The organism is Bacteroides fluxus YIT 12057, assembly GCF_000195635.1.
Taxonomy (GTDB): Bacteria; Bacteroidota; Bacteroidia; order Bacteroidales; family Bacteroidaceae; genus Bacteroides; species Bacteroides fluxus.
On sequence record NZ_GL882621.1, the window covers coordinates 113,940 to 171,610 of the forward strand.

The 57,671-nt window shown below is 48.0% G+C and carries 40 protein-coding genes; 21 read left to right on the forward strand and 19 right to left on the reverse strand.

The window, feature by feature from the left end; translation table 11 throughout:
- Positions 1-152: 152 nt before the first annotated feature.
- Positions 153-971 carry a hypothetical protein gene (locus HMPREF9446_RS05500; protein WP_009124455.1) on the reverse strand — a complete coding sequence of 273 codons (819 nt, stop codon included), beginning with the start codon at positions 969-971 and terminating at the stop codon, positions 153-155.
- Between the two features lie 83 nt (positions 972-1,054).
- Between HMPREF9446_RS05500 and HMPREF9446_RS05505 the strand changes: the two genes are divergently transcribed.
- The 3 genes from HMPREF9446_RS05505 to HMPREF9446_RS05515 all read left to right on the forward strand — a co-directional run bounded on the left by HMPREF9446_RS05505 (position 1,055) and on the right by HMPREF9446_RS05515 (position 7,656).
- A complete protein-coding gene (locus tag HMPREF9446_RS05505; protein ID WP_009124456.1) occupies positions 1,055-2,485 on the forward strand; it encodes a CCA tRNA nucleotidyltransferase in 1,431 nt (476 codons plus the stop codon).
- A gap of 200 nt (positions 2,486-2,685) precedes the next feature.
- Positions 2,686-4,863 carry a WD40 repeat domain-containing protein gene (locus tag HMPREF9446_RS05510; protein ID WP_009124458.1) on the forward strand — a complete coding sequence of 726 codons (2,178 nt, stop codon included), beginning with the start codon at positions 2,686-2,688 and terminating at the stop codon, positions 4,861-4,863.
- A gap of 33 nt (positions 4,864-4,896) precedes the next feature.
- Positions 4,897-7,656, forward strand: coding sequence for a caspase family protein (locus HMPREF9446_RS05515; protein ID WP_009124459.1), 2,760 nt, complete (start codon positions 4,897-4,899; stop codon positions 7,654-7,656).
- A gap of 82 nt (positions 7,657-7,738) precedes the next feature.
- On the opposite strand, the gene HMPREF9446_RS05520 is transcribed toward HMPREF9446_RS05515, so the two are convergent.
- Both HMPREF9446_RS05520 and HMPREF9446_RS05525 read right to left on the reverse strand, forming a co-directional pair.
- Positions 7,739-9,982, reverse strand: a complete 2,244-nt coding sequence (locus HMPREF9446_RS05520; RefSeq protein WP_039968628.1) for an inorganic phosphate transporter — start codon at positions 9,980-9,982, stop codon at positions 7,739-7,741.
- 101 nt (positions 9,983-10,083) lie between these two features.
- On the reverse strand, positions 10,084-12,141 hold the full coding sequence (locus tag HMPREF9446_RS05525) for an RNA degradosome polyphosphate kinase (protein WP_009124461.1): 2,058 nt from the start codon (positions 12,139-12,141) through the stop codon (positions 10,084-10,086).
- Positions 12,142-12,255: 114 nt separating this feature from the next.
- On the opposite strand from HMPREF9446_RS05525, the gene HMPREF9446_RS05530 reads away from it, so the two are divergent.
- From HMPREF9446_RS05530 to rfbB, 3 genes are all read left to right on the forward strand, one after another.
- The gene (locus tag HMPREF9446_RS05530) at positions 12,256-12,747 is read left to right on the forward strand and encodes a metallophosphoesterase family protein (RefSeq protein ID WP_009124462.1); all 492 of its coding nucleotides are present in this window, start codon (positions 12,256-12,258) and stop codon (positions 12,745-12,747) included.
- A gap of 170 nt (positions 12,748-12,917) precedes the next feature.
- Positions 12,918-13,820 carry a glucose-1-phosphate thymidylyltransferase RfbA gene (gene rfbA, locus HMPREF9446_RS05535; RefSeq protein WP_009124463.1) on the forward strand — a complete coding sequence of 301 codons (903 nt, stop codon included), beginning with the start codon at positions 12,918-12,920 and terminating at the stop codon, positions 13,818-13,820.
- A gap of 11 nt (positions 13,821-13,831) precedes the next feature.
- A complete protein-coding gene (rfbB, locus tag HMPREF9446_RS05540) occupies positions 13,832-14,971 on the forward strand; it encodes a dTDP-glucose 4,6-dehydratase (RefSeq protein ID WP_009124464.1) in 1,140 nt (379 codons plus the stop codon).
- 9 nt (positions 14,972-14,980) lie between these two features.
- Here the strand turns inward: rfbB and menA are convergent, their stop codons facing one another.
- The gene (gene menA / locus HMPREF9446_RS05545; RefSeq protein WP_009124465.1) at positions 14,981-15,925 is read right to left on the reverse strand and encodes a 1,4-dihydroxy-2-naphthoate octaprenyltransferase; all 945 of its coding nucleotides are present in this window, start codon (positions 15,923-15,925) and stop codon (positions 14,981-14,983) included.
- Between the two features lie 70 nt (positions 15,926-15,995).
- Here menA and HMPREF9446_RS05550 point away from each other — a divergent pair, with 70 nt between their 5' ends.
- Positions 15,996-17,063, forward strand: coding sequence for a metallophosphoesterase (locus HMPREF9446_RS05550; RefSeq protein ID WP_039968662.1), 1,068 nt, complete (start codon positions 15,996-15,998; stop codon positions 17,061-17,063).
- 43 nt (positions 17,064-17,106) lie between these two features.
- Here the strand turns inward: HMPREF9446_RS05550 and HMPREF9446_RS05555 are convergent, their stop codons facing one another.
- Positions 17,107-20,085, reverse strand: a complete 2,979-nt coding sequence (locus tag HMPREF9446_RS05555) for a PEP/pyruvate-binding domain-containing protein (RefSeq protein ID WP_039968629.1) — start codon at positions 20,083-20,085, stop codon at positions 17,107-17,109.
- Between the two features lie 149 nt (positions 20,086-20,234).
- On the opposite strand from HMPREF9446_RS05555, the gene HMPREF9446_RS05560 reads away from it, so the two are divergent.
- The 5 genes from HMPREF9446_RS05560 to HMPREF9446_RS05580 all read left to right on the forward strand — a co-directional run bounded on the left by HMPREF9446_RS05560 (position 20,235) and on the right by HMPREF9446_RS05580 (position 29,098).
- Positions 20,235-24,191: a hybrid sensor histidine kinase/response regulator transcription factor gene (locus HMPREF9446_RS05560; protein WP_009124469.1), complete on the forward strand. Its 3,957-nt coding sequence runs from the start codon at positions 20,235-20,237 to the stop codon at positions 24,189-24,191.
- A gap of 127 nt (positions 24,192-24,318) precedes the next feature.
- Positions 24,319-25,260, forward strand: a complete 942-nt coding sequence (locus tag HMPREF9446_RS05565; protein ID WP_009124470.1) for an ROK family protein — start codon at positions 24,319-24,321, stop codon at positions 25,258-25,260.
- A 25-nt stretch (positions 25,261-25,285) separates the two neighbouring features.
- Positions 25,286-26,035, forward strand: coding sequence for a 6-phosphogluconolactonase (locus HMPREF9446_RS05570; RefSeq protein WP_009124471.1), 750 nt, complete (start codon positions 25,286-25,288; stop codon positions 26,033-26,035).
- A 54-nt stretch (positions 26,036-26,089) separates the two neighbouring features.
- Complete coding sequence (locus HMPREF9446_RS05575; protein ID WP_009124472.1) at positions 26,090-27,358, forward strand: MFS transporter; 1,269 nt, start codon at positions 26,090-26,092, stop codon at positions 27,356-27,358.
- Positions 27,359-27,376: 18 nt separating this feature from the next.
- The gene (locus tag HMPREF9446_RS05580; RefSeq protein ID WP_009124473.1) at positions 27,377-29,098 is read left to right on the forward strand and encodes a glycosyl hydrolase family 18 protein; all 1,722 of its coding nucleotides are present in this window, start codon (positions 27,377-27,379) and stop codon (positions 29,096-29,098) included.
- A gap of 140 nt (positions 29,099-29,238) precedes the next feature.
- Here the strand turns inward: HMPREF9446_RS05580 and HMPREF9446_RS05585 are convergent, their stop codons facing one another.
- Together HMPREF9446_RS05585 and gdhA are read right to left on the reverse strand one after the other, a co-directional pair.
- On the reverse strand, positions 29,239-30,402 hold the full coding sequence (locus HMPREF9446_RS05585; protein ID WP_009124474.1) for a M24 family metallopeptidase: 1,164 nt from the start codon (positions 30,400-30,402) through the stop codon (positions 29,239-29,241).
- Between the two features lie 209 nt (positions 30,403-30,611).
- Positions 30,612-31,949: an NADP-specific glutamate dehydrogenase gene (gdhA, locus tag HMPREF9446_RS05590; RefSeq protein ID WP_009124475.1), complete on the reverse strand. Its 1,338-nt coding sequence runs from the start codon at positions 31,947-31,949 to the stop codon at positions 30,612-30,614.
- A 297-nt stretch (positions 31,950-32,246) separates the two neighbouring features.
- Here gdhA and HMPREF9446_RS05595 point away from each other — a divergent pair, with 297 nt between their 5' ends.
- On the forward strand, positions 32,247-34,709 hold the full coding sequence (locus HMPREF9446_RS05595) for a glycoside hydrolase family 9 protein (RefSeq protein ID WP_039968664.1): 2,463 nt from the start codon (positions 32,247-32,249) through the stop codon (positions 34,707-34,709).
- Between the two features lie 36 nt (positions 34,710-34,745).
- The gene (locus HMPREF9446_RS05600) at positions 34,746-35,558 is read left to right on the forward strand and encodes a ThuA domain-containing protein (RefSeq protein ID WP_009124477.1); all 813 of its coding nucleotides are present in this window, start codon (positions 34,746-34,748) and stop codon (positions 35,556-35,558) included.
- 186 nt (positions 35,559-35,744) lie between these two features.
- Here HMPREF9446_RS05600 and HMPREF9446_RS05605 read toward each other — a convergent pair whose 3' ends face one another.
- Positions 35,745-36,740, reverse strand: a complete 996-nt coding sequence (locus tag HMPREF9446_RS05605) for a DUF3843 family protein (protein WP_009124479.1) — start codon at positions 36,738-36,740, stop codon at positions 35,745-35,747.
- A 104-nt stretch (positions 36,741-36,844) separates the two neighbouring features.
- Positions 36,845-37,447, reverse strand: coding sequence for a Holliday junction branch migration protein RuvA (gene ruvA / locus HMPREF9446_RS05610; RefSeq protein ID WP_009124480.1), 603 nt, complete (start codon positions 37,445-37,447; stop codon positions 36,845-36,847).
- A gap of 193 nt (positions 37,448-37,640) precedes the next feature.
- On the opposite strand from ruvA, the gene HMPREF9446_RS05615 reads away from it, so the two are divergent.
- Positions 37,641-38,540 carry a diaminopimelate dehydrogenase gene (locus tag HMPREF9446_RS05615; protein WP_009124481.1) on the forward strand — a complete coding sequence of 300 codons (900 nt, stop codon included), beginning with the start codon at positions 37,641-37,643 and terminating at the stop codon, positions 38,538-38,540.
- 138 nt (positions 38,541-38,678) lie between these two features.
- Here the strand turns inward: HMPREF9446_RS05615 and rseP are convergent, their stop codons facing one another.
- The 7 genes from rseP to tsaB all read right to left on the reverse strand — a co-directional run bounded on the left by rseP (position 38,679) and on the right by tsaB (position 45,557).
- The gene (rseP, locus tag HMPREF9446_RS05620) at positions 38,679-40,013 is read right to left on the reverse strand and encodes an RIP metalloprotease RseP (protein WP_009124482.1); all 1,335 of its coding nucleotides are present in this window, start codon (positions 40,011-40,013) and stop codon (positions 38,679-38,681) included.
- A 179-nt stretch (positions 40,014-40,192) separates the two neighbouring features.
- Positions 40,193-41,362, reverse strand: a complete 1,170-nt coding sequence (locus tag HMPREF9446_RS05625; RefSeq protein WP_039968665.1) for a 1-deoxy-D-xylulose-5-phosphate reductoisomerase — start codon at positions 41,360-41,362, stop codon at positions 40,193-40,195.
- A gap of 43 nt (positions 41,363-41,405) precedes the next feature.
- A complete protein-coding gene (locus HMPREF9446_RS05630) occupies positions 41,406-42,263 on the reverse strand; it encodes a M23 family metallopeptidase (protein WP_009124484.1) in 858 nt (285 codons plus the stop codon).
- Positions 42,260-42,796, reverse strand: a complete 537-nt coding sequence (gene rimM / locus HMPREF9446_RS05635) for a ribosome maturation factor RimM (protein WP_009124485.1) — start codon at positions 42,794-42,796, stop codon at positions 42,260-42,262. The genes HMPREF9446_RS05630 and rimM overlap by 4 nt, the downstream gene beginning before the upstream one ends.
- A gap of 12 nt (positions 42,797-42,808) precedes the next feature.
- The gene (gene murA / locus HMPREF9446_RS05640; protein ID WP_009124486.1) at positions 42,809-44,113 is read right to left on the reverse strand and encodes a UDP-N-acetylglucosamine 1-carboxyvinyltransferase; all 1,305 of its coding nucleotides are present in this window, start codon (positions 44,111-44,113) and stop codon (positions 42,809-42,811) included.
- A 93-nt stretch (positions 44,114-44,206) separates the two neighbouring features.
- A complete protein-coding gene (locus HMPREF9446_RS05645; protein ID WP_009124487.1) occupies positions 44,207-44,818 on the reverse strand; it encodes a DUF4290 domain-containing protein in 612 nt (203 codons plus the stop codon).
- A 46-nt stretch (positions 44,819-44,864) separates the two neighbouring features.
- On the reverse strand, positions 44,865-45,557 hold the full coding sequence (gene tsaB, locus HMPREF9446_RS05650) for a tRNA (adenosine(37)-N6)-threonylcarbamoyltransferase complex dimerization subunit type 1 TsaB (protein WP_039968632.1): 693 nt from the start codon (positions 45,555-45,557) through the stop codon (positions 44,865-44,867).
- 243 nt (positions 45,558-45,800) lie between these two features.
- Here tsaB and HMPREF9446_RS05655 point away from each other — a divergent pair, with 243 nt between their 5' ends.
- The 5 genes from HMPREF9446_RS05655 (at position 45,801) to nadD (ending at position 49,418) form a co-directional block, all read left to right on the forward strand.
- Positions 45,801-46,352, forward strand: coding sequence for a LemA family protein (locus tag HMPREF9446_RS05655; protein ID WP_039968633.1), 552 nt, complete (start codon positions 45,801-45,803; stop codon positions 46,350-46,352).
- 14 nt (positions 46,353-46,366) lie between these two features.
- On the forward strand, positions 46,367-47,296 hold the full coding sequence (locus HMPREF9446_RS05660) for a DUF3137 domain-containing protein (RefSeq protein ID WP_009124490.1): 930 nt from the start codon (positions 46,367-46,369) through the stop codon (positions 47,294-47,296).
- A 67-nt stretch (positions 47,297-47,363) separates the two neighbouring features.
- Complete coding sequence (locus HMPREF9446_RS05665; protein ID WP_009124491.1) at positions 47,364-48,242, forward strand: YicC/YloC family endoribonuclease; 879 nt, start codon at positions 47,364-47,366, stop codon at positions 48,240-48,242.
- Positions 48,243-48,255: 13 nt separating this feature from the next.
- On the forward strand, positions 48,256-48,819 hold the full coding sequence (gmk, locus tag HMPREF9446_RS05670; RefSeq protein WP_009124492.1) for a guanylate kinase: 564 nt from the start codon (positions 48,256-48,258) through the stop codon (positions 48,817-48,819).
- Positions 48,820-48,833: 14 nt separating this feature from the next.
- Positions 48,834-49,418, forward strand: a complete 585-nt coding sequence (nadD, locus tag HMPREF9446_RS05675; RefSeq protein WP_009124493.1) for a nicotinate (nicotinamide) nucleotide adenylyltransferase — start codon at positions 48,834-48,836, stop codon at positions 49,416-49,418.
- Positions 49,419-49,453: 35 nt separating this feature from the next.
- On the opposite strand, the gene HMPREF9446_RS05680 is transcribed toward nadD, so the two are convergent.
- The 3 genes from HMPREF9446_RS05680 to HMPREF9446_RS05690 all read right to left on the reverse strand — a co-directional run bounded on the left by HMPREF9446_RS05680 (position 49,454) and on the right by HMPREF9446_RS05690 (position 54,771).
- The gene (locus tag HMPREF9446_RS05680) at positions 49,454-50,590 is read right to left on the reverse strand and encodes a GTP-binding protein (RefSeq protein WP_009124494.1); all 1,137 of its coding nucleotides are present in this window, start codon (positions 50,588-50,590) and stop codon (positions 49,454-49,456) included.
- Positions 50,591-50,782: 192 nt separating this feature from the next.
- Entirely contained in the window at positions 50,783-52,120 is a 1,338-nt protein-coding gene (locus tag HMPREF9446_RS05685) for an NADP-specific glutamate dehydrogenase (protein WP_009124495.1), read from the reverse strand.
- 362 nt (positions 52,121-52,482) lie between these two features.
- On the reverse strand, positions 52,483-54,771 hold the full coding sequence (locus HMPREF9446_RS05690) for an NADP-dependent malic enzyme (protein WP_009124498.1): 2,289 nt from the start codon (positions 54,769-54,771) through the stop codon (positions 52,483-52,485).
- A gap of 175 nt (positions 54,772-54,946) precedes the next feature.
- Between HMPREF9446_RS05690 and HMPREF9446_RS05695 the strand changes: the two genes are divergently transcribed.
- Positions 54,947-57,451, forward strand: coding sequence for a family 20 glycosylhydrolase (locus tag HMPREF9446_RS05695; protein WP_009124499.1), 2,505 nt, complete (start codon positions 54,947-54,949; stop codon positions 57,449-57,451).
- Positions 57,452-57,671 lie beyond the last annotated feature (220 nt).

Here is a 57,671-nt window from a genome sequence, read left to right on the forward strand (position 1 = left end):
CGTTTGGTGGCGCAAAGGGTGGCGCAAAACTTTTGTAAAGTACTGTGCTGCAATGCAAAACTATGGCGCAAAGCGTGTCCAAAAAGTGGCGCAAAAAATAGGGTGCAAACGGGTGGACGCAAATGCTTGGAATATAAGGCGTTAAATGAGGCCTATGCCTTCCTCTCTTCCATTTTCTTTTTCACGAACCCGATTTTGAGGTTGGCCTCTTCCATGTTTTTCTTGATTTCTGCCATGGAAGACAGCAATTGCGCTAATTCATAAACGCTGGCCAATGCCTGGCGGTCGGCAACGGTCATGTGGGTGGAATACGGGCGCTCTCCCAGGTAATTGACTTTTATGTTTTTATCCTTGTTCAGATAAAGGAACCCCATGACATTGCCGTCTTCACCCATTTTGTAATCCGCTTTTTCTATTTTTTCTCCCAGGTCGGTGGTTTCATAGCTGTCTTTGGAAGCGGGCGTTTCCGCGAAACTGCCGTCGGGAGCGATTACCTTGACCGCTACGTGGTGAATGTTACGGGAACCGCAATAGATGGAGGTCATGCTCATTACGCCGTTTTCATCTACTTGAAAGCGGAGGAAAGAGCGGTGCAGGTTCTTTTCTATCACTTGTGCGGGATGCAGGTAATTGCCTGTTTTCTGGTATTCGGCATCTTTTTCAAAGGCAAACTTGCTTTTGACGGCATCGAACTCTTGTTGTTTTACCTGTAGCATGCTATCCAGGTAAGCCAGGCTCTGTTCCTGCTCCTTCAGTTCCACTTCTTGCATCAGCCCGATTCCGGCGCGGCGGGTTTCAAAAGCTTTGGGATAAAGGATTTTGATGCTGTCGATCTGTTTTTTGGCTTCGCTATAGTCGCCTTGTTCAAACGCCAGGCGGGCGGCTTGCAGTTTTTCACCGGCTTTTTTCTCTATATCTTCGCAAGCGAAGAGCGTGCAGCACAGGCACGCAAGTAATGCTGCTTTCTTCATATTTCTTGTTCTTGGAGTTTCCGGGAACAAAAATAGAAATAATATCCGTATCTTTGCCCTTTCAAAAAATGATTTATTGACAAATGATAGAATTGACGGCAGAAGAACTGAAACAATATTTCAGTGACGACATATTCAAGCGGATATCCGGGACGGCAGATAAACTGGGACTGGAATGCTATGTGGTGGGAGGATATGTACGCGATATTTTCCTGCAACGTCCATCCAAAGATATTGATGTAGTGGTAGTGGGCAGTGGCATTGCCATGGCCGAGGCGCTGGGCAGAAGCTTGGGACGCGGGGCGCATGTCTCTGTCTTTAAGAATTTCGGGACGGCGCAATTAAAATATCACGGTACGGAAGTGGAGTTCGTGGGAGCCCGTAAAGAATCCTATACACATGATTCCCGTAAGCCCATCGTAGAAGACGGTACTTTGGAAGATGACCAGAACCGGCGTGACTTTACCATCAATGCAATGGCTGTCTGCCTCAACAGTGCCCGTTACGGCGAGTTGGTCGATCCTTTCGGCGGGATGGAGGACCTGAAAGAGAAAACCATCCGTACCCCGCTCGATCCGGACATTACTTTCAGTGACGACCCTTTGCGCATGATGCGTTGTATCCGTTTTGCCACGCAGCTGAATTTCTACATAGATGATGTCACGTTCGAATCTTTGCAGCGTAACCGTGACCGCATTTCCATCATATCCAAAGAGCGCATTGCGGATGAATTGAATAAGATACTTCTTTCTCCGGTACCTTCCAAGGGGTTCATAGACCTAGACCGCAGTGGTTTGCTGGAACTTATTTTCCCGGAGTTGGTAGCCTTGCAAGGGGTGGAAACCCGTAATGGAAGGGCACATAAAGACAACTTTTACCATACGCTCGAAGTGCTTGATAATATCAGCAAGAAGACCGATAACCTCTGGTTGCGCTGGGCGGCCCTTCTGCATGATATCGCCAAGCCTGTAACCAAGCGTTGGGAACCTCGTGCCGGATGGACATTCCATAATCATAATTTTATCGGCGAGAAGATGATACCGGAGATCTTCCGGAAGATGAAGCTGCCCATGAACGAGAAGATGAAGTACGTGCAGAAGTTGGTGAGCCTGCACATGCGTCCTATCGTGATAGCGGATGATGTGGTGACCGATTCTGCAGTCCGCCGTCTGCTGTTCGAGGCGGGGGATGACATCGATGACCTCATGACTCTGTGCGAGGCCGATATCACTTCAAAGAACATGGAACGTAAGAAGCGTTTCTTGAATAACTTTCAGTTGGTACGCCAAAAGTTGAAAGATCTGGAGGAACGTGACCGGATACGCAATTTCCAGCCTCCTGTCAGCGGTGAGGAAATAATGGAAACATTCGGCTTGACGCCTTGCCGGGAGGTCGGTGCGTTGAAAAGTGCAATTAAAGATGCTATTTTGGACGGAGTAATACCCAATGAATATGAAGCTGCGCGTACTTTTATGTTACAACGGGCCGAGAAGATAGGATTGAAAAAAATATAAGTGTTGTCACGGAAAACCGTGATTTTTGCTCTGGTAACTTGGCTATCTTTTTGACCCTCTTGATATTCTTTTTCATCACTTTAGTACAGATAAACCTATTTATAATAAAAAAAACAGGAAAAGGTTGGCTCTGTGATAGGAAATTAATGTTTATATTTGCAAGTACATATAAACATGGTTTACTTTAAACGATAGAGGTTATGAATGAGATGAGATTATGGAACACTCCTGCCAAAGGCATTGCCATGCTTTTTGTGGGTGCTTTGTTCTGCGGGCAGGTAATGGCCCAGGTAGAAGTGAAAAGGAGTTTTCCTTCCGGGAAACGTATTACTGCCTTTGACAATACCACATTTTGTACCGCTTTTTTGTCTGATGGTTCTTTGTTTACACTGCGGGATATACCTGTTGTCGATCTGAGGGATATCGACCAGATAGTGTTCAATCCTACGGGCAGTTCTTTGGCATTGCGCCGCGGCAAGAAAGATATTTGCATTTATTCTTTCCGTGACCGCAACAAGAAGCTGTTTGAACTGAAGGACAAACGGAAAGGATTGAAGGACAGGCGGAATCTGGAGTTTGTGTTGCCGGGCGAAGCCGGTGCGGAACTGATGAAAGACGCTTCCAAAGGCGACATTGTGTCCATTACCATGTGCTATGGTGCAGATGCCCGTAATTTTATCGTTTCCAACTCTTTGGGTGAGATTATCGTTTATGATACAAAAGAGTATCTGCCACAGGCATACATCCAAGGCAAGGCTCCGGCTACTGTATTGGCTATGAGTTCCAACAACTATTTTATTGCTGCCGGGACAGGAAAGAACATTGATGTATGGAATTTCCAGACGAAGCAGCTCCGTACTTCCATTCCGATGACCGGCATGGTGACCGGTATGGAGTTTTCAGCCGATGCTTCGCAACTGGCGGTTGTGACGGACGACAGCCGTTTGACCATTCTTGATACCAAGAACTGGGACAAGGTGGATATCTTCGACAAGATTGGAGGCAAGTTGTCTTGCCCGTCTTTCCATCCGGAAGGAAAATATGTCAGCGTGGTGAAAGATGACAATGCGATTGTTATTATGAACCTCAAGAACAGTGCGGTGGAACAAACGTTGGATGAAGCTGTCGGAGGTGTGGCAGGCAACCGTTTCTTTATCAACAAGCAGAATAGCGATGTCTTTATGATATCCAACCGCCAGAAAGACCTTGTCTTCTGGGATGCTAATGGCTTGAATCCTTTCTTCGGCAAATTGATGAGTAAGGAAGTGGATGCCAAGATGAATGAATGGGTAAAGATGATGCAGGGTGAGTCCATGGAGGATTATGCCATCCGTGTAAATGATGAGACACGCTTGAAGCAACAGCAGTTGTTCGCTCAGGAAGTGGCTACCGAGTTGGCCGGTGACCGTATTTCCATCGAGAATCCTTTTGTAGGCGACTATGATGCTTCCAAGAGCATGCTGAATATCGGCTTTCATTCATTGCCTTCCATTTCGTTGGAGGTGCCTGCCGATGAGGCCGGAGACTTCAAGGACAGCAAGAACTTGAAATTCGATAACGCGGTCTATGTCTTGAATGACAAGGATGAATTCGAATTGGCATACGTTGAGGTCCGTAACGAAACGACCAATAAGGTTTATATCTATGATAACATCGGGCGTACCAAATTGACGGCTTTGGAAGCTGACGACAATTTTGTTCCTCTGGAAGTGATGCAACAGGCAAGCCGTGAAGAAATACAGCTGAAGGAGATCAAGGAAGCTGTTATCGAAGAAAAGAAACAAGATAAGCTGATTACCGAAAACACGCAGATTGACGTGAAGACGGAGGTTGTTCCGGGGGTGGATGCTGACGGTAACAAGATTCTGAACTATAAGGTTGGTTATCAATACGAAGTTATCAACAAAGAGTTCTCCGCCAAAGAGGATTTCCCGTCGGGCGGCTATAATATTGAACGTTCTAATGCGGCCATGTCCCTGATGAAGATCATCAAGAATGCTTTTGAAGGTGATTTCGCCAAATATTTGTCTGAAGGCAAGCAGGTGAAGGTGATTATTACCGGTTCTGCCGATGCCAGTCCGATCCGCGGACGTATAGCCTACGGCGGGCAATATGGCGAATATACGGATGAACCTTACTACAAGGACGGTAACCTTGACAATATTACGGTTACAAAGGCATCGGGTATCACAAGCAACGAGCAGTTGGCGTTGATGCGTGCTGCCGGGGTAAAGAACTACATTGAAAAGAATGTCGCTACTTTGGAGAATACCAGGAATGAATATGAATATCATGTGGAAGTTGCCAAAGAGCGCGGGGGTGAGTTCCGTAAGATTAATGTGGAATTTGTAATCATGGACGCCTTCCCGGTAAAATAAACATTACTGGATAAATAGAAAAACAGACTAGATATGAAGAAACTTTTCATACTGACAACCATTCTCGTGTTGGGAGCGTGGATGAAGGTGGCGGCACAAGATGCCGCCACCGCTTCCAAACGCGCCAACCAACAATATGTGCTTTTTGAAAGTGAGCGCGATAAAGGGACAAACGTAACTGCGATGTACACTTATCTGCTGGATAGTTACGGACAGTTCATAAAGGTAGTCGAAGCACCGGATAACGGTCAGTATTTGAGCGGCGCCAAGAACCGTTTGCGTGCCATGTATCCTTATCTGCTGAATGGTGCCGTTTACTATTCGGAGCAGAAACAGCCTTCCAAGGCACTTGATTTTGCGGCTGCGTATATTGAAATGCCGCAATTGAAGATTTTCCGTAGCGAGTTGCTACCGAAAGACAGCCGTTATGCTTCGGTGGTATATTATGCCGCGGTGTCGGCCTATAACTTGCAGAAGTACTCCCAGGCGTTGAAGTATTTTCAAGAATATCTGAATACCGGTGTGGATGCGCAGGAAAAGGATTGCTATGTGTACATGAACATGATTTACCAGGCACAGAAGAACTATGACGAACAGGAAAAAATCCTGGAAAAGGCAATTGCCAAATATCCTGTCTCGCTTGATTTTCTCTATAACCTGGTGAACGTACATATTGCCACCAACAATATGCCTAAGTTGTTGGCTGCCATCGACCGTATTTTGACGGTCGATCCCAATAATGACAAGGTATTGCCTATCAAGGCGCGTATCCTGGAACGCCAGGGGAAGAATCTGGAGGCACTGGATATTTACAAACGTCTCTATGCGCTGTATCCCAACAGTTTTGAATTGTTGACGGGAGTGGCGCGTGCCAATTTCAATGTGGCGACAGAGATTGTAAACAACGGGGCTACCATTGCCAATGATACGGAGTATGCCCTGGTTCGTCAGCGCGCTTCCGGCTACCTGCTGGATGCCAAGGACCAGTTCCTGAAAATCCTGGAGAAGGAGCCTGCCTCCAAGATGTATATGCAGGGATTGGCCGGCGTATATCAGTATATGGATATGAAAGCCGAATACGAGGTGTTGATGAAGATTATCACCGATGGTGCCTCATATGCTTCTTTCCCTTCCCGGTTGATGGCTTATAATGAAGCTCTGAAGAAGACCGAAGCGGTGGCACAGCAGCAGGAATCTGCCCCGGTACCGGTGGATCCGGCCATGCTGGTTATCCGTGTGGATAGCTTTATGGATGGTAACAAAAATAAGGTAATTGATGCGGGCGAAAGCTTTGCCATACAGTTCACCATCGAGAACAAGGGCCAGGGAGATGCTTATAACCTTCGCCTCCGCCTTTCCGAACAGCAAGGCTTCGATGAGTTTTTTGACGGCCCGCGCGAGCTGGACGGCGGTAATATACCGGCAGGAACTTCCAAGGAATATACTTTCCGCTATTTAGTGAAGAAAGAGATGCCGACCTCTCTGGCCAAGATTAACATTTATGCGTTTGAGGCGAACGGCTTCGATGCCGATCCTGCCGAACTGATTGTCAACACGCAGGAATATGCCATGCCGCGCCTGCGGATAGCAGACCACCAGTTCTTTGCATCCGAAGGCTCATCCATCACATTGGGCAAGAACGGTAAGCTGACTTTGGCGGTGCAGAACTTCGGAACGAAGACTGCCCATAAAGTGAAGCTGAATTTTAAGCTGCCCAACAATATCTTTACTACCGATACCCCGGAAATGACCATTGACAGTATCGCTCCGGGGGATGTAGCGACGCTGGATTATGGCTTTCTTGTGAACAAGCGTTTTGACGGGGATTCTATCGCCGTAATGGTAAGTGTGAGTGAGGACAGCCGTTCTTCTTATCTGAGTGAAGCCTATAAGGTGAAGGTAGGTGAATATCTGACTGCTTCCAGTTCTATTAAGATTAATGGAAATGTGGCAACACGCAAGGTGGAGGCCAAAGATTTCCAGATTGGTTTCCATAGCGAGTTGCTGGAAGATGTTCCGGTGGGAGCTGTGAACCGTCACCGTTATGCCTTGATTATCGGTAATGAGGATTATAGCATGACCGGTGCCAATGCCGAAATCAATGTTCCCTATGCGGTAAATGACGCTATGCTGTTCCGTGAATATTGTGTCCGCACCTTTGGCGTACCCGACGGGCAGATAAAGATTGTTCCCAATGCCACTGCCGGTATGATGCATGAACAGCTCGATTGGCTGGTGAATATGGCAAGTACGGATCCGGAGGCAGAACTGATATTCTATTATTCGGGACATGGCAACAATGATGAGGCTACCAAAGAACCTTATTTGTTGCCGGTGGATATCACAGGCAAGAACATCCGTCTGGGTATCTCTCTGGCCGATTTGTACAAACGGCTGGCCACATATCCCATCAAGGGTGCATACGTATTCCTGGACGCATGTTTCAGCGGCGGTTATAAGAGTGCCGCTCCGTTGCTTGCGCAGAAGGGGGTACGTGTAGTTCCAAAGGTAGGTTTACCGCAGGGGCATACCTTGAGTTTTTCTTCCAGTAGCGGTGACCAGACATCCAGTGTCTATCATGCCAAGAAGCAAGGTTATTATACTTATTTCCTGATAAAGGCCATTAAGGATGCGAAGGGGGACCTTACCATGAAGCAATTGTTCGAAAAGACCAATGCCGAGGTTAAGAAGGCCACTGCCTTGATTGGCAAGATGCAGGAGCCGCAGTATATGGCTTCTCCCACGTGGACGGATTGGACCGACATTAAACTGAAAACTCCGCCGCTAGAATAAAGTTGTAAGTAAGGCCATATAAAAGAAGGGCAGATTGTGATATCGAATCCAATCTGCCCTTCGTGATTTATTGATGGTTTATTTATTCTTCTGCCTGGAACTTGCGGCTTACCTTCATCAAATTGATTGTGTAAGTCACTACATTCTGGGCTTCCTGTATCATGGTCAGGTAAACCATGCTGACTTTGATGCTGCCGCTTTGAGTCTGGATGCGTTGCAATTCTTCACGTTTTAAGTGGGCAAGCTGTCCGTTGAGGTCATTGGCTTTACGTATTTCCGTCTCAAGGTCATGGTAGTCGTTCGTTTCCAGTTTATGGCGGCATACCTGCAATAAATAGTTGATATCTTCCGTCACATCGGCAAATTCGCCTTTCTGGATGGCATCAAGCGGCTTGAAGTTATTGTCAATGTGCTCCAGGCAGGGTTCGCAAAGACGTCCTACGCTATATACCAGTTCGCTGGCGAAATCGTTGCCTTGGTAGTAATAGAGCCCCTTTTCCAATATGATGTTGTTGTCAAGGCGGCACATGGCAAGCGTGCCCGTACGCTTCATCTGCTTGATGAGCTGTTTCTCGAATTTGACGGATCCCATCGCACGGCGTAGGCCACGCAGGTTTTCATGCAGGAAGGAAGTGACGGTACGTTCGAAGTTCTCTTCCGTAAAGGCGAGTATTTTGGTAAGCTCTTCGCGGGTATGTTTGCGCAACAATTCAAGAACCTCGTGATTGTCGGTGCTCTGCATCAGTTGTTTCAGCGTTTCGTTGCCTTTTTCTTTCTCTTTGCGCTTTTTATACATGATCTGGCTGCGGATCAGCATGAATACGGCGAGGCCGATAAGGGCGATGATGGCAATGGTGCCGCCGAAGTGAATCAGCATTGCTACGAAAAAACAGATGGTGAAGGCCGCACCGGCTGTGATGAACCATCCGCCAATGACGCTCAATACACCGGTGATGCGGAATACGGCCGAGTCACGTCCCCAGGCACGGTCGGCAAGCGAGGTACCCATCGCTACCATGAATGTGACGTAGGTGGTAGAAAGAGGCAGTTTCAAGGAAGTACCCAATGCGATGAGCAAACCTGCCAATACCAGATTGACGGAAGCGCGTACCAGGTCAAAAGCCGCACCGTCTGCAATGATGGCTTCGTCTTTCTGGAAGCGGTGGTTTATCCAGCGCTTGGTGCTTTCGGGAGCCATTTTGGAAATTCCGTTGGCAAGTGTCATGCTGAAACGTACCAGTGTACGGGCGATGGGAGTACTGCCGAAATTCTCTTCACCTTCATCCTGGCGGGAGAGGTCAACGGAAGTCTTGATTACATTATGTGCTTTTTTGGAAGTGCAAAGTGCATAGACCATGATGGCTCCTGCACCGATAAGGAAGTACCAAGGGGTTTTGGCAGGGCCGAGGAGGGAGCTCATGAGGAAGCCGTCGGCTCCGGCTGCCGTACCGTTGGTCGTATAATCGATGAATGAAGAATAGCCGGCAAGAGGCACACCGATAAAGTTGACCAAGTCATTGCCTGCAAAAGCAAGGGCGAGCGAGAATGTACCCATCAGCACCACTACTTTGAATATGTTGACTTTGCATAAGTGCAGGATCTGCATCAGAATGGTGAAGAACACGAAACAACAGGTAATCAACATTCCCGTATTGTCTTGTATCCAGTGTTTGTTTTCGGGGGGCATGAACGAGCTGTCCTTCAATCCTTTTATCAGCATGAAGTAGATGATGGAAGTGGCGGCGATACCACCGAACAGGGCAATGCTGTACTTCATCTTTTTCTTGTAGTTGAAAGTAAAGACGATACGTGCCAGCCATTGTACCAACATACCGAAGAAGAACGCGATGGCTACGGAAAGGAAGATACCCATGATGACGGACAGGGCTTTGTCTGTGTTGATAAGGTCGCCGAACCCGAGCGTGTCGCTGTTGTAAACCTTGATAAGTGCCAGTGCGAATGTACCTCCCAGCAACTCGAACACCATAGAAACGGTGGTGGAGGTAGGCATGCCCATTGTGTTGAAGACATCCAACAGTACGACATCCGTCAGCATGACGGCAAGTAATATGCACATGATTTCGGCAAAATAGAAATGTTCTGGTTGGTAGATGCCATGTCGTGCAATATCCATCATACCGTTACTTAGCGCAGCGCCGATAAATACACCGATACCTGCTATGAACAGTATGGTCTTGAAAGAGGCTGCCTTTGCTCCGACAGCCGATTGAAGAAAGTTAACCGCATCGTTGCTGACTCCTACTACAAGATCGAAAATCGCAAGTACGAACAGAAAGACTACGATACCTAAATAGATTGTTTCCATAAATATGTATTTTGTTTCCGCTGCAAAGGAACGTAAATTGTGTTGCAGGGAAGTGTCATACATGTTACAGAAATGTTACGAAACGAATGATATCCGGTTATCTATTTCTGTTTCAGGTATTCGTAAAAGGTGTATTGCGACCGGGTCTTTTCTTTCTGCGGACGGCTTGACTTCCAGCGGTTCCGTAAGCGGTCATCCACAAAGCAGGCTTTTCTCTTGTCGGACAGTTGTATGGAGAGCATGTCTGTCAGCTCCTGTTTCAGGTCCGGGTCCAATATGGGAGTGACGGCTTCGATGCGGCGGTACAGGTTACGGCGCATCCAGTCCGGCGAACCGAGGAAAAGTCTGGGGTCACCTCCATTGCCGAAGTACCAGATGCGGGCATGCTCCAGGAAGGTATCTACGATACGGGTTATCCGGATGTTGCGGCTGTACGGTTGCCCGGGTATCAGACAGCAGATGCCGCGTACAATCAAGTCTATTTCCACTCCTGCCTGCGATGCCTCGTAGAGGCGCTCTATCATGGCCGGATCTTGTAAGGCATTCATCTTAAGGATGATTCTGCCCCGTTTTCCGCTTTGTGCCAGTTCCATCTCATGGTTGATCAGCCGGTTCAGTTCCGGTATCAGATTGAACCGCGCCACCAGCAGGCGGTGGAAAACAGGGTTTTCTTTTCCTTTCAGGGTGCGGAACAGGTTGTGCAGATCATTGACGATAACAGGATTGCAGGTGAAAAGTCCGCTGTCCGCATAGAGGGTGGCGGTCTTCTCGTTGAAGTTTCCGGTGCTGATGTAGGCATAACTGGTCAGCTTGTGCCCTTCTTTGTCGCAGCGTAGTATGAGGGCCACTTTGGCATGGACCTTCAGTCCGGGTATGCTGTAGATGATATTGATGCCGGCGGCTTTCATCATTTCGGCGGTGGCAAGGTTGTTCTCTTCGTCGAAGCGTGCCTTCAGTTCAACGAATACGGTCACTTTCTTCCCGTTCTGTGCGGCGGCTATCAGGGTATTGATGACCGTGGAGTTTTCCGCCACACGGTATTGGGTAACCATGATTTCGCGTACGGTAGGTTCGTGTACCGCTTCATATAAGAAATGTATGAAGTGGTCGAAAGAGTGGTAGGGATAGTGCAGCAGCAAATCCTTCTTCTCTACATACCGGAAGATGGATTCCCGTTCGTCCAGGCAGGTCAGCTTCATGGGTTGCGGCTTTTTGATGGGGCGTACGGTATGGTTGGGATTGGGCAAGTGCCGCAAGTCCTCCATATTGAGATGCTTGTCGCCCGGCACCAGTTCCCTCCGGTCTATATGATAGGCATCTACCAGGAAATCCAGGAAGTCCTGCGGCATGGCACGGTCATAGACAAAACGGCAGACATCTCCGATTTTGCGTTTCTTCACCTTGGTCTTTACCTGCTCTATGATTTCGGAAGTGTTGGCGGCATCGTCTATCAGGATATCCGCATCGCGTGAAATCTTGATGCAGTAGCTGCTCTCTACCTCGTAGCCGGGGAAGATGGTGTCTATATTGGCTTTGATGATGTCTTCGATAAACATCAGGTAGTAATTCTTCCCGACTTTGGGCAATTCGATGAAACGGGGCACTTTGCTGTAAGGCAGTTTCATGACAAAGTACTGTGTGCGGTCGGGTGAACCGGCAGGCACGCCTTTCAGATAAAGGCGCACGGCCAGGTAAAGCCGGTTGTCGCGCAGGAAAGAGATGACCTTGTCTTTGCTCACCGGCACGGGAGCCAGGTACGGGAAAATCTCTTCCCGGAAGAACTTGCGCAGGAACTCCCGGTGGAAAGGCTCCACATTGCGGCTTTGGTAAAAGATGATATGGTGTTTCCGCAAGGCGGGCAGTATCTTTTCTTCGTAGATGCGGATACGTTCCTCCAGCTGGCGGTTTACTTCCCTGTTGATCTCTCCAACCAGTTCGATGGCGGATTGTACGGACTCTTCATCGTTGTGTGCAGCCCCTGTTGCTATGGCTTTATGGTCGGCCACGCGTATCTTGTAGAACTCCTCCAAGTTGGAAGAATATATAGAAATAAAGTTGATGCGCTCATACAGCGGCAAGGAATCGTCTTCGGCTTCCAACAGTACACGGTAGTTGAAAGACAGCCAGCTGATATCGCGTTTGAAATATCTGTTTTCCATAATGCTAAGGTTAAGGGAGAGGTGTAAAAAGTGCCTAAAAGAAATCATAAAGCACACCCTCCTGTTTAAACTTTCCCAAATATAATTACCTTTGTCCTAATAAACAATAGAAAGATGACAAAAATTGGTTTATTATCAGATACGCACGGTTATTGGGACGAGAAGTATCTGCAATATTTCGAATCGTGTGATGAAATATGGCATGCCGGTGACATCGGTTCACTGGAAGTAGCGCAGAAGCTGGCTGCATTCCGTCCGTTCCGGGCGGTATATGGCAATATCGACGGGCAGGAGATTCGTCAACTCTATCCGCAGATTCTGCGCTTTACGGTAGATGGGGCGGAAGTGCTGATGAAGCACATCGGCGGTTATCCGGGCAAATACGATCCTTCCATACAAGGCAGCATCCTGGTGCGCCCGCCAAAATTGTTTGTCAGCGGGCATTCTCATATTCTGAAGGTGAAGTACGACAAGACGTTGGGCATGCTTCATATCAATCCGGGGGCGGCAGGCATTTCCGGTTTTCATAAAGTACGTACAATGGTCCGGTTTGTGATAGACAACGGTACTTTCAAAGACCTGGAGGTGATAGAATTGGCGGGGTGACGGAAACGGATCCGAGCGGTAGCTTAGAATTAAAAATAATTTAATTTATTTTGTACTGCATTCGGTTTACACTATCTTTGCAACTTGAATAGCAAGTTAGAGCCGTGGGGCATCGTCCTCCTTCTTATTTTATTCTCCGTTTGATGTATCACCGAAAAAAGAACTGAAATATGAAAGGAATTATTCTTGCAGGTGGCAGCGCCACTCGTCTCTATCCGTTATCCAAGGCTATCTCAAAGCAGATAATGCCTGTCTATGACAAGCCCATGATTTACTACCCGCTTTCCACGCTGATGCTGGCGGGCATACGTGAAGTCCTGATCATTTCTACCCCCCGTGATTTGCCCATGTTCCGTGAACTGTTGGGAACCGGTGAAGAGCTCGGCATGTCCTTTTCTTATAAGATACAGGAGAATCCCAACGGATTGGCGCAGGCTTTTGTCCTGGGCGCCGAATTTCTGGACGGCGGTCCCGGCTGCTTGATCTTAGGTGACAATATGTTTTATGGACAGGGCTTTTCGGCCATGCTGAAACGTGCCGCTTCCATTGACAAGGGGGCTTGCATCTTCGGGTATTACGTGAAAGATCCCCGTGCATACGGTGTAGTGGAGTTTGATGCCGACGGAAAGGCCATTTCCCTTGAAGAGAAACCTGCGCAGCCCAAAAGCAACTATGCTGTTCCCGGTCTCTACTTCTACGACTCTACCGTCACGGCCAAGGCTGCCGCTTTGAAGCCTTCCGCCCGCGGTGAATATGAAATTACCGACTTGAATCGCCTCTACCTGGAAGAGGGTACTTTGAAGGTGGAGCTCTTCGGCCGTGGCTTTGCCTGGCTTGACACGGGCAATTGTGACAGTCTGCTTGAAGCCAGCAACTTCGTCGCCACCATCCAGAACCGCCAGGGATTCCGTGTCAGCTGTATTGAAGAGATTGCCTGGCGCAAAGGCTGGATAGATATCGACCAGCTGTATCGTCTGGGCGAGCAGCTTGGCAAGACCGAGTACGGCAAGTATCTGATGGAACTGGCCGATTCCAGAACTCATATCGCAAAATTTAAAATTCAAAATTCATAATTCTCAAACTCATGACTTCTTATCTCGTAACCGGTGCTGCCGGATTTATCGGCGCCAACTATATCAAATATATTCTGGCGAAACATAGTGACATTAGAGTGGTCATACTGGACGCTCTTACTTATGCCGGAAACTTGGGAACCATCGCCAATGACATAGACGATGACCGTTGTATCTTTGTAAAAGGTGACATCTGCGACCGTGTGCTTGCCGACGAACTGTTTGCCAAATATAAGTTTGATTATGTGGTGAACTTTGCGGCCGAAAGCCATGTGGACCGCAGCATTGAGAATCCCCAACTTTTCCTGATGACAAACATCTTGGGTACACAAAACTTGCTGGATGCTGCCCGCCGTGCCTGGGTAACGGGGAAGGATGCGTCCGGTTATCCCACTTGGCGTCCGGGGGTACGCTACCATCAGGTATCTACCGATGAAGTTTACGGCTCATTGGGTGCGGAAGGGTATTTTACGGAACAGACTCCGCTTTGTCCGCATAGCCCGTACAGCGCCAGCAAGACAAGCGCTGATATGGTCGTGATGGCGTATCACGATACCTATAAAATGCCGGTAACCATTACCCGCTGCTCCAACAACTACGGTCCTTATCATTTCCCGGAGAAGCTGATTCCGTTGATTATCAAAAATATACTCGAAGGAAAGAAACTTCCGGTCTATGGTGACGGCAGTAATGTGCGCGATTGGTTGTATGTGGAAGACCATTGCAAGGCTATAGACCTTGTGGTTCGTGAAGGTGTGGAAGGAGAGGTTTATAACGTAGGCGGTCACAATGAAAAGACCAATCTTGAGATTGTGAAGCTGACTATTTCTACTATCCGCCGTCTGATGGAAGAAGAACCCAGGTACCGTGAAGTCTTGAAGAAGAAGGAAAAGGGTGCCGACGGACAGATTGACATCAGTTGGATCAACGAAGAACTGATTACTTTTGTAAAGGATCGCCTGGGACATGACCAGCGTTATGCCATCGATCCTACAAAGATTACCGCTGCCTTGGGCTGGTATCCTGAAACAAAGTTTGAGGTGGGTATTGTCAAGACCATCGTGTGGTACCTGAACAATCAGGAATGGGTAGAGGAAGTTACCAGCGGTGATTATCAGAAATACTACGAAAAGATGTACGGAAGAAGGTGATGAATCGTCTTACGTAGCCAGGATAACTGCACTCAACAACAATCCCATAAGCAGCATGTTGCGCGAGGTCTCGCCCAATATGCTGTTTAATTTTTTACCGCTTCGTATTTCACACATCCGCTTCCAGGTACGCACATGTGCCAGTAGGTAAATGAATGGCAGGAGTACGGCGGTAACGTCAAAAGACAATACGCCGGTTTCTCCCTGCATGTCCCCGCCGTTACGGACGGCAAACCATAGGGTGAGGAGGGTGGCTGCCATTCCTAGCCCAAGATACAGGTATCTTCCGAGAGGTTCACCGAACCGCACAATGAGCGTGCGTTTTCCACTGAGGGCATCTTGTTCGCGATCCCGGTAATTGTTCACTATCAATAAGGTGTCTGTCACCAGTCCGCTGATGAGGGAAGCAACCATGACATCCGCCGTAATGGTATAGGCCTGCACATAGTAAGTGCCGCCTACAGGGACAAAACCGAAGAACATCAATACCAGCAGGTCACCCCAGCCTTGATACGAGAGGACAGTGGTATAGAGAAACGCAAATACGACGCAAAACATTCCCAATAAGACCAGTTCCCAGCCGTGGTATGGCAGTTGTCCCCGGCATGCATACAGCAGTCCGCAGCCGGTGAGGCAAGACAGGAAGACCGTGAGCCCGATGCCCCGTTTCATGGCTTCCGGCGTAATCCATCCTTGGGCGCAGGCGCGTTCCGGGCCGAGGCGGTCTTCGCGGTCAGTGCCTTTCAGGTAATCGTACAGGTCATTGATGAAATTGGCGGCTATCTGCATGCCGCAGGCGAAAAGCAGGCACAGCAAGGCAGCCATGCCTTTGAACTGTCCGTCGGCAAGTGCAAGGGAAGTTCCTGTCAGTACGGGGATGACGGCGCCGGTCAATGTTTTGGGACGGGCGGCGAGGAGCCATGCGTGGAGTGAATTTTGCTTAATCTCTTTCATGTCTGTTTTAATAAGTATCAACGTCTGTCGGCAAAGATACGGAAAATGCCTATCTTTGCAGTCGCTTATGATGAAGAAGTTATTTTATATACCTGTTCTTTTGTTGCTGCTCTTGTCGTCATGTAAGTCGAAAAGAAATCTTGTCTCGTCTCTGCCGCAACAAGTGATGAAGGGTGACAGTACCCGTTTAAGTGATACGATCGGTTTGTCTTCCGCCCTTTCGCCCATGCTTACTTTCGACCAGTCCGATTTGCGTAATGTCCGTCGCCGGCCAGTGAAGCGTCCCGCCGGGAAGCCGAAAAAGGAGGAACCGTCGAAACCCCACAGGCAAATCGTGCAGCGCGGTACGCGAATCACGGTTAAGACCGTTCATGTACCTTCCTCTTATGAGGGAGTCAGCCGCATCAAGGTGTATGATTTCACTCACCGTGATGTACCGGCCGCTTTTGAAGGATTCCGCATCGCTTTTGTTTCTGACCTGCATTATAAGAGCCTGTTGAAGGAGAAAGGGTTGAATGACCTTGTGCGTCTGCTCATAGACCAGAAAGCCGATGTCCTGTTGATTGGCGGTGATTTTCATGAAGGCTGCCAATATGTGCCGCCGGTCATGGCCGCGCTTGCCAAGGTGAAGACACCGATGGGCACCTATGCTGTATTGGGCAACAATGATTATGAGGCCTGCTATGATGATATTGTGAGAGAGATGGACCATTATGGGATGCATCTGCTGGAACACAAGGTAGATACGCTGAACCGGGAGGGTGCCCGGATACTGGTAGCAGGCGTGCGCAATCCTTTTGATCTGGCACAGAACGGTAAATCTCCTACGCTCGGGCTTTCTCCCGATGATTTTGTTATCCTGCTGACGCACACCCCTGATTATGCGGAAGATGTTCCGGTTACCAACAGCGACTTGGTGCTTGCGGGACATACGCACGGCGGGCAGGTTACCCTGTTCGGCCTTTATGCTCCGATTGTTCCCTCACACTATGGACAGCGTTTCCTTACGGGGCTGAAGTACAATTCCAAACATATACCGATGATTATCACCAATGGTATCGGTACTTCACAAAAGGCGGTGCGCATGTTCGCACCGGCAGAGGTAATCATGATTGTGCTGCATCAGTTGAAGGACTGACGGTTCGCTTTGGGTGTTGTGCCATCTTCTGTCTTGCATTAAGTCAATTTTGCTGTTCTTCGGGCATCAGTACTACTCCCTGTTTCTTCTTGCCGTCCATCTTTACCACCATGGGTTGCTCAAAATGTACATGCCGCAGATATTTGGTTTCATGTACGGCAGGTTGCGTGTTGAGATATTCCTGGTTATACACTCCGTCGTTCATAAACGCGTTGATTGTAAAGTAGCCCACTCCGAAAGAGGTCAGGTTCTGGAAGAAATGTGTCCCTTGGCTGGGATCTACCCGGTAGTTCGTCAGTCCGGCTTCCACTATGACGCGGGCAGCGCTGATATGAGGCCACTTTACGGGGATTCCAAGCCAAGTGTCGCTGCTTCCCCAACGTCCCGGCCCTACCAGGATATAGTTCTTGCCCTCGTTCAGGAACTGCTGGTTCAGCTTTTCTATTTCCCAGGCAATCTCCTGGTTATGGGAGGCGCTGTAATCGTCGGTTTTCACATAGATAATGTCATTGATTTCATTCATGACGCCGTGTCCCAAAGAGTTGTTGGAACGGAGGAGTACCTTTTCATCGGAAATGGAAGTGAGGTCCTCGTCCAGCATTTCCTTGCTATCGACTATCGGGCGGATTTGCAGCAGATAGAAAGTGCCGGTCTTGTCCTTTTCACGGCTCATGGTAGCGGCGAATTCTATTTCGACGGGACGGCGCATCTCCTGTTGCCCGTATTTCAAGGCCAGCTGCAGGATACGCGGCAACGGGAAGACATCGTGCTGCAGGATATTGGCAAATGTAATTACTTTGCGTCCGCCGGGATAGAGCCCGTCACGTATGATCTGGTCATACGGGTCGTATGTGGAGGCGATGTAGCTCAAGGAACCGTCTTTTTCTGCTTCCTTGACGTGGAGTTTCAGCAGGTTGAAGCCGTCGTCAATGGAGAAGTCTTGTCCGGCATTACGCAGGTCGAGGGCGTAGAAGCGGGTTTGGGTTTCCTTCAAGGCAATCTCCATCTCACTGGTTTGCAGCACTTGGTTGGGGTGGTATGGCGAAAAGCGCAAAGTCATGCCGCCATCTACGATGTACTTGCCCAGGCCGAGAGCCAGGTTGACAATGCCCTCTTCCGCTTTCTCGTCACCGATGGGATAGTAGTTGAGGGAACGTGCCACGCCGGACATGGAAGGATAGTAACGGTCGCCGTACTGGTTTCCTACCACTTCTTGCAGGATGACTGCCATCTTTTCCTGGTCGATCACGTTGCTGGTTGCCTGCATATATGCTTTGGAATCACGGAAATAGACAGAGGCATATACACCTTTGATGGCATCGCTGAGCATGCGCAGCATCTCGTATTTGTCATCCAGGTAAGGAATCATGTAGGTGTTGTAAATCCCGGCGAACGGCTGGTAGTGCGAGTCTTCCAGCAGCGAGGAGGAACGGATGGCGATAGGGGACTTCACTACGTCGAAGAAAGTGAAAAAGTCTTCTACCAAGCGGTCCGGGAGTTTGGCTTTCAGAAAGTACCGCAGGATCAAATCGTCGTCTGCATCGGACAATGCTATTTGGTACAGATTGTTGGTATCCATGAATTCATCAAACACATCCGTGCAGAGTACAACGGTCTTGGGAATGGCGACCCGGGCATTTTCGAATTCCTCGAATTCGGGGTGGTGCTTCACCATATTGTCTATGAACGCCAGACCGCGCCCTTTGCCTCCCAGCGAACCTTCACCGATGCGGGCAAAGTTGGAGTAACGGTCAAAACGGTCACGCTTGAAGATGGCTACCACACCCTGGTTCTTCATCTTGCGGTATTTTACGATGGCTTCGAAAATGATTTTGCGGTGTGCATCCACATCCTGCAGGCTGCTCCAGGTGATGGGTTTCAAGAATTCGGCAACCGGAAACATGGCACGGGAGTATAGCCATCGGCTGACGTGGTTACGGCTGATGTGGTAGAGGAAGGATTCTGCCGGTACGGCGAAAAGGATGTTCTGCAATTCCTTCAGATTCTTTACGCGGGCTATTTCTTCCAGTGTATCCGGATTGCGGAAGATGAAATCACCGAAACCGAAGTTGTCCGATACGATGCGGCGGAGATCTACGTCCATCTTCTTGGAGTTCTTGTCGATGAAGGCGGCATCGAATTTGGCGGCATACGCCACGTTGTCCGATTCGGAGGACTGTATGATAAGGGGTACGAACGGGTCTTCCTTACGGATGGCTGCACATAGTTTTATACCTGCAAGCCCATCCTTTTCGCCGCGTTCCACACGGGGAAAGCGGACATCGGTAATCACTCCCAATATGTTGTTCTTGTATTTTTCGTAAATCTGGATGGCCTCCTCGTAAGTACGCGCAAGAACAATCTTGGGACGTCCCCGCATGCGCAATGTGCGTTGGTGTGCGTTCAGGGCTTCCGTAGAGAATTCCTGACTTTGCTTCAGCACGAACTTGTAAAGGTTGGGCAGGATGGAGGAGTAGAAGCGGATGCCGTCTTCTACCAGCAATATGAGCTGTACGCCCACTTCCTTGACGTCGTGTTCCAGATTCATCTTGTCCTCTATCAGCTTGATGATGGAAAGCAGCAGGTCCGTATTCCCCAACCAGCAGAACACATATTCAAAGGGAGTGAGGTCCTCGTTGGCGATACGCTTGGTAATGCCGTGGCTGAAGGGGGTCAGTATTACCATGGGGATATGCTCGTACTGGCTCTTGATATACCGCGCTATGTCGAATCCTTCATTGTCTCCCGTACCGGGCATGCAGATGATGAGGTCGAAAGAAATGGAAGAAAGTTGCTTCAAGGCTTCGTCGCAGGTGGAGACTTGCGTGAAGCGCGGCGGATAACGAAGGGAAAGGGAGGTGTATTCATTGAATATCTTTTCATCGATTCGCCCGTCATCTTCCAGCATGAAGGCATCGTAAGGATTGGCTATCAGAAGGACATTGAAAATGCGTCTCGTCATGAGATTGGCGAATTGCGTATCCTTGAAATAGAGCTGGTTTAATTTAAACTTACTGAGCATAGTTTCTCGCGGTTTGTTGATTCGGAAGACAAAAGTAATAGAAATCAAACCTATTCGGATAGTTTTTCAACCACTTTTTTTATATTTGTCCTTAATATTGCATCCGTAAAATGCCATCCGGCATTGTAATTTGTAAAAAGAATACTTGTATGGCAAAATATGGCTTTCCTTTCTTTAGACCGGGGAAAAACAAAGGGAATATACGGCGGAAGTACGGCGCAGGCAGAGTAGCGGCACTGTTGCTGTGTCTTCTTGTCCTTGCTCCGGCAGGCCGGGCGGGCTCATTCCGTTCATTGGGTATGAAGGAAGGGTTGAGCAGCCGTCAGGTGTTCCAGATAAACAAGGACTCGGCGGGCTTTATATGGGCTTATACCCACATGGGGATAGACCGTTATGACGGGAACGAGATAAAGCATTACAGGCTGGATGATACAGTAGAGTCCAAGGACCATATATTATCTTCTACTGTTATGACCTGCGACCGTTCCGGCAGTCTGTGGGTTGCTTTAAAGAACGGGAAAATATATGCCTATGACAGGCAGGCGGATACTTTTTCGTTGCGTATCAACTTGTCGGAGCATCTCTCCGGGCCGGTTTTATACAATATATTGTTTGACGGGGACAACCATCTCTGGCTGTGTATGTCAGACGGTATCTATTCGTGGGACGGTACGGGACTGGCACTTGCAGGCCTGGAAGGTCAATGTGTGAATTGCGTTGCCGGGGCAGGCGGCGGGTCCTTCTTTGCGGGGACAAGTACGGGCGTTTATCAATTGACGAAAGTAGCCGGCAAACATTCCTTTATTGAGAAACGGGTGGCTTTCCCGGAGGAAATGCGCATCGAATCATTGTATGTTTTCGGCAGCAAACTGTTTGTCGGCACATTTTCCGACGGAGTTTTTGTATTTGATAGATTTACAGGCATGGTGCATCCCTTGGGTGAGTTTGTTCCACACGTCCCTATCCGTACTTTCGCAGAGACTGAAGGTAATGGGTTGCTGATAGGGGCAGACGGTGCGGGAATGTTCCGGATAGATGCTGTAACGGAAAAACTGCTGAATCATTATATGGCGGATGAGGATGATGACAGAAGCTTGAACGGGAATACCGTATCGGATATTTGCGTGGATGAACACGGAGGTATATGGGTCAGCACCTCCACTAACGGCATTTGCTATCTGGATCCTGGCATGCCGGATATCCGCCGGATTAGGCATGAACGGAACAATGCGAATTCTCTGAAGTCGAATCATGTCAATGTGGTGTTCCAAGACTCGGAAGGAGATTGCTGGTATGGTACAAACAATGGCGTAAGCCTCTATCAGCCGGAATTACGTAAATGGACGCATTACCTGGACGGCACGGGACACAGTGCCAAGGTTGTGTTGTCCCTTGCCGAAGATGCAAACGGGAATATCTGGGCAGGTGGTTATGGAATAGGCGTTTACTGTATCCGGAAGAGAACGAGACAGATACAGAAGCTGGAGAAAAGGCGTGCGTTTTCAGACAAAGGCATTGCAACGGACTATGTCTATGCAATCCATGCAGAGGGGGATAATCTCTGGTTCGGAGGAATTGAAGGGGATTTTACCCGTTACAATACGCGTACGGACAGCTATACTTACTATCCGGTAAGTTGTATAGGAGACATTGAACCGGGCCAAAACGGTTCCTTGCTGTTGGCGGGGTGCGATGGACTGGCCGTATTTGACAAGGCTACGGGAAAGGTACAGTGGCATCGGCGTTTCGGAGACTTTACGCTGCATTATCCTGTTCGCTGCCTTTTGCAGTCTTCCTCCGGGGACATATGGATGGCTACAGACGGTGAAGGCCTTGTACGTTTCAATCCGGATAAGAAGACATCACGCGTCTATACTGCCGGAGACGGGCTTGGGTCCAATTCGGTCAACAGCCTCTTGGAAGACGACGACGGACGAATCTGGTTCAATACGGAGAAGGAACTTTATTGCTTGGATCTGGCGAAAGACGCCATTGTCAATGCCAATGATTTTCTGGACATCACCTGGGGATATTATAATCCCAACGCTGCCTTCAGACTGGCTGACGGGCAGCTTGTATTCGGTACGGCGGAAGGAGCAATCGCCTTTTCTCCTTCATTGGACATGGAACAGCATGGCCCGGTAAAGTTGATATTTACAGATTTTAAATTGCTGTATGAGTCTGTGAAGGCCGGGAGGGAGGGTTCTCTTCTGAAGGCGAACATTGATGATACCCGGAAGGTCGGTTTAAGTTATAATCAGAATTCATTCTCAATCTCTTTTTCCGCAATCAACTTCACCGCTCCGCATCGCATCCGGTATGAATATATGTTGGCCCGTTACAATGAACAGTGGGAGCATTCCAACTCAGTGGGGAGCGTGAATTATACGAACCTGTCTCCCGGTGTGTACACCTTCCGTCTGAAAGCGTTTGATAAATATACCGGGCAACAGTTGGGAGAACGCCGGCTGGAGATTGTGATTCACAGGCCTTATTGGATTTCGTGGTGGGCGCTGCTGGTTTACTTCATTATCTTGGCCGTCTTTGTCTATCTGTTCATTCAGAACAGAAAGCACAAGGCCAATGAGGACCGGGTAAAGGAAAAGATACGTTCCTTTATCAGTATAGCCCATGACATACGTACCCCGGTAACTTTGATAAAGGCTCCTTTGAGTGAGCTTGAGGAGCAACGGGAACTTCCGGAAGAGAGCCGGAAAACCGTTGCGGTAGCCGCCAGGAATGTGGAGAAGTTGCTGGGCATGATTACCCGGTTGCTGGATTTGCAGAAGACGGAGTTACATGCCGGGGAATGTCTGAAGGTTGCGCAATATGATATCAAGGCTTATTTGGAGGAAAAGATGGCGGAGTTTCATTTGGCCTCTATGCAGAAAGGCATCGAGTTGCAATTGGAGGTGGATTCCGGCATGCCGGAGGTATGGATTGACAGGGAGAAGATGGATCATATTGTCGATAACCTGTTGTCCAATGCCTTGAAATATATAGAGAAGGGTACCATTCATGTCCGGGTGAGGGCAACTCGGAAGAAATGGTCTATTGATGTAAGGGATACGGGTATCGGCATTCCGAAAGAGGAGCAACGTAATATTTTCCATGAGTTCTATCGGGCGCAGAATGCCATGAACTTTGAAGAAACAGGATCGGGTATCGGTCTGATGATAACCCGGCGCATTGTGAAGCAGCACCATGGCAAGATTTCTTTCAGCAGTGTGGAAGGAAAGGGAACCACGTTTACCGTAACTTTTCCGCAGAAGATAAAGGCAAGTGTGGTCGTTGAACCTAAAAAGGACACTCCGGAGATTTCCGCAACCGCCGGTACGCCACCGGAAGAAACGGGAGATACGGGAAGGAATGTTCTTCTTTTGGCGGAAGATGATCCGGATATGCGGGAATATCTGACGAACAGCCTGTCTTCGGAATATAAAGTGGTTGGTGTGCCCGATGGCGGGAAAGCTTTGGAGATGGCAAGGGAAATCAATCCGGATATCATCATTTCGGATGTTGTCATGCCGGTTCTGGAGGGGGATGAGCTATGCCGGATACTGAAGTCGTCCGTCGATACGAGCCATATACCTGTTATATTGCTGACGGCGCTCAGTGAAAGGGAAAATATCATCTTCGGACTGGAGGCCGGTGCCAACGATTATATCATCAAGCCTTTCGACCTGTCCGTACTGAAAGTGCGGATCAGGAATATCCTTCAGAACAGGCAACGTTTGCGGGATACGGTATTATCCATGAATGCCCGGCCGGAAGAGACGGATTATACCAGCCAGCTGGACAAGGAGTTTCTTGACAAAGTAATGGGAGTAATCCGGGAAGAACTTTCCAACTCGGAATTTTCTATCAATGATTTCTGCCGGATGCTGGGCATGAGCCGCACCTCTGTTTATAATAAAATAAAGACATTGACCGGGCAAGGTCCCAATGACTTTATCCGGATTGTACGTCTGAACCAGGCAAAGGAACTGTTGGCTTCCCGAAAATACTCCATTGGAGAAGTGGCTACCATGGTCGGATTTTCGGACCCGAAATACTTCAGTACTTGCTTCAAGAAGCAGTTTGGCGCCAGTCCCAGTAAAATTTGAAGCTATTACGACAGCTTTTCAACCTTTGCGGGCAAGTATCGAACCTTTTTTGTTAGATAATAAACCCCGTTTCCACTGATAGTGCGTACTATTGTGAACAGTAAACAATATAAAAACACATATAAGAATGGAAACTTATTTAGGTCTTGATTTGGGTGGCACCAAACTGCTGATTGGTGAGGTGGACATCCATGGTAATATTCTAAGGTATAAGAAATACGATTCCGGTTATTTTAACCAGCAGGCGGCTCTGGAAATAATCAAAGCGTCTCTGGATGATTACATCCGGACGGTGGGCTGGTATGACCAGAAACCGTTGGCTATGGGAGTCGGCCTGATTGGCAGGGTGGATCCGGAGAAGGGGATATGGTTGCAGATAGATCCGGGACGGACGCAGCCTATCGCATTGGCTAAGGAGCTGTCGGACATTTATGGCATGCCCTGCCACATAGACAATGATGTGAAAAGTGCCACCAGAGCCGAGCGTGTTTGGGGATTCGGACAAATCTCAAAGAATTTCATTTATATTAATGTAGGGACAGGCATTGCCGTGGGTACGGTGGTGAATGGCAGGCAAATCCGTGGAAGCCATTTCAATGCCGGTGAAGTGGGGCATCTGCGTGTAGGTGTCAATGTCGGAATAAAATGTGGATGCGGCAGGATGGACTGTGTGGAGGCTATCGCTGCCGGTATCGGGTTTGATAACTGTGCCCGTCTGCTGCGCAACCGATATGAAACGAATCTGCATATCCCGGCAGAAAAAGGAGAACGGGTGATTGTCAGCGAGGTGTTTGCGCTCAGCCAGAAGGGAGATCCCCTTTGTACGGTTTTGGTGGAGAATGCGGCAGAGGCGTTGGCCAATCTCATCATGAACATGGTACGTGTGATTGATCCGGATACGGTCGTGTTGGGCGGCGGTATCGTGGCCGATGGATACATGCACGAAAAAATCCTGGAGAAGCTCCATCCTGTCACCATGCGTTTTGTCAGCAATGGCGTTGTCATTACGAAGTTAAACCCCGGCTTCATCGGCCTGTTGGGGGCGGGTGCGGTAGCAATGAATATGTAGTTGGGCATTCATAATCAATAAAACCATGATAACTGTTACAAAAAACGAGAAAGAGTTTGACTGCACGGCTGCCTGGAGGGTGATCGGGCAGATACTGAATAAGCCGGAGAGTGTGATCGGGCTTTCAACAGGACGTACTACCGGCAATCTTCACCGGTTGATTGGAGAGATTTATTCCCAATATCCTTTTAAGGTTGATTCCGCTACTTTCCTGGGATTGGATGAAGTGACAAATGTTCCCCGCGAATATGCAGGAGCGTGCTACACGATGTTGAAAACGGAACTGATGGATGCTCTGGGTGTCCGGGAAGAAAATTTTCTGATGCTCCCTACCGTTTCGGACGATTTCGAGAAGGCATGTAAGGACTTCCAGCAGGAGATAGCAAGACGGGGAGGGATCGATTTGTTGATCTTGGGGCTGGGAGAGAACGGGCATTTGGGGTTCAACCAACCGGGAAATCCTTTTGATACAGAAACATGGGTTACCGATATGCATGCCGAACTGGAGGTGCGTATCCGGAAGGAAACCAATACGCCTCCTGAAAAGAAATTGGGCGGCATCACTTTAGGCATCAAGAATATCATGCAGACCCGTAGGATTGTCTTGGTTGCTAAAGGAGCCAATAAGACGGATATTGTCAAAGAGATGCTTGAAGGTCCTGTCACGACAGATGTCCCGGCATCCATCCTGCAACTTCATCCCAATTGTGAATTTCTGCTGGACGGTGAAGCGGCTGCCAAACTTTCATGCTTGACTACTGGCCCGCATAAATAGGCAGGATAGTATAACTGATAATAAACAGCCACTTATGACTTAGAGATTAATATTATGAAACAACAAGAAAAACAAATCAATTATACAGGCCCTTTCGTCACAATGGTGTTCCTGTTTTTCATTGTGGGCTTCCTCACTACTGCCAATACGCAGTTTCAAGGGCCTTTGAAGGAAACTTTCCTTTCGGAAGTGGGCGGGCTGAAGAATACCTTCGCCACTCTGATAACCTTTTCCTGGTTTCTTGCCTATCCGGTTTGTGGTGGGGTAGGTTCATCCTGGATCAGCAAATACGGCTATAAAGGTACGCTGATGCGTGGATTGCTGGTGATGATCGTTGGGCTGGGCCTGTTCTTTGCGTCTTCATATTTCACCGTGCACTTTCCCGCGGCCAATTGGCATGTAGGAAATAATGTTATCCCCGGAGGATTCTTGATTTTCCTGTTGGGCTCTTTTGTCGTCGGAGCCTCGGCTACCATTCTGCAGGTGGTCATCAATCCTTACCTTACGGCTTGCCACGTGAAAGGTACACAATCCATTCAGCGTTTGGCTATCGGTGGTTCTGCCAATTCTGTGGGAACTACCTTGGCGCCCTACTTTGTGACGGGTATCGTATTTGGTGGTCTGGCAATGGAGGATATCCGGATAGACCAACTGATGATTCCATTCTTTTTATTAATGGTAGTGATTTCTCTGATCGTGTTGTTGCTGATGAAGTTGTCTTTGCCCGACATTCAGGGTACCAGAGTGGAAAAAGGAGAGAAGCTTGAAAAGAGCGTCTGGTCATTCAGCCATCTGACTTTGGGGGTAGTGGCTATCTTCTTTTATGTAGGAGTGGAAGTCTGTATCGGCGCTAATATAAACCTGTATGCCATTGAACAGAATTATGCTTCTCCGGCACTGATGGCTACGCTCTATTGGGGTGGCATGCTTGTCGGGCGATTGATAGGCAGCGGATTGAGCCAGATTTCTCCGCGTGTGCAGCTGACGGTCACTACGGTGTCGGCCGGGGTACTTGCTTTGCTGGCCATTCTTCTGAATAATCCCTGGTTACTGACGGCAGTCGGGTTGTTCCATTCCATTATGTGGGGCGCTATTTTTACATTGTCCGTTGCCCATTTGGGCAAATATACTTCGGTTGCCTCCGGTGTATTTATGATAGGTGTAGTGGGCGGAGCTATCCTGCCTTTGTTGCAGGGTGTGCTTGCCGATGTTCTTGGCGGTTGGAGATGGTCCTGGTTTGTTGTACTTTTGGGCGAGGTATTTATGCTGTATTATGCATTGGTGGGCTCACGGGTCCGTCAGACTTGCGATGATTGTAATTAGTAATTAAAGATAGTACTTATGAAAAAGCTGAAAATGATGATGGCGGCTGCATTGGCTGTATTGGCTTCATGCGGCGGCACCAAGTCGGGGGAAAGCGTGCAGGATCCCCTGGATTCAAAAGTGATTGTCGCTTATGTCACTTCCTGGAGTGATGTATTGCCGGATCCCCGGTACATGACGCATATCAATTATGCCTTCGGTCATGTTAACGAAAGTTTCAACGGTGTCGGAATTGATAATGAAGAGCGTTTGAAACAGATTGTAGATTTGAAGAAACAGAAACCGGAGTTGAAAGTATTGCTTTCTATCGGCGGTTGGGGCAGCGGGCGTTTCAGTGAAATGGCTGCCAGTGATGAGTACCGTATGGCATTTGCCAAGGACTGCGACCGTGTTGTGAAAGAATATAGTTTGGATGGTATCGACATTGATTGGGAATATCCTACCAGTTCCATGGCGAATATTTCTTCTTCGGCAGATGATACGAAGAACTTTACACTGCTGATGCGTGATATCAGAACGGCCATCGGTGACAAGAAGGAACTGACGCTGGCAACGGTTGCGTCTGCCAAGTATATAGATTTCAAGGCTATTCTTCCTTTTGTGGATTTTGTGAATATCATGGCCTATGATATGGCGTCTGCACCCAAGCATCATTCGGCGCTGTATCCTTCGGAACATAGTGGTGACATCACTTCGGATGCAGCCGTTGCTGCACATCTGAAAGCCGGCGTGCCTCCTTCCAAGTTAGTGATGGGTATGCCTTTTTATGGCCGTGGAGGCAATGGTTATCCCAATTTCCAGGATTTCAATAAGGTAGGAAACACGAATAAGGATTTTACGGAAAAATGGGACAGCGTCGCGCAGGTTCCTTATCTGGTCAACGGGGATGATACACTGGTATTCGGTTTTGAGAATCCCCGCTCCCTGGCCATCAAATGCCAGTATATTCTGGACAAGGATTTGCTGGGCGGCATGTATTGGGATTATAGCGGTGATAACGAGCAAGGTGACTTGCGGCGTACGGTAGCCGAGAATCTGTTGGGCAAGAAGCATAAGACCAAGGTGCTGGTGTTGACGGAGAGGGGCGGCCAACATGGAGGATTTACCGATGCCGGTATGCGATGGTTGGCGGACGAAAGTGCACGACAGAATTTCAGCATAACAGAAATCAATAATGCGGCTCCTGTCACAGAGGCCTACCTGTCACAATTCAGTTTGGTTATCCAATTGGATTTCCCTCCTTATACCTGGCCGGAGGAAGCGGAGAAAGCTTTTATCAATTATATAGAACAAGGTAAAGGCGGCTGGATCGGTTTCCATCATGCTACTTTATTGGGTGAGTTTGACGGTTATCCCATGTGGCAGTGGTTTTCGGACTTTATGGGCGGAGTACGTTTCAAGAGCTATATCGCTCCTCTTGCCGATGGCACGTTGGTGGTAGAAGACCGGGAACACCCGGTCATGAAAGGGGTGCCTGCCTCTTTCGTGGTTCCGGATGATGAATGGTACACCTATGACAAAAGTCCCCGTCCGAATGTGCATGTACTTGCCAATGTGGATGAATCAAGCTATACACCTGCTTCGGATATCAAGATGGGCGATCATCCGGTGGTCTGGGTGAATGAAAAGGTAAAAGCCCGCAATGTTTATTTCCAGATTGGGCATAGCGGCAAACTGTACGAAACGGAAGGATTCACTACTATGTTCAGAAATGCCATAAGTTGGACATTGAACCGATAAGACTTCGGCCTGTTGGTCATTATGCATCAAATGGAGCGGATATGTGGAGAGCATATCCGCTTTTTTTGTGGGTTTAGAATTTATCACGGCAATGAAAGTCCTGTGTTCACCGATGCAAGCTTAAATGCAGTATTGCGTTATCAAAGTTCCACGATCTCTTCACTGCATAAGGTCAATTTTTCCAGACCTTCCGCCGTTACCGCCCAAGAATTTTCAATACCTACAGGCCCTACTCCGGGCAATACGATCTTGGGTTCCAACGCAAAGACCATGCCCGGTTCAAGTTCCTGCTTCATGCGCGGAGCCAATACGGGCATTTCATTTATTTCCAGTCCGATGCCATGGCCTATGAACTTGGCTTTTTGTCCTACTCCCATAAAATAATCGGCAAATCCGGCTTTGGTCACCCTGTCGATAGCCAGATTATAAAGATCTTCACAGACAGTTCCCGGCTTAGCCTGCTGCACAATGGCCTCTTGAATCTCCAGGCAAGTCTGATGTGCGGCATAAGCTTTTTCGGGCAACTTGCCGATAGAGAATACCCGGCTCATATCTCCCATGTATCCATAGAAATTCCCTCCCATATCCACCATCAGACTCTGTCCTGCCTGAAGCAAAGTACCGTTTACGCCACCGGGCAATGACGGATCAAGTCCTTCACCTCCCAATGCAAAATCGTATGGAGAAGGTACAGCCGCATTATCACCGGCCAAGAGGCTTCCCATAAAGATTTCCATGCTCTGACCGAATACACGGAAAATACCCAGACAACCCTCCAGGCGCATCAGCCTTTCTATTTCAATGGACAACTGGCGGTCTGTCATGCCCGACTGATAAACAGAAGGAATCTGCTCGTATGCCTTGGTATGCGCAGCGCCCGAACGACGTAACATCTCTATTTCAAGATTCGTCTTTATGCTTCGTGCCCTGCGAATTAAAGAGGTGCCACAAGGTATCACTTCTGTTTCGGGAAAACAGGCGGCGAGACGGCTATACTCCGTGAAAGGCAGTTCGTCTCCTTCCAGCATCAGTCTGGCCGGTGCCGGCAAGCCACATTCCTTTATCAAGTCGGGAAGTTGTTCGGGTTTACGGATAGGATGAATATGCTCACCCTCAATATTGTTGGGACGTTTTATAAACAAACGTGCCGGAGCATTCAACGGCAAATATAAATAACCGCTGACAACGCGACCATACGTATAGATTAAATTTACATTACAAGTTATAAGTGCGGCGTCAATTCCTTGTTGAGCCATGAGTATGCGTATCTTATCGCGTCTCACCTTTAATTCCGGTAGTAACATTTTGGGGATTTATGATTATAATTTATGATTTATGATTTATGCGCTTTGGCCGGTATGTACAAAAGCTGCATCCATATAAAGTGCAAAGATACGATTCTCCCCCATAAATCACGAATCATAAATCTAAAAAAAAAGTACTGCCCCATACCTTCTCAGGCGTAGAGCAGCACAAACCACAAATACAAATACAACTAAACAAAGTTTCTCTCTTAGATAATGCCCTGACCCATCATGGCATGAGCCACCTTCATGAAGCCGGCGATATTCGCACCCTTCACGTAGTTGATGTAACCGTCAGGTTCTGTCCCATATTTTACGCATTGTGCATGGATGCCGTGCATGATGGCATGAAGTTTTTCATCCACTTCGGCTGCGCTCCAGCTAAGGTGCATGGCATTCTGTGACATTTCCAGCCCACTGGTAGCTACACCACCGGCATTGACAGCCTTGCCCGGAGCATACATGATTTTTTTCTCAATAAAGAGATCAATGGCTTCGGGAGTACATCCCATATTGGAAATCTCGCCTACACACGTAACCTTATTATCGATAAGATGCTGTGCATCTTCACCATTCAATTCATTCTGGGTAGCACAAGGCAGTGCGATATCCGCCTTTACTTCCCATGGGCGTTTGCCTGCCACGAACGTAGAGCCCGGGAACTGTTCGGCATACGGAGCTACGATATCATTGCCCGATGAGCGAAGTTCCAGCATATAATCAATCTTTTCGCCGCTGATACCGTTCGGGTCATAGATGTAGCCGTCGGGACCGGAGATCGTGATGACCTTGGCACCTAATTCGGTAGCCTTGGTTGCCGCACCCCAAGCCACGTTCCCAAAACCGGAAATGGCCACGGTCTTTCCTTTGATATCAATGCCTTTTGTCTGTAACATCTGGTTAACGAAGTACAAGCCGCCAAATCCGGTTGCTTCAGGACGAATCAATGAACCGCCGAATTCCAACCCTTTACCGGTGAAAGTACCTGTAAATTCACGGGTCAGCTTCTTGTACATACCGAACATATAGCCAACTTCACGGCCGCCTACACCGATATCACCGGCCGGCACATCCATATCCGGGCCGAGGTGGCGCCACAGCTCCAGCATGAAAGCCTGGCAGAAACGCATGATTTCAGCGTCACTCTTTCCGCGGGGGGAGAAATCGGATCCGCCTTTACCACCACCCATAGGCAATGTAGTCAAGGCATTCTTGAAGGTCTGTTCAAAACCTAGGAACTTCAGAATGGAAAGGTTCACGGAAGCATGGAAACGGATACCGCCTTTGTACGGGCCGATAGCATTGTTGAACTGTACACGATAACCGAGATTGGTCTGCACTTCACCCTTGTCGTCCACCCAAGTAACACGGAAGGTAAAAATACGGTCGGGTTCAACCAGACGTTCTATAATTTTAGCTTTCTCGAACTCGGGATGTTGATTATAGATATCTTCTATGGAAAGAAGAACTTCCTTTACGGCTTGAAGATACTCAGACTCGCCGGGATGCTTTGCCTCCAAAGAGGCCATGATACGTTCGATATTCATAATATTACGTTTTAAAGGTTCTTACCTTGTTGACTTAAGATTATTCGAGCAAAGTGTCAACGAATAACACTGCAAATATAGGAAAACTTTTCAATCCTGCTATATTTTGCCGTTATTTTTTGATTAAATAATAATAAAACGTCAAACGCTTTCAAGGTTTAAAAAGCGTCTTCCAAGGTTTACATCCTGTCATTTCCCCCTATTCGGATAATTTTTAAAGCATTTATGGCAATTATCAAACCTCGTTCCGGATAATTATGGCTAACCTTGCAACAGAAACCAACGGTTAACATGAAAATGAGAAAAACACTAGTTGTCTTATTCCTTCTGTCCGTAAACTATCTATATGGACAGACCCGGCTGACGCAGGATGATGAATTAGAGAAGCAACTTCATGAAAGCGGATTAATACATCAACCCCTTCCTCTGAATACTGCCAATTCTTTTGAAGCCAATGGGTGGAAGAAAGAAGTGTTGCAAAGCATTCCGCTTGCCGCATCGGCAAGTACTGAGGGATGGACTCATTCCGGCATAGGAACCTTGTCTGTCAGTACCGTAAAAACAACTTCGGGCAAAGGAAGCATCAAATTGCAATTCCCTACCTCTACCGGGAAGAGAGCGACCGGATCCCCTTCCGATCCCGACTATGCTACCTATGGGAACAGCTGCGTTACCTATCACTTGAATGGAACCAATCTGGAGGAATACAACCGGATCATATTTTCCATATATCCCGACTGTGACGGTGCACGTGTCGTCAACATGAACCTGACCTTCGTCAACGCCGGCACTCCCCCCAAGAAAGGATACAACCGGCCTTCCGGTTCCCACCTCATCAATCTTGCCAACAAGGAATGGAACCATTGTTTCCTGGAGATTGACGAGTATCAGCGGGACAGAGTCATGGAAATAAGTTTCAGCACAGCCCTCAAAGGCAAAGACAGAACCACCGGTGATTCCGCCGCCTACTATATAGATAATATCGAACTGCAGACGGTGAAGAATCCCGCGAAAGTAAGCGGTTGGATGCCCGAAGACGGAAAAATCATCTATTCAACCACAGGATATACTTCTGGTTATCCTAAAACAGCCATTGTAAACACAGACACCTCTATATATGACAGTAATCATTTTCAGTTGCTGAGTCCGGAAAACGGGCAAATTGTTTACGAAGGCGAAATCAAGAAGGAAGTGACTACCCTTGGTCAATTCGGCCTTCTTGATTTCACCGCCTTCGATCTTCCCGGAGTGTATCAACTGAAAGCCGGCGATTCATTGACGCCTGCATTCCGTATCGGTGAAAGAATCTGGGAAGATTCCAGTTGGAAAGTGCTTAATTTCCTTTTCTGCCAGCGTTGCGGCTATCCGGTTCCCGGCAAACATGCAACCTGTCATATAGACTTGTTCTCCAAACATGACGGGCGCAGCATATCCTATGCAGGAGGATGGCACGATGCAGGCGACTTGTCGCAGCAGACGCTTCAGACGGGAGATGTAACTTTCTCTCTCCTTGAAGCCTACCAAAAGCAGAAAGACAGGAACCCGGCCCTTGCCGCCCGCCTGCGTGAGGAGGCAGAATGGGGACTTGAATTCATCCTTAAAAACCGTTACGGCGATGGTTATCGCGCCAGCAGCATGGGGTTGTTGGTCTGGCAGGACGGGGTATTCAACACTTTGGATGACATTTCTTCCGTACGTGTACAGAATATGGCGTTCGACAATTTCCTCTACGCCGGGTATGAAGCGTACGCTTCCATGACTTTAGACGATGATCCCATGTTACAGGAATATCTGCTAAAAGTGGCCGAAGAGGATTTCTCCTTTGCTATGGAGAAATATAGAAGGGAGGGCTTCGACAAGTTCATCCAGCCTTATGAACATAGTTATAATACCTCCAAGAGCCAATATATGGCTACCGTTTCATGGTCTGCCAGCCAGCTCTACAAACTGACAAAGAAGGCTTGCTATGCAGATGTAGCTACAGAATTCATCCGTTATACTTTGGATTGCCAACGTACGGAGCCTCTGGAAGGCGAGGATGGAACATGCGGATTCTTCTATAGAGACAAAAACAGACAGTCAATTGTTCACTATATACACCAGTCGCGCGAACAGGTTTACATGCAAGCCATGACCTTACTGTGCGAGACTCAACCGGAGCATCCCGATTACCCCCGATGGGTACGCTCCATACGTCTGTACGGCAACTACCTGAAAGGGCTGATGCACTACATCCGTCCTTACGGTATGTTGCCGAGCGGCGTCTATCATGCGGAGGAATATAAGGATACCGCTAACTTCTATGCCCTCCACCTCTTTCCGCCCGCCAATGCAAAGGAACTTTATACGGAGCAGGTGAAACAGGGTGTCAAACTGGATAAGGAACATTACATAAAACGCTTTCCCGTATGGTTCAACATCTTCAATGGAAATACGGCCATCCATCTGTCCGGCGGCAAGTCCGCAGCCATTTGCGGAAACTTCCTAAAAGACAAGGAACTGCTCGACATAGGTATGGAACAACTATACTGGACTGTAGGTAAAAATCCTTTCGGCCAGTCACTGATTTACGGAGAGGGGCATAACTATCCGCAGCTGAACAGTTTCTCTTCCGGAGAAATCACAGGAGAAATGCCTGTCGGCATACGTACTTTAGGCAATGCGGATATTCCTTATTGGCCTCAAACAAACAATGCCTGCTATAAAGAGGTATGGGTAACTTCCGCCGGGAAATGGCTGTCCCTTATCGCTGAATATTGAAAAACGGATTATTAACTACGTAAAACAAAATATGCTATGAGAATCATTAAATTTTCTCTCGTTCTGTTACTGGCAGCCTGTGCACTGCTGGTCCATGCGCAGGCTCCCGAGGGCTACCCGGCAAATTATGCCAAGGCTCCCCGTTTCAAGGCGCTGGTGTATTACACACAGCATGCGGAAGAAGCCCATTATCAGTTCTCCCTGCAAGCTGTGGAGTTCTTCAAAAAACTAAATTACGGAGACGGTTTCATTCTGGACTTTACCATGGATTTGTCTCAATATCCTTATGAAAAGCTGAAAGACTATAGTGTAATAGTGATGCTTGACGGCTATCCAAATACAAAAGCCGAACGCGATGCCTTTGAAAAATATATGGAAAACGGTGGTGGCTGGGTCGGTTTCCACGTAGCTGCCTACAACGACAAGAATACCAACTGGCCCTGGTTCGTTGATTTTCTGGGTGGCGGAGTCTTCTACTGCAACAACTGGCCTCCCCAACCCGTCTTGGTGGAAGTAGATAACGGGAACCATCCTGTTACCGGGAACCTGCCGGACACATTCGTTGTGCCTGCCAGCGAGTGGTACCAATGGAATCCAAGCCCCCGTCAAAACAAGGATGTAGAGGTACTTCTTTCCATTTCCCCCAAGAATTATCCATTGGGAATAAAAGATGTGGTCAACTTCGGTGACTTCCCCATTGTGTGGACAAACACCAGATACCGAATGATTTATCTGAACATGGGACACGGTGATGAGGAATTTATTGATGCAACTCAAAACCTTTTGTTCATAAATGCTTTCCGTTGGGTGGTAAGTACTGATAAAAAGGGAAATCCGTTCCTCAAATAACACAAACATTTACAGATATAATAAGGTATTCTCCCCGGGGACGCTCATTGCCCGGGAGAGAATACTTTTGCCGGCTATTTCACTCTTCTGTTCAACTGGTTATTTGCTTTTGAAGGTTTCGATTTGCCAATCCGTTTGCCGGTTGTCTTTGTTTTATTGGCCCGTTTGGGCCTTGCATTAGAATGGCTATTCCCCTTCATAATATTCGCATAAATAATAACGGGCTATAAAGTCCCAATATTGTTGTAATAATTCTTTTCCTTTAAAGAGAGGAAGCTGTACATCGGGTAAGATGCCTTTGGTCATTCCATACTTCAATAAATCGAAAGGACAGGCTCCGGGACGGCAGAACATCCTGTATCCTTCGGCTGCGGCACGTTTGGCATCATACAAAGGATTGTGGTCTTCACAGAAGTAGGCGGCCACATTGTGGGCAATGAGCATCCCCTTGGCATTGGCATAAATCACGAACTCTTTTTTGTACTTCAGGTCGGGCAGGAGGGAAGAGGGATTGTCCTCCCATTTCAAGACTTTGACGAAGAAAGTACATAGTTCCTTATAATTGGCGAAATACAACAAAGGGGCTCCCTTGCTGTATTCAAGGCAACGTTCGACGTCTTTTTTCAGTTTGGTTTCCGGAGTGATTTCCGGTAGTGGGGTAGTCGGCATCTCCAACAGGTCCGGCCCCATGACCCAAATGTCGGAAGAAGGCTCTTTACTGATCGGAGCTTCTTCGAAACACTCGTCCATTATGTCGTAGAGTATGCGGCTTAATTCCAGCAAGCCTTCGTCATAGGGGCTGAAAAGCGTATATTGGTCATCCTCCCAAATGGCAAAATGTGATTTTAATGTCCATATAACGAAAGCAATGTCTTCTGTATTGATCTCATCCGGTATATATTCGTCAGTCAACGGGTAGAAAGGCAGATACGTGCCATATTGCCTGAAGTATAAATCTGAAAAGAGTTTCCAGCCTCCATTTTGGGAAATGGCGTCCTGCAGGTATAGACTGACCGAAATGGCCGCCTCTGTTTGGGCACGCTTGTTCTCATACTTGAATACGGAAGATTGCTTGATAAAAGGAAGAACTTTTATTGCGAAATCAAGATACCATTTATCGGTTAGTAGCACTCGGGTACGTTCATTGGCACCCAGCCATTCTTTCATCGTAATTGTAGCCATATTATGTTTGCTTTTCCGACAAAGGTAATCTTTTTTTCACGTAAACGCCTGAAAAGGCTGAAAAACTTGCCGTATCATTGCCTATTGCCCGTTATAAAGAGGGATTACAGTCTTTTTAATGCCAATTTGATTACTTGTTCTACCGATGCGTCGGGATCTTCTTTCAAGATACCGAGCACTACTTTCTGTGAGGGTGCCTGCGCAAAACCGAGCATGGTGAGGGCGGCTACCGCTTCTTCCTGTATCTGGGCGTTGGCAGCGGTTAACAAGCCGCCTATGGTTCCTGTGTCTCCTGCAGCCGCGCTGCCGGTCTTGATCTTGTCTTTCAGATCCACGATTACACGCTGTGCGGTCTTCAATCCGATGCCTTTTACCGTCTTCAAGAGATTGGCGTTTTCTGTACTGATGACATTGACCAACTCTGACGGCGAGAGTGCGGATAGTATCATGCGGGCCGTATTCCCGCCGATGCCCGATACGGAAATCAGCAGCAGGAACAGTTCGCGCTCTTGCTTGTCGGCGAAACCATACAGAATATAGGCATCCTCACGGATAGCCTCATAAATATATAGTTTACATTCTTTCTTGCCCTGGATGGCAGCGTAGGTGTTCAATGAAATGTTAACGGCATATCCCAGTCCGTTGCAGTCTATAACTGCGGTTGCCGGACTTAGTTCGGCAATTCCGCCTCTGATGTATTCTATCATGGTGCAAAGATAATGCAAACCGGGAGCAGAATAAAATGAACGTGTCCATTTTTTTATGACGAGGGGCAGCTTATTTAAAAAACAAAAAAGCAGATAATCTGTGAAAAAGTGTGTATGTATTGCTAAAAATGTAGATAAATGATTATTTTTGTGCCGATAAAATAGAAAACTGATTAATAAATTAGATAAAAGAATGAAAAAAGTAAGAGCAGCCATCGTTGGCTATGGCAATATCGGGCATTATGTGCTTGAAGCCTTGCAAGCGGCTTCCGACTTTGAAGTAGCAGGTGTAGTACGCCGTGCGGGAGCTGAAAACCGTCCTGAGGAGTTGAGTGGATACCCTGTTGTAAAGGATATCCGGGAGTTGGAAAGTGTAGATGTCGCTATTCTTTGTACGCCTACGCGTAGCGTTGAAAAGTATGCCAAAGAAATATTGGCCTTGGGCATTCATACGGTGGATAGTTTTGATATCCACACCGGCATTACTGCTTTGCGCCGTACGCTGGATGTTGAGGCGAAAGCCCATAATGCGGTTTCCATAATTTCTGCCGGTTGGGATCCGGGAAGCGATTCTGTTGTACGTACTTTGCTGGAAGCCATCGCTCCGAAGGGTATTACCTATACTAACTTTGGTCCGGGCATGAGCATGGGACATACGGTGGCCGTAAAAGCGGTGGACGGCGTGAAGGCTGCCCTTTCCATGACTATCCCTACAGGTACCGGAATTCATCGCCGTATGGTTTATATTGAACTGAAAGAGGGCTATGATTTCGATAAGGTGGCCGCTGCCATCCAATCGGATCCCTATTTCGTGAATGATGAAACACATGTGAAGCTTGTTCCGAGTGTGGATGCGTTATTGGATATGGGACATGGTGTGAACCTTACCCGTAAAGGGGTGTCAGGCAAGACGCAGAACCAGCTTTTTGAATTCAATATGCGTATCAATAATCCGGCTCTTACGGCTCAGGTGCTGGTCTGTGTGGCCCGTGCCGCCATGCGTCAGCAACCGGGTTGCTATACAATGGTTGAAATTCCGGTCATCGATTTGCTGCCGGGTGAGCGTGAGGAATGGATCGGACATCTGGTATAATGAATGTACCGACAAAAAACGCATGATTCGTTGAGGCCAAACGGATCATCTGTTTGGTCTCAACGGATCATGCGTTTATATAAAACAGACCATCTGTTTCGTTGGAAGCAGATGGTCTGTTTTTTTTAGAAGAATCCTTTAGAAGAAGAATCTTAATATATCGTTGAAGTTCGCCCATATCAGCAAGCCGAACAGAAGGAACATGCCTACCATTTGCGCACGTTCCATGAATTGGTCGCTTGGTTTGCGGCGGGCTACGATTTCATAGATGAGGAACAGCACATGTCCTCCGTCCAATGCAGGAATGGGCAGGATATTCATGAAGGCGAGGATGATGGAAAGGAATGCCGTCATATACCAGAACTGATGCCAGTCCCACGTTGCCGGGAAAATGCTGCCGATGGTACCGAAACCGCCGAGTTGCTTGGCTCCCTCCTTGGAGAAAAGGTACTTCATCTGGCCTACATATCCTTTCAAGGTATTGATTCCCAATGCTGCACCGGCAGGGAAAGAAGAAAGGAAACTGTATTCCTTGCGTACGACGGGCAGCAGTTTGTCCGTAGCAGTGCGGGGAGCGATGCCTATTTCGAAATTGGCATCGGTGGTCAATGTCAGCGTGTCGGATACTCCGTTGCGGACATAAGCCAATGTGATGTCATGGTCGGCGCTGTCTGCTTTCTGGCGGTTCAGCATCTCTTCCTTGAAGTCGAAGTAAGCGATTTTCTTTCCATCCAGTGCGGTAATGCTGTCACCTGCCTGCAGGCCTGCCAAGGCGGCCGGGCGTCCGGGAACAATGCTGTCGATAACGAACGGGAAACGGAAATCGGCGAAGCGTACGCTGTCTGCGAGCAGACGGTCCATCATGTTCTCCGGGATATAGACTGAAGCTTCCTGTCCGTTGCGCAGTACGGTGACTTGACGGGCATCTACTATGGCTGTGAGCAGGTCACCTCCCATGCGTTCCAGGGGGACACCGTCGGCGGATATCAGGATATCTCCGTCGCGGAAACCGGCATTCTTGGCGGTCTGGTTGAAATCCATACCCAACGGTGCCTGTTGTACGGGTATATATTCGTCTCCCCAGGTAAAGAGTATCATGGAATAGATGAACAGTGCCAGCAGGAAGTTGAACAAGACACCGCCTACCATAATCAGCAGACGCTGCCACGCGGGTTTGGCGCGGAATTCCCACGGTTGCATGGGCTGTTTCATTTGCTCGGTATCCATAGACTCGTCTATCATGCCGGCTATCTTAACGTAGCCACCCAACGGCAGCCAGCCGATGCCATATTCGGTTTCACTGTTTTTGGGTTTGAATTTAAAGAGGGTGAACCACGGGTCAAAGAATAAACAGAATTTTTCGACACGGGTTTTGAACAGACGGGCGAAAAGGAAGTGCCCCCCTTCATGAATGATAACGAGCAACGAAAGGCTCATGATGAGTTGCAGGGCACGGATCAAGAATGTTTCCATTAAAAATTAAATTAAAGCCTCACCCCCGACTCCTTTCCGAAGGAGAGGAGAGAAAGTTGCTTCCTTATATGTGAGGCAATGTTAATACTGTTTTTTATAAATTTACGTTGTTGTCTTCTTAAAAACTTTTGAGATAATTCACTATCACTTCAAGAAGCCGGTACTATTCCCTTCTCCCCTTACCTTCGGAGAGGAGTAGGGGGGAGGCTTTCCATGGCTATTCTTCTGGCTTCCGCATCCGTCGCTACATAATCCTCATAAGTAGGCTTTTGTATAAAGGATACGCGGGACATGGTCTTTTCTATCACGTCACTCATGCCCAGGAAGGATATCCGGTCGTGCAGGAAGGCGGCGACTACCACTTCGTTGGCTGCATTGACTATGCAAGGCATATTCCCCGCGCGATGCAGTGCCTCGTAGGCCAATGCCAGATTGCGGAAACGGGTGGTATCCGGCTGTTCGAACGTCAACTCCGTGCATAGCTTGAAGTCCAGACGGGGGAACGTGGCTTTCAGGCGGTCGGGATAGGAGAACGCGTATTGGATGGGCAGGCGCATATCGGGCATTCCCAACTGTGCCTTGATGGCGCCATCCTCAAACTGTACCATGGAGTGGATGACCGACTGCGGATGTACCACTACCTCTATCTGGTCGGGACGTACTCCGAATAGCCATTTCGCTTCAATCACTTCAAACCCTTTGTTCATCATGGAAGCGGAATCTATAGTGATTTTGGCTCCCATTTCCCAGTTGGGGTGTTTCAGCGCCTGCGCCTTGGTGACTGTTGCCAGCTGCTCTTTGGTATAGGTACGGAACGGACCGCCGGATGCGGTCAGTATCACTTTCTCTACCGGGTTGCCCACTTCTCCGGCCAGACACTGGAAAACAGCGGAATGTTCGGAATCGACGGGCAGGATAGGGGTGCCGCTGAAACGTGCCAGGTCGTTGATGAGTTCACCGGCCACTACCAGGGTCTCTTTATTGGCGAGGGCTATCGGTTTACGGGCACGTATGGCGTTCATGGTCGGCTTCAGTCCGGCATAACCTACCATGGCGGTCAGTACCATGTCTATAGGGGCTTCCGATACAATCTGAGAGAGGGCTTCCTCACCGGCATACACTTTAATGGGCAGGTCGGAAAGAGCCTCTTTCAGTTGTTGGTATTTCGCTTCGTTGGCTATTACCACCGCCTCCGGCTTGAATTTCCGCGCCTGGGCAATGAGGTCATCCACGCGGTTGTTGGCTGTCAGCACATACGCCTCGTACCGGTCGGGATGTTCCTCTATGACCTGTAGCGCCTGCGTACCGATGGAACCGGTAGAACCAAGTATGGCAATTTGTTTCTTCATAATTATGTTGTCACAATTCATTTATATTCTGGAAGTATTTTGATTAAAATACTATATACGATTCCGGATTCACGGCTCTTCCCTTGTGCCACAACTCAAAATGGAGGTGCGGGCCGGTACTTAGCTGTCCGGTGTTTCCTACCAGCGCAATGGCTTCGCCGCCTTTCACGGCATCTCCTTCCCGTTTCAGTAAAGAGCCGCAATGTTTATAGACGGACACGAAATCCTGGTTGTGCTGTATTTCTATAAGATAGCCTGTTTCGGCGGTATAGGTACTTAATATAACGGTACCGTCCAGTGTGGCCAGCACGCTTTCGCCCGGATTGGCGGCGATGTCTGTGCCGAAATGCTTTTTCTCTGCATTGAAAGGAGATGAAATCATGCCGCGGGTGGGGCGGTAGAAGATCAGGCCATCTGCTTCCGGACGGGCGGTAATGCTGGTCAGGTTGTATTTTTCCGTTTCTTCGTACTGTTTGCGGAATTCGGCTTCCCGTTGCGTGCGTTCCATAAGGGAATCTTCGCGCAGGTTGGTCAGTGAGTCCATGGACTGGATGGTGTCGGCCTTTACCTTACCCTGGAAAATATCCTGGATATTCATGATGTATAGGTTCTGCCTTGCTACCAATTGCTGGAGTGAGTCGGCACGTAAGGCATTCTCCACTACTTGGGCGCGAATCTCGCTGTTCATATATCCGGGCAGGTAGTTGCGCAACGGGGTGAAGGCCACGATCAGGGAAGCGATGAGAAACAATACGAACAATACGGAAAGCAATACGGAGAGTCCGTTCAGTTTGGATACACGCAACGTGATGATATCCTCAAGGGTGTTCTCGTTCGTAACCGTCAGCCTGTACTTGAACTTGATGTTACTCCAAAATGCTTTTTTGCGTTTCTTTTTCATACTTCCTCTGTTTCGTCCAAAACAATCAATCCTTCCGGCAGGTCTACGGTGATGACCTTGTGTTTCCGGTCAATATCCACGATGAACTCTTCTTGCGCCGGAACCAGCAATTCTTCCCCTTGATGGTCCACCACAAACAAGGTGTTGATGGTAGAAGTATCCACATCTGTAATTTCTCCGAGCTTGCCGTGGTGGGTTTCCTCCATGCGGAAACCTACAAAGAAATCCCAACTTAATTCGTCGGGTTCCGCTTCTTCCGCATGTTTTACCGGAAAATAGACTTCGACATTGGTAAACATGCGGGCACGCTCTGCCGTATCGATTCCTTCCAGCTTGACAAGGGCGGTAGAGTCTGAACGGAAACGATACTCTTCCATAAAAAAGGGTACCAGGATACCGTCCAACATACAAATAAGATATTCGGCTTCCACCCGGTCGAAAATGTCATCCGTGAAGGTGAACGACAACTCTCCGTGGATGCCGTGCGGCTTGTTGAATATACCTATCTTATATACTTCTTCTCTACGTATCATGCTTGCCTTGTTTTAAATTCTTGTTATTCTTGCCCCTAATGCGTTCAAACGTCCTTCGATATTCTGGTATCCCCGGTCTATCTGCTCGATGTTGTGGATGCGGCTGATGCCGTCGGCACTCATGGCGGCTATCAGCAGGGCAATGCCGGCGCGTATATCGGGCGAGGTCATGTTGCCGCCACGTAGCTTGAAGCCATGGTTATGCCCGATGACGACGGCGCGGTGCGGGTCGCAAAGAATGATTTGCGCTCCCATGTCTATCAGTTTATCCACAAAGAACAAACGGCTTTCGAACATTTTCTGATGGATGAGTACGCTGCCTTTGGCTTGGGTGGCGACTACCAGCATGACGCTGAGCAGGTCCGGAGTCAGGCCCGGCCAAGGGGCGTCTGCAATGCTCATGATGGAACCGTCTATAAAAGACTCTATCTGATAAGATTCCTGTGCCGGTACGTAGATGTCATCTCCGCGCTGTTCCATTTTGATGCCGAGACGGCGGAAGCTGTCGGGGATGATTCCCAAGTTCTCATGGGATACATTCTTGATGGTCAGTTCGCTTTGCGTCATGGCTGCCATGCCGATGAAGCTGCCCACTTCAATCATGTCGGGGAGAATGGTATGTTCGGTACCGTGCAGTTCGTCCACGCCTTCAATGGTGAGCAGGTTGGAGGCTATACCTTTTATCTTGGCACCCATCCGGTTCAACATTTTGCATAACTGCTGTATGTAAGGCTCACAAGCTGCGTTGTAGATTGTGGTCTTGCCTTTGGCCAGTACGGCTGCCATCAAAATGTTGGCTGTTCCCGTAACGGAGGCTTCATCCAGCAGCATATAAGTGCCTTGCAGCTGTTTGGCCGATATCTCGTATATTTCCCTTGTTTCATTGTAAACGAAACCGGCACCCAAGTTCTGGATACCGATGAAATGGGTATCCAGGCGACGACGGCCGATCTTGTCTCCTCCCGGCTTGGAAATCATGGCTTTGCCGAAACGGGCTACCATGGGGCCTACCAGCATGACAGAACCGCGCAGGCTGGAGCATTTCTTCAGAAACTCATCACTTTCCAGATAAGAAAAGTCCACGTTTGCCGCCTGGAAACTGTAGGTGTCTATACTCTTTTTCGATACATGGACTCCCATGTCCCGCATCAGTTGAATCAAGTTGTTGACGTCCAGGATGTCCGGTATATTGTGTATAATCACCTCTTCGGCTGTGAGCAATGTGGCACAGATAATCTGCAACACCTCGTTTTTTGCTCCTTGGGGGTATATGTCACCGGAAAGTCTATGTCCTCCTTCAATTACGAATGATGCCATGAAATGAATGTTTTTGAATTTTGAATGATGAATGATGAATTTTGAATGACAACACCTGATTCAAAATTCATCATTCATCATTCAAGATTCCTTTTAGTATTTCCTTTTCCTGTTGTTTCTGTTATTTTGGTTATTCATCTTCGGACGGTAATTCTGGTCGATCCGTTCTGCCATAAGGCGGACGATGCTGTCGGTCATTTGCAGCTTGCCGTTGGAAAGCTCGGAGAGGTCGTCCGCGATCTTGCGGTCATCAACCGTGTCTTTGTTCCATGCCATGTAGTCTTTCTTCATGTGGTTGCAAATCAATGCAATCAGACTTTGCTTTTCATCTCCTTCCGGGAAATCAATGGCTTTATTGATCAGAACCTCCAGTGTACGTCCGTAATGGCGGTAGCGGATTTTGGTACTGGGGTAGGGAACATTTTCGGGTTTTGTCCTGAGATTGTCTTTGCGGATGATTTCGTACGGATAGTCAATGTCCAGCCTGAAGTCGGACATGATGGCTAGATGATCCCACAGCTTATGCTTGAAGTCGGGTACGTCGCGCAGATGCGGGAACATATTTCCCATGATGTTGATGATCGTGTTGGCGCAACGCTGGCGTTCTGCACGGTCTTCAATCGTCAGTGCATGATCTACCATGTTCTGGATGCTGCGTCCGTATTCCGGCAGGGGCATCCGCTTTTGTTGAGTATTATATTGCATATCTTTATTGATAGTTGACAGTTGGTAATTTTTAAAACAATCCTTTTTACAATAGCTTTTTAGGCTTGCTGGCTACGAACTCTTTCAGATAGAAAGGCTCGAAGTAGGCCACATCCTTGAAGTCCTGTTCGGCAATGGCTTTCTCCGCCAGAGGAAACATCATGCCGGCAAGCGGGTGGACACCGTCGATGAAGTGTGCATTGGGATGTGTTATCTTCTCTTTGCATTTGGCGGCACCGTTGCCGAAGAAATAGACGGGACGTTTCTCCAGAAACTCAAGGTAGGAGTTCTCATCTACGATGTCGGCGGCAATGTCGCGTACGGGTTTCAGGGCACGGTCATAAACGGCGGCATATACTTCCATGCGGCGGGCGTCAATCATCGGGCACAGCAATGCGTCATCAGGCAGTTCTTCGTGATAAAGCAGTATGGGCACACACAATACCTTCAGTGTGGGCAAGCCGACAAGAGGCAGGTTGCGTCCGTAACAGACACCTTTGGCCATAGATACCCCGATACGCAATCCTGTATATGAACCCGGGCCGCAACTTACGGCTACGGCATCTAACGGCAGGGCGTGACTGTCGGCAAACGAAAGTGCCTCGTCCACGAATACTCCCAATGAAACGGCGTGTGAAGGACCTTTCAGGTCTTCTTTTGAAAATACATTTTGTCCATCTTCGCTCACGGCAACGGAGCATGCAGAAGTGGAAGTCTCAATGTGCAAGATACACGACATAGTTTTTACTGAATTAAATTGTCGCAAATTTACTGGTTTATTTTCAGATACACAAGCGAATTATTAAACGGTTCGGCATCTTTGTCATGTCGTAGTCTGCTCATCTTTAAGAAGACTTGATTATGTCATTACATATTTAGGTAAATCTTTAGATAATTTCTATATTTGCCGATGTCTTCGGGAAAAGCTCCTGGATTAATTAACACTAATATAAACCGGCATAAGGAGTGTCGTAAAGAGAGTATGGTTATAGCTATTGTAGTTGCGGTGATTGTATTGATTGTGGTTACTATGTACAACTCGTTGATAAGAAAGAGAAACCAGGTGGATAATGCGTTTGCTTCTATTGATGTGATGCTGAAGCAACGGTTCGACTTGATTCCCAATTTAGTGGCAAGTGTGCGGCAATATGCCAAGCATGAAGCTGATACGTTTTCTGCAATAACCGAGATGCGTAACAAATCCTATACCTCCCTTACTGAAAACGAGAAAGCCGATTTCGACAAGAATTTCTCCGGTATCCGTTCCAAGTTTTTTGCTGTTGCCGAGAATTATCCTGAACTGAAAGCGTCCGAAAACTTCTTGCAACTTCAGCGTGCGCTTAATGAAACGGAAGAACAACTTGCGGCTGCCCGCCGTACATTCAATGCTTGTGTTACTGATTATAATAATGCCGTTCAGAGCTTCCCCACGAATGTGTTGGCAGGCATGATGGGTTTTACCTGCAAAACAGTGCTGGCCATTCCCGAAGCTGAACGTGCTACTCCGGACGTGAAGAATTTATTTAACTCATAAGTACCGGTCAAGGAATGAAAAATCAAGAATTTGATTACTTGGTACAGCGTTTGAATCCGGTGTTGCAAAAACTTGAGCGGAAACGCAAGGAGTTATTGAGAAAGGGAAGCGCGGAAGGAGCAATATGGGCTGCCATTGTCTTTTTTCTTATTTTCGTGATATTGGCAAAAGGCGGTGTTCAACCTGTATTCAGCCTGTCGGTAGCAGGAATTGTTGCATTAATCGTATTTCTGTGCTGTGTAAGCAAAAAGTCGTCACTTCTTTCTTCCTATTATAAGAAAGAAGTGATTGACGAGGTTGTTCAGAATATTTGTCCGGGAGCTTCTTATGTGCCCGGACAAGGCATTAGCGAGGCTGCATTCAGAAATAGCGGATTGTTTCAATCGCCCGACCGCTATCATGCCGAAGATCAGATATCGGGCTGTTTAGGTAAAACGACCTTCACCTGTTCCGAAGTGCATGCCGAGGAGCTTAGAACTCGTTCTACCAAAAACGGTGTGCAACACTATTGGGTGACCATCTTCCGTGGTTTCTTGTTTATGGCTGATTTCCATAAGGACTTCAGCGGAAAGACAACCGTCATGAAAAACAGCCTGTTCAAGATGAAGTGGGGCGAGTCAAGAGTAAAAATGGAAAATCCCGATTTTGAGAAGGTATTTGATGTCTTCTCTACCGGACAGGTCGAGGCGCGTTACCTTATTACTCCTTCAATGATGGAACGGTTGCTGAAGCTGAACGACAGTTTCAAAAATGGGGTTACAATCAGCTTTCGCGATTCCTACATTATTGTGGCAATCCCTAATTCGCGAAATTGCTTTGAAGCAAGTATATGGACGTCAATGACTGACTTAAGCATCCTTAAAGCTGACTTTGAAATCATTTACTCATTGCTCCAAATAGTAGATGAACTCAACTTGAATACCCGTATTTGGACGAAAGAGTAAACTATATTTCCCGAAATCTTTTCTGTAATAAAAATAATCATGTAATTTTGCGCAAAACTATAACATTATGATACAATCTATGACGGGATACGGCAAGGCAACTGTCGAACTGCCCGATAAGAAAATCAACGTTGAAATCAAGTCTCTCAATAGCAAGGCAATGGACTTGTCTGCCCGTATCGCTCCGTTATACCGGGAAAAGGAGATTGAAATCCGTAGCGAAATATCCAAGATTCTGGAACGTGGGAAAGTGGATTTCAGCCTTTGGATTGAGAAGAAAGATGCTGAACAGCTTGCCACTCCCATCAATCAGGAACTGGTTGAGGCTTATTATAAAAAAATTAAAGAGATTTCTGCTGTTGCCGGAATCCCTGAACCGGCCGACTGGTTTTCCACTTTGCTCCGTATGCCGGATGTAATGACCAAGAATGAAATACAGGAACTGAGTGATGAGGAATGGGCCATGGCTCACGCTGCCGTAGAGGAAGCAATCAGCCATCTGGTGGACTTCCGCAAGCAGGAAGGTGCGGCTCTGGAAAAGAAGTTCCGCGAGAAGATTGCCAATATTGCCCATTTGTTGGAAACTATTACCCCGTACGAGAAAGAGCGTGTGGCTAAAGTGAAAGAACGCATCACCGATGCTCTTGAAAAGACGTTGAGCGTAGATTATGATAAGAACCGTTTGGAGCAGGAGTTGATTTATTACATTGAAAAGCTGGATGTCAATGAGGAAAAGCAACGTCTCGGCAATCACCTGAAGTATTTCATCAGTACACTGGAGGGTGGAAGCGGACAGGGGAAGAAGTTGGGTTTCATTGCTCAGGAAATGGGACGTGAAATCAATACTTTAGGCAGCAAGTCCAATCATGCCGAGATGCAGAAAATCGTAGTCCAGATGAAAGATGAACTGGAGCAAATCAAGGAACAAGTCTTGAACGTGATGTAATCCGTGAATCAATATGGCAAAACTTATTATATTTTCAGCACCTTCCGGTTCTGGAAAGTCAACGATTATAAATTATCTGTTGACTCAAAATCTGAATCTGGCTTTCTCTATATCTGCTACCAGCCGTCCGCCCCGCGGGACAGAGAAGGATGGGGTGGAATATTTCTTCCTGACTCCCGATGAATTCCGCAGGCGCATAGCCAACGGTGAGTTTCTGGAATATGAAGAAGTGTATCAGGACCGTTTTTACGGTACATTGAAGGCGCAGGTGGAAAAGCAGCTGGCTGCCGGACAGAATGTGATATTCGATGTAGATGTGGTAGGTGGTTGCAATATCAAGAAGTTCTATGGTGAACGCGCTTTGTCTGTCTTTATTCAGCCGCCTTCCGTGGAAGAGTTGCGCAAACGTCTGGTAGGCAGGGCTACGGATGCTCCGGAAGTGATAGAGAGCCGCATAGCGAAAGCTGAATATGAGCTTGGTTTCGCTCCAAGATTCGATAAAGTGATTGTCAATGATGATTTAGAGACAGCTGAAGCGGAAGTTTTGAAAGCGATCACTGAGTTCTTGAAGTCATGAAGCGATAGTTACCAATGAATATAGGAATCTTCAGCGGCTCGTTCAATCCGGTACATATCGGACATTTGGCTCTCGCTAACTATCTTTGTGAGTACGAGGGGCTGGATGAAGTGTGGTTTATGGTTACTCCCCACAATCCCTTGAAAGAGGAGAGCGGATTGATGGATGATAAGTTCCGCCTGAAATTGGTGGAACTTGCCATAGCGGGGTATCCTAAGTTCCGGGCTTCCGATCTGGAATTTAATCTGCCCCGTCCTTCTTATACTGTCCGTACGTTGGAGGAGTTGGGAAACATTCACCCCGAACATACTTTTTACCTTATTATCGGTTCCGACAACTGGACACTTTTCCCCCGTTGGCGTGAGTCGGACCGTATTCTTGCGGAAAATCAGATGATTGTCTATCCTCGTCCCGGCTATCCGGTAGATGCTGCATCCTTGCCGCAAAACGTAAGATTGGCCACGTCTCCTGTTTTTGAAATTAGTTCCACGTTCATTCGCCGGGCCATGGATGAAGGAAAGGATATCCGTTACTTCCTGCATCCGGCAGTATATGAAGAGTTGAAATATTCTGTAGGTAGCGACGGCACTTCCCGTTAGGAGAAGTTTCCGTTGCCACTTACAAGCACGGGAATTTATTCCAGGCACTCGTCCAAGTCATGTGCCAGTTGTTCTTTGTCCAGATGCTGTCCTATAAACACAATCTTCTGCATACGGTCTCCGTACTTCTCATCCCAGTCCCGCATCAATCCCGGTTCTTGGCGTTTCAGTTCTATCAGGTCTTCTTCAGGAGCGGTGGCATACCACAGACCGGCTTCGGTGAGTTGCTTTTGTACACCGGCTTGCTCGAAGAGGTAGGACATGTCGCGATTATGGCTGAAGTAGCAGACCCCTTTGGCGCGAATGATATTCCGCGGCCATTGGGTAGCGATGAAATGGTCGAGCTTATGGATGTTGAAAGCAGGGCGGCGGTAGTAAACGAATGTACCGATGCCATATTCTTCCACTTCGCCTCCTTCGGCAGGATGATGGTGGTGCGCATGCCCTTCTATTCCCCGAATCCATCCGGCTGAGGTGGCGACACGCTCAAAATCGAAGAGCCCGGTATGGATAATCTTTTCCAGATCCACGTCGGCATAATTGCACTCTATGATTTCAGCACCGGGTTGTAGTGTACGGATAATCTGCTTGATGCGTTTCAGCTCTTCCGGTTGGACCTCGGAGGCTTTATTCAACAGGATAATGTTGCAAAATTCAATCTGCTGGATGATGAGATTCTCGATATCCTCGTCTTCAATACCCTTGCGGGTCAAGTCGTCGCCGCAAGCGAACTCGCTTTGCAGGCGCAGGGCATCCACTACGGTGGTGATGCAGTCCAGGCGGCAAGTACCGTACCGGGTGTACATTCCCCCCAGGCTTGGGATGGAGCAGAGTGTCTGTGCGATAGGCTCGGGTTCGCAAATGCCACTGGCTTCGATGACGATGTAGTCAAAGCGCTGCATTTTCATGATCTCTCCCATTTGTTCTATCAAGTCCGTTTTCAGGGTGCAGCAGATGCATCCGTTCTGAAGTGCCACGAGGCTTTCGTCTTTCTTGCCGACAATCCCTCCTTTTTGGATGAGGTCGGCATCTATATTCACTTCTCCTATGTCATTGACAATGACGGCAAACTTGATGCCGCGTTTGTTGGCAAGGATATGATTCACTAAGGTTGTTTTTCCACTGCCCAGATATCCGGTCAGAAGCAGTACGGGAATTTCTTTTGTATTCATATAGTTACGGTTTTGTTCTGTTGGGTTGGATGGCTCTTGCCGTTTAACCACTACAAATGTATTTCATTTCTATGATATACTGCCGGATATCGGAGATTTTTAGTGCTAATAGTTATAAAAAGCAGAAAAGCGGGAACTCCATGCCGTTTCCCGCCTTTCTGCTTTTTATGGTTGTATTACTATGGCTTAGTCTTACAGAATACCTTGTGACATCATGGCTTTGGCCACCTTCATGAATCCGGCCACGTTGGCGCCTTTCACGTAATTAACGTAACCGTCCGGTTCGGTACCGTATTGCACGCAGGCAGCGTGAATGTTTTTCATGATGCTCTTCAGCTTTTCATCCACTTCTTCAGCGCTCCAGCCCAGTTTGATGGAGTTCTGGGTCATTTCAAGGCCAGATACCGATACACCGCCGGCATTGGCTGCCTTACCCGGAGCATACAGGATCTTGGCTTCCTGGAATACTTTGATAGCTTCCGGGGTAGAAGGCATGTTGGCGCCTTCGGAAACGGCTATCACGCCATTGGCCACCAGTTGACGGGCATGGTCACCGTTCAATTCGTTCTGAGTAGCGGACGGTAATGCGATGTCGGCCTTTTCACCCCAAGGCTTGGCACCTTCCACATATTTGACGCCCGGATATTGTTCTGCGTATTCACGAATACGTCCGCGATATAAGTTCTTCAACTCCATGATGTAGTCCAACTTTTCGCGATCAATGCCGTCCGGATCATATATATAGCCGTCTGAGTCGGACATGGTCAACACTTTACCGCCTAATTCCAGCACTTTCTCGGCTGTATATTGAGCTACGTTACCGGAACCGGAAATCAGACAGGTCTTGCCTTTCAAGTCAGTACCTTTTGTTTTCAGCATTTCCATCAAGAAGTAGATGTTGCCGTAACCGGTAGCCTCCGGACGAATCAGTGACCCGCCGAATTCGCGGCCCTTGCCTGTAAATGTTCCGGTGAACTCATGAGTCAGCTTCTTGTACATGCCGAACATGAAACCCACTTCACGGCCACCTACACCGATATCACCGGCGGGAACGTCCGTTTCGGGGCCGATATGACGCCACAGTTCCAGCATGAAAGCCTGGACGAAACGCATAACCTCGGCATTTGATTTGCCGCGCGGAGAGAAGTCGGAACCGCCTTTACCGCCACCCATAGGTAGGGTTGTCAATGAATTTTTGAAAGTCTGCTCAAAAGCAAGGAATTTCAAGATGCTCAGGTTTACAGAAGCATGGAAACGAACGCCGCCTTTGTACGGGCCGATAGCATTGTTGTGCTGTACACGGTAGCCCATGTTGGTTTGTACGTTGCCTTTATCATCCACCCAGGTAACACGGAATTGGTAAACGCGATCGGGGATGCAAAGACGTTCAATCAAGTTGGCTTTGTCGAACTCCGGATGTTTGTTGTATTCTTCTTCAATGGTAGAGAGAACCTCTTCTACTGCTTGATGATACTCCGGTTCATTGGGGAACCGTCTTTTCAGGTCTTCTAATACCTTAGCTGCATTCATAATCTATTTCTTTTATTGGTTGCTACTAAATGTTACCTAAAACAATTCGATTGTCGGTTTGTTTTCTTTTCTCTTATTCTGTTTGCAAAAGTACACATAAAAATGAAACACGCAAACAAATTATAAATAAAATGCGGGATAAAACAACAAAAATGATGTTTTATCCCGCAAAAAGGAATAAAAAGATATTATTTATTCTCTTTTGAGTGATTTTATCACCGGAATAAAGACTAAAGCTGCCGAAATGGCAAGTGTCAGAAGGATTGGACCGTCAATTCGTTCAACGGATATTAAAACAAAGTAGCAAAGTGCTGCCCAAAGCAGCACAATGCAAACTATTTGGGATTTTGATAACGGTCTTCTCATTTACCTGCTTTCTTTTTATCGACAATGGCATCGATTACTGCTACTGCGGTGATATTGACGATATCGCGTACAGAGCTTTCAAAATCGGTGAAGTGAATGGGCTTGTTCAATCCCATCTGGATAGGACCGATCAGTTCAGCGTCCGTATCCATGGCCTGCAATAATTTATAGGCAGAATTGGCTGAACTCAGGTTGGGGAAGATAAGTGTATTCACATCTTTGCCTTTCAGACGGGTGAAGGGGTATTTGGCGTCGCGCATCTCGCGGTTCATGGCAAAATTCACCTGCATTTCACCGTCAATGGCAAGTTCCGGATAATTCTGCTGCATGTAGTCAACCGCTTCATGTACACTTACCGGACTTCCTTCTTTATCGGCTCCGAAGTTGGAGTAGCTTAACATGGCCATTACCGGTGTATGATTGAAGAAGCGTACTGTATGTTCGGATAACTTGGCAATGTCAATCAGGGTGGCGGCGTTGGGGTGGCGGTTGATAAGCGTATCGGCAAGGAAGAAAGTTCCTTTCTTGGAGTTGAGGATATGCATGGTGCCGAAGTGTTTGTATTCCGGACGGATACCGATAACTTCTTTGGCAACCTTGATGGTATTGCTGTATTTGGTATATAGTCCGGTAATGAAGGCATCGGCTTCACCGGTTTCCACCATCATCATGCCAAAGTAGTTGCGCTCGAACATCTTGTCGTTGGCCTCTTCATAAGTAGCGCCTTCACGTGCGCGCTTTTCCGAGAGGATACGTGCATAGCGTTCGCGGCGGGGAGCCTCGTCGGGATGGCGCAGGTTTACGATCTCAATGCCTTCAAGGCTGAGGTCGAGCTCCTTTGCCAGTTTTTCGATAGCTTCGTCATTGCCTAATATAATAGGATGGCAGATACCTTCGGCTTTGGCTTCGACGGCAGCTTTCAGCATATTGGGGTGGATGCCTTCGGCGAATACCACACGCTGCGGATTGCGGCGTGCCGTATCGTAAAGTTGGCGGGTCAGTTTGCTTTCGTAACCCATCAATTCACGCAGCTGTAATTTGTAGGCGTCCCAATCTTCTATATTCTTCCGTGCCACGCCGCTTTCCATGGCCGCCCGTGCCACGGCACAGGATACTTCGGTGATGAGGCGTGGATCCACCGGTTTCGGAATGAAATATTCGGGACCGAAAGTGAAATTGTTTACATGGTACGCTTCGTTCACGACATCGGGTACGGGCTGTTTGGCCAGATTGGCTATGGCATGTACGGCAGCAATCTTCATCTCCTCGTTGATGGCTTTGGCTTGTGTGTCAAGGGCGCCGCGGAAGATGTAAGGGAAGCCGATTACGTTATTGATCTGGTTCGGATAGTCGGAACGTCCGGTGGACATCAACACATCCGGGCGTGCCGCCATTGCGTCTTCGTAAGAGATTTCCGGAGTAGGATTGGCAAGGGCGAATACGATGGGATGGTCGGCCATGCTGCGTACCATGTCCTGGGTCAGTACATTGCCTTTTGAAAGTCCGAGGAATACGTCGGCACCCTTGATGGCCTCTGCGAGTGTATGTACGTCGCGGCGTTCGGTGGCGAAGTAGCGTTTCTGTTCTGTCAGGTTTTCACGGTCACTGGTAATGACGCCTTTACTGTCCAGCATCAGGATATTTTCACGGCGGGCGCCGAGTGATTCATACAGTTTGGTGCATGACGTGGCGGAAGCACCTGCACCGTTTACCACAATCTTGACATTTTCTATCTTCTTGCCTGCCACTTCAAGGGCATTCAGCAGTCCGGCACTCGAAATGATGGCGGTACCGTGCTGGTCATCGTGCATGACGGGGATGTCGAGCTCTTCCTTCAGGCGGCGTTCGATTTCAAAACATTCGGGCGCCTTGATATCTTCCAGGTTGATACCGCCGAAAGTCGGGGCGATTGCCTTGACGGCTTCAATGAACTTGTCGGGATCTTTTTCGTTCACTTCGATGTCAAACACGTCAATGCCTGCATAAATCTTGAACAACAAGCCTTTTCCTTCCATCACGGGTTTGCCGCCGAGGGCACCGATGTCACCGAGGCCTAATACGGCTGTCCCGTTGGAAATGACAGCCACCAGATTTCCTTTGGCGGTATATTTGTATGCATCCTGCGGATTCTTTTCGATTTCGAGACAAGGTTCTGCAACACCTGGAGAGTATGCCAGTGAAAGGTCGGTTTGCGTACTGTAGGGCTTGGTAGGCACTACTTCAATTTTTCCTGGCTTGCCTTGCGAGTGGTAAAGCAAAGCAGCTTCTTTGGTTATCTTTGCCATGGTAGATTAGTTAAATAGATTATAATTTTGCTGCAAATGTAGGGATAAAAGTTCTAAATTGTTTTCTGTAGCTGATAATTTCTATTATAATTATCAGCGGATAAGCTAAAAATGCTTATTTTTGGCACCGTAATGAGATATTATCCCCCATTTATTAACTTAATACATCAATGACATGAGATTTTTGAAACTCCCTTTAGCGGGATTGTTACTGTTGGCAATGACCCTGTTTGCAGGATGCAAGGCGGGCAAGGACCGGAAAGCACCGGTTGCCTTGACTTGGGAAATGGGTGCAAACAACGTTGAACCCGGATATTATGAGAATACTTTTATTCTCAAGAATATCTCTGATGAACTCTTGGGAAAAGGCTGGACCATCTACTATTCCCAACTGCCGCGCGTCATAAAGCAGGAGGGTGCCCCGGCCGTCAAGGTCGAGGCGGTGAACGGTAATTTCTTCAGAATGTCTCCCACGGAGAACTTTACCCCTTTGGCTCCGGGAGATTCAATGCGGATTACTTTCCGCTGTACCTATAAACTGGACAGAAATTCCCATGTCCCGGAAGGGACATACTGGGTGGAGACTATGGACGGTAAAGAAGGGAAACCGCTTCCCGTGGCATTGAATGCACTTCCATTGCCTTCTCCCGAATCTGTCGGCGGCTATCCGGACGCTTCCCGAATCTATGAAGCCAACCTTCGCCTGGCAGATGCGCCTGCATTGAAAGAGTCGGATCTCCTGCCTTCTGTAAAGAAAGCCGTGCGGGTTGAGGGTAGTCTTGTTCTGGAAGGTAAAGTTGCGGTGGCTTATCCTGATGATTTTTCGGTCGAAGCCAGTCTGCTGAAAGAAAAGTTGGCGGGTGTTTATGGAATGGAAGTGACTGAAAAGGCCCCTGTGACTATCGTTCTGGAGCCTTTGGCTGACAAGGAAGAAGCCGTCAACGATGAATACTATACCCTGGATATAGACAATAACCGGATAAAGATAAGCGCTGCTGCCTCTCATGGCATTTTCAACGGTATCCAGACTTTACTGGCCATGTTGAAAGGAAAGCAGGCTCCTTATCAGCTGGAAGCGGTTTCTATTCAGGATTATCCGGACCTGTCTTATCGCGGACAAATGATAGACATAGCCCGCGACTATACCACACCGGAAAACATGAAGAAGCTGATTGATGTCTTGGCTTCCTATAAAATGAATGTCCTTCATTTTCATTTTTGCGATGATGAAGGTTGGCGCCTGGAAATTCCCGGTCTGGAGGAGCTGACTGCCGTAGGAAGCCGCCGGGGACATACTACGGACGAGAGCCAATGTCTCTATCCATGCTATGACGGTGGATATGATCCCGATGCGAAGACTCCCGGCAACGGGTATTATACCCGTGAGGCATTTATCGGCCTGCTGCGGTATGCGGCTGAAAGGCATGTCCGCGTGATACCGGAAATAGAATCTCCGGGACATGCCCGTGCGGCCATCGTTTCCATGAAGGCCCGTTATGACAAATACATCGGGACCGACCCTGAGAAGGCGACCGAGTATCTGTTGAGCGAACCGGAAGATACTTCCCGTTATACTTCTGTACAATACTATACGGATAATGTCATCAATGTGGCCTTGCCTTCCACTTACCGTTTTATGGAAAAAGTGATTCAGGAACTTAATGCCATGTATAAGGAAGCGGGTGTGCCGCTGACTACCGTGCATCTGGGCGGTGACGAAGTTCCGCGCGGTGTATGGATGGGGTCTCCCGAATGCCGGAAACTGATGAAAGAAAAGGGGATGGAAAAAGCCCATGATCTGTCGGAGTATTTCATTACACGGATGGCGGGCATCCTGCAAAAGAACGGCTTGAAGGTCAGCGGCTGGCAAGAAGTTGCCTTGGGGCATACGGAAGAAGCTCACCGGCAGTTGAGACAACAGACTGAAGGTGTATATTGCTGGAATACCGTTCCGGGATCTGATGAAGTGGTCTATCACACGGCGAACAACGGTTATCCTGTCATTCTTTGCAATGTGGGTAATTTCTATATGGATATGGCATATAACGGCCATCCTGATGAACGTGGCCTTGATTGGGGAGGGTATGTTGATGAGTCCATATCCTTTTCGATGCTTCCTTACAGCATTTACCGCTCGTTGCGTGTGGATATGGCGGGCAATCCCGTTGACTTGGATAAAGCGGAGAAAGGAAAGACTGCTTTGACTGAAGCGGGCAGGCGGAATATAGTAGGTGTGCAGGGGCAGCTGTTTGCCGAAACCATCCGTAGCTTTGAAGGGGTGGAATATCTTCTTTTCCCGAAGCTGATGGGGTTGGCAGAACGCGGTTGGAATGCCCATCCGGCATGGGAATCTTTGTCGGGTGCGCAGGAACAACAAGCTTTCAATCAAGCGTTGGCGCTTTATTATGAGAAAATCAGCAAGGAGGAAATGCCTTATTGGGCAAAGAACGGCATTAATTTCCGTCTGCCGCAACCGGGTCTGATGGTGAAAGACGGCAACCTTTACGCCAATGTGGCCATTCAAGGCGGTGAAATACGTTACACGACGGATGGAACGGAACCTGGCGCGCAATCTGCATTGTGGAAGGCGCCGGTGAAATGTGAAGCTTCAGCCGTTAAGGCAAAGACTTTCTATCAAGGGAAAGAGAGTTTGCCGATAACGTTGGCTGTCGGGCGGTAAAGGGGCCCATTGGCTGAATTCTTCTTAGAAGTTTATTCAAAGCTTGTGAATATCCGTTCACAAGCTTTGAATATATATTCGCAGGCTTTGAATATCCGTTCGCGCACTGCGAACAGAGATCTCACTTAACTCCGCGGCTTTTTAGTCTTGGCTTCAAAAGTCTTTTCTTTAGCTTTCCGTGAAGTTTTCAATAGACATCTGACGGCTGGGGGATATAGTA

What these genes read in the sequence shown, in the direction of transcription:
- HMPREF9446_RS05500 (WP_009124455.1), bottom strand. Translation starts at nt 971, where the DNA reads ATGAAGAAAGCAGCATTACTTGCGTGCCTGTGCTGCACGCTCTTCGCT.
- HMPREF9446_RS05505 (WP_009124456.1), top strand. Translation starts at nt 1,055, where the DNA reads ATGATAGAATTGACGGCAGAAGAACTGAAACAATATTTCAGTGACGAC.
- HMPREF9446_RS05510 (WP_009124458.1), top strand. Translation starts at nt 2,686, where the DNA reads ATGAATGAGATGAGATTATGGAACACTCCTGCCAAAGGCATTGCCATG.
- HMPREF9446_RS05515 (WP_009124459.1), top strand. Translation starts at nt 4,897, where the DNA reads ATGAAGAAACTTTTCATACTGACAACCATTCTCGTGTTGGGAGCGTGG.
- HMPREF9446_RS05520 (WP_039968628.1), bottom strand. Translation starts at nt 9,982, where the DNA reads ATGGAAACAATCTATTTAGGTATCGTAGTCTTTCTGTTCGTACTTGCG.
- HMPREF9446_RS05525 (WP_009124461.1), bottom strand. Translation starts at nt 12,141, where the DNA reads ATGGAAAACAGATATTTCAAACGCGATATCAGCTGGCTGTCTTTCAAC.
- HMPREF9446_RS05530 (WP_009124462.1), top strand. Translation starts at nt 12,256, where the DNA reads ATGACAAAAATTGGTTTATTATCAGATACGCACGGTTATTGGGACGAG.
- rfbA (WP_009124463.1), top strand. Translation starts at nt 12,918, where the DNA reads ATGAAAGGAATTATTCTTGCAGGTGGCAGCGCCACTCGTCTCTATCCG.
- rfbB (WP_009124464.1), top strand. Translation starts at nt 13,832, where the DNA reads ATGACTTCTTATCTCGTAACCGGTGCTGCCGGATTTATCGGCGCCAAC.
- menA (WP_009124465.1), bottom strand. Translation starts at nt 15,925, where the DNA reads ATGAAAGAGATTAAGCAAAATTCACTCCACGCATGGCTCCTCGCCGCC.
- HMPREF9446_RS05550 (WP_039968662.1), top strand. Translation starts at nt 15,996, where the DNA reads ATGAAGAAGTTATTTTATATACCTGTTCTTTTGTTGCTGCTCTTGTCG.
- HMPREF9446_RS05555 (WP_039968629.1), bottom strand. Translation starts at nt 20,085, where the DNA reads ATGCTCAGTAAGTTTAAATTAAACCAGCTCTATTTCAAGGATACGCAA.
- HMPREF9446_RS05560 (WP_009124469.1), top strand. Translation starts at nt 20,235, where the DNA reads ATGGCAAAATATGGCTTTCCTTTCTTTAGACCGGGGAAAAACAAAGGG.
- HMPREF9446_RS05565 (WP_009124470.1), top strand. Translation starts at nt 24,319, where the DNA reads ATGGAAACTTATTTAGGTCTTGATTTGGGTGGCACCAAACTGCTGATT.
- HMPREF9446_RS05570 (WP_009124471.1), top strand. Translation starts at nt 25,286, where the DNA reads ATGATAACTGTTACAAAAAACGAGAAAGAGTTTGACTGCACGGCTGCC.
- HMPREF9446_RS05575 (WP_009124472.1), top strand. Translation starts at nt 26,090, where the DNA reads ATGAAACAACAAGAAAAACAAATCAATTATACAGGCCCTTTCGTCACA.
- HMPREF9446_RS05580 (WP_009124473.1), top strand. Translation starts at nt 27,377, where the DNA reads ATGAAAAAGCTGAAAATGATGATGGCGGCTGCATTGGCTGTATTGGCT.
- HMPREF9446_RS05585 (WP_009124474.1), bottom strand. Translation starts at nt 30,402, where the DNA reads ATGTTACTACCGGAATTAAAGGTGAGACGCGATAAGATACGCATACTC.
- gdhA (WP_009124475.1), bottom strand. Translation starts at nt 31,949, where the DNA reads ATGAATATCGAACGTATCATGGCCTCTTTGGAGGCAAAGCATCCCGGC.
- HMPREF9446_RS05595 (WP_039968664.1), top strand. Translation starts at nt 32,247, where the DNA reads ATGAGAAAAACACTAGTTGTCTTATTCCTTCTGTCCGTAAACTATCTA.
- HMPREF9446_RS05600 (WP_009124477.1), top strand. Translation starts at nt 34,746, where the DNA reads ATGAGAATCATTAAATTTTCTCTCGTTCTGTTACTGGCAGCCTGTGCA.
- HMPREF9446_RS05605 (WP_009124479.1), bottom strand. Translation starts at nt 36,740, where the DNA reads ATGGCTACAATTACGATGAAAGAATGGCTGGGTGCCAATGAACGTACC.
- ruvA (WP_009124480.1), bottom strand. Translation starts at nt 37,447, where the DNA reads ATGATAGAATACATCAGAGGCGGAATTGCCGAACTAAGTCCGGCAACC.
- HMPREF9446_RS05615 (WP_009124481.1), top strand. Translation starts at nt 37,641, where the DNA reads ATGAAAAAAGTAAGAGCAGCCATCGTTGGCTATGGCAATATCGGGCAT.
- rseP (WP_009124482.1), bottom strand. Translation starts at nt 40,013, where the DNA reads ATGGAAACATTCTTGATCCGTGCCCTGCAACTCATCATGAGCCTTTCG.
- HMPREF9446_RS05625 (WP_039968665.1), bottom strand. Translation starts at nt 41,362, where the DNA reads ATGAAGAAACAAATTGCCATACTTGGTTCTACCGGTTCCATCGGTACG.
- HMPREF9446_RS05630 (WP_009124484.1), bottom strand. Translation starts at nt 42,263, where the DNA reads ATGAAAAAGAAACGCAAAAAAGCATTTTGGAGTAACATCAAGTTCAAG.
- rimM (WP_009124485.1), bottom strand. Translation starts at nt 42,796, where the DNA reads ATGATACGTAGAGAAGAAGTATATAAGATAGGTATATTCAACAAGCCG.
- murA (WP_009124486.1), bottom strand. Translation starts at nt 44,113, where the DNA reads ATGGCATCATTCGTAATTGAAGGAGGACATAGACTTTCCGGTGACATA.
- HMPREF9446_RS05645 (WP_009124487.1), bottom strand. Translation starts at nt 44,818, where the DNA reads ATGCAATATAATACTCAACAAAAGCGGATGCCCCTGCCGGAATACGGA.
- tsaB (WP_039968632.1), bottom strand. Translation starts at nt 45,557, where the DNA reads ATGTCGTGTATCTTGCACATTGAGACTTCCACTTCTGCATGCTCCGTT.
- HMPREF9446_RS05655 (WP_039968633.1), top strand. Translation starts at nt 45,801, where the DNA reads ATGGTTATAGCTATTGTAGTTGCGGTGATTGTATTGATTGTGGTTACT.
- HMPREF9446_RS05660 (WP_009124490.1), top strand. Translation starts at nt 46,367, where the DNA reads ATGAAAAATCAAGAATTTGATTACTTGGTACAGCGTTTGAATCCGGTG.
- HMPREF9446_RS05665 (WP_009124491.1), top strand. Translation starts at nt 47,364, where the DNA reads ATGATACAATCTATGACGGGATACGGCAAGGCAACTGTCGAACTGCCC.
- gmk (WP_009124492.1), top strand. Translation starts at nt 48,256, where the DNA reads ATGGCAAAACTTATTATATTTTCAGCACCTTCCGGTTCTGGAAAGTCA.
- nadD (WP_009124493.1), top strand. Translation starts at nt 48,834, where the DNA reads ATGAATATAGGAATCTTCAGCGGCTCGTTCAATCCGGTACATATCGGA.
- HMPREF9446_RS05680 (WP_009124494.1), bottom strand. Translation starts at nt 50,590, where the DNA reads ATGAATACAAAAGAAATTCCCGTACTGCTTCTGACCGGATATCTGGGC.
- HMPREF9446_RS05685 (WP_009124495.1), bottom strand. Translation starts at nt 52,120, where the DNA reads ATGAATGCAGCTAAGGTATTAGAAGACCTGAAAAGACGGTTCCCCAAT.
- HMPREF9446_RS05690 (WP_009124498.1), bottom strand. Translation starts at nt 54,771, where the DNA reads ATGGCAAAGATAACCAAAGAAGCTGCTTTGCTTTACCACTCGCAAGGC.
- HMPREF9446_RS05695 (WP_009124499.1), top strand. Translation starts at nt 54,947, where the DNA reads ATGAGATTTTTGAAACTCCCTTTAGCGGGATTGTTACTGTTGGCAATG.